The sequence below is a fragment of the Paeniglutamicibacter sp. ORCA_105 genome (genome assembly GCF_045798545.1).
In the GTDB taxonomy this organism is placed as follows: Bacteria; Actinomycetota; Actinomycetes; order Actinomycetales; family Micrococcaceae; genus Paeniglutamicibacter; species Paeniglutamicibacter sulfureus.
The window spans coordinates 1-42,038 of record NZ_JBIXLM010000038.1 but is presented as its reverse complement, the minus strand read 5'-3'; the positions used below and the strand labels follow the sequence as shown (position 1 = coordinate 42,038).

The 42,038-nt window shown below is 64.0% G+C and carries 36 protein-coding genes, 2 tRNA genes and 1 other RNA gene; 26 read left to right on the top strand and 13 right to left on the bottom strand.

The window, feature by feature from the left end:
• Positions 1–34: 34 nt before the first annotated feature.
• The 6 genes from ACIPUB_RS16315 to aceE all read right to left on the bottom strand — a co-directional run bounded on the left by ACIPUB_RS16315 (position 35) and on the right by aceE (position 8,162).
• Complete coding sequence (locus ACIPUB_RS16315; RefSeq protein ID WP_407608328.1) at positions 35–1,273, bottom strand: beta-ketoacyl-[acyl-carrier-protein] synthase family protein; 1,239 nt, start codon at positions 1,271–1,273, stop codon at positions 35–37.
• Positions 1,274–1,520: 247 nt separating this feature from the next.
• The gene (locus tag ACIPUB_RS16310; protein WP_217388104.1) at positions 1,521–1,766 is read right to left on the bottom strand and encodes an acyl carrier protein; all 246 of its coding nucleotides are present in this window, start codon (positions 1,764–1,766) and stop codon (positions 1,521–1,523) included.
• Between the two features lie 98 nt (positions 1,767–1,864).
• A complete protein-coding gene (locus ACIPUB_RS16305) occupies positions 1,865–2,920 on the bottom strand; it encodes a beta-ketoacyl-ACP synthase III (RefSeq protein ID WP_407608327.1) in 1,056 nt (351 codons plus the stop codon).
• Positions 2,921–2,934: 14 nt separating this feature from the next.
• Positions 2,935–3,858 (bottom strand): ACP S-malonyltransferase, encoded by a 924-nt coding sequence (locus ACIPUB_RS16300; RefSeq protein ID WP_407608326.1) that lies wholly within the window; start codon positions 3,856–3,858, stop codon positions 2,935–2,937.
• A 77-nt stretch (positions 3,859–3,935) separates the two neighbouring features.
• Positions 3,936–5,201: a PucR family transcriptional regulator gene (locus tag ACIPUB_RS16295; protein ID WP_407608325.1), complete on the bottom strand. Its 1,266-nt coding sequence runs from the start codon at positions 5,199–5,201 to the stop codon at positions 3,936–3,938.
• A 213-nt stretch (positions 5,202–5,414) separates the two neighbouring features.
• On the bottom strand, positions 5,415–8,162 hold the full coding sequence (aceE, locus tag ACIPUB_RS16290; protein ID WP_407608324.1) for a pyruvate dehydrogenase (acetyl-transferring), homodimeric type: 2,748 nt from the start codon (positions 8,160–8,162) through the stop codon (positions 5,415–5,417).
• A 333-nt stretch (positions 8,163–8,495) separates the two neighbouring features.
• Here aceE and ACIPUB_RS16285 point away from each other — a divergent pair, with 333 nt between their 5' ends.
• From ACIPUB_RS16285 to lepB, 9 genes are all read left to right on the top strand, one after another.
• Positions 8,496–8,912: a DUF3052 domain-containing protein gene (locus tag ACIPUB_RS16285; RefSeq protein WP_372342892.1), complete on the top strand. Its 417-nt coding sequence runs from the start codon at positions 8,496–8,498 to the stop codon at positions 8,910–8,912.
• Between the two features lie 3 nt (positions 8,913–8,915).
• Positions 8,916–9,407: a redoxin domain-containing protein gene (locus tag ACIPUB_RS16280; protein WP_407608323.1), complete on the top strand. Its 492-nt coding sequence runs from the start codon at positions 8,916–8,918 to the stop codon at positions 9,405–9,407.
• Positions 9,408–9,525: 118 nt separating this feature from the next.
• Positions 9,526–9,598 (top strand) — tRNA-Val (locus tag ACIPUB_RS16275).
• Positions 9,599–10,595: 997 nt separating this feature from the next.
• Positions 10,596–12,566, top strand: a complete 1,971-nt coding sequence (locus ACIPUB_RS16270) for a hypothetical protein (RefSeq protein WP_407608322.1) — start codon at positions 10,596–10,598, stop codon at positions 12,564–12,566.
• A 1,256-nt stretch (positions 12,567–13,822) separates the two neighbouring features.
• Positions 13,823–14,812: a BTAD domain-containing putative transcriptional regulator gene (locus tag ACIPUB_RS16265; protein ID WP_407608321.1), complete on the top strand. Its 990-nt coding sequence runs from the start codon at positions 13,823–13,825 to the stop codon at positions 14,810–14,812.
• A 141-nt stretch (positions 14,813–14,953) separates the two neighbouring features.
• Entirely contained in the window at positions 14,954–15,619 is a 666-nt protein-coding gene (locus ACIPUB_RS16260) for a response regulator (protein WP_407608320.1), read from the top strand.
• Position 15,620: 1 nt separating this feature from the next.
• A complete protein-coding gene (locus tag ACIPUB_RS16255) occupies positions 15,621–16,973 on the top strand; it encodes a sensor histidine kinase (protein ID WP_407608319.1) in 1,353 nt (450 codons plus the stop codon).
• Positions 16,974–17,466: 493 nt separating this feature from the next.
• Positions 17,467–18,894, top strand: a complete 1,428-nt coding sequence (locus tag ACIPUB_RS16250) for a multicopper oxidase family protein (protein WP_407608318.1) — start codon at positions 17,467–17,469, stop codon at positions 18,892–18,894.
• Positions 18,894–19,391, top strand: coding sequence for a signal peptidase I (gene lepB, locus ACIPUB_RS16245; protein ID WP_407608317.1), 498 nt, complete (start codon positions 18,894–18,896; stop codon positions 19,389–19,391). Before ACIPUB_RS16250 ends, lepB begins: the two co-directional genes overlap by 1 nt.
• A 6-nt stretch (positions 19,392–19,397) precedes the next feature.
• Here the strand turns inward: lepB and ACIPUB_RS16240 are convergent, their stop codons facing one another.
• Complete coding sequence (locus tag ACIPUB_RS16240) at positions 19,398–19,730, bottom strand: hypothetical protein (RefSeq protein WP_407608316.1); 333 nt, start codon at positions 19,728–19,730, stop codon at positions 19,398–19,400.
• A gap of 526 nt (positions 19,731–20,256) precedes the next feature.
• Here ACIPUB_RS16240 and argE point away from each other — a divergent pair.
• The 3 genes from argE to ACIPUB_RS16225 all read left to right on the top strand — a co-directional run bounded on the left by argE (position 20,257) and on the right by ACIPUB_RS16225 (position 23,015).
• The gene (argE, locus tag ACIPUB_RS16235; protein ID WP_407608315.1) at positions 20,257–21,429 is read left to right on the top strand and encodes an acetylornithine deacetylase; all 1,173 of its coding nucleotides are present in this window, start codon (positions 20,257–20,259) and stop codon (positions 21,427–21,429) included.
• Between the two features lie 50 nt (positions 21,430–21,479).
• The gene (locus tag ACIPUB_RS16230; RefSeq protein WP_407608314.1) at positions 21,480–22,754 is read left to right on the top strand and encodes an MFS transporter; all 1,275 of its coding nucleotides are present in this window, start codon (positions 21,480–21,482) and stop codon (positions 22,752–22,754) included.
• A gap of 188 nt (positions 22,755–22,942) precedes the next feature.
• Positions 22,943–23,015, top strand: a tRNA-Val gene (locus ACIPUB_RS16225).
• A gap of 171 nt (positions 23,016–23,186) precedes the next feature.
• On the opposite strand, the gene ACIPUB_RS16220 is transcribed toward ACIPUB_RS16225, so the two are convergent.
• A complete protein-coding gene (locus ACIPUB_RS16220; RefSeq protein WP_407608313.1) occupies positions 23,187–23,372 on the bottom strand; it encodes a CsbD family protein in 186 nt (61 codons plus the stop codon).
• Positions 23,373–23,666: 294 nt separating this feature from the next.
• Here ACIPUB_RS16220 and ACIPUB_RS16215 point away from each other — a divergent pair, with 294 nt between their 5' ends.
• From ACIPUB_RS16215 to ACIPUB_RS16200, 4 genes are all read left to right on the top strand, one after another.
• The gene (locus ACIPUB_RS16215; protein WP_407608312.1) at positions 23,667–24,182 is read left to right on the top strand and encodes a gluconokinase; all 516 of its coding nucleotides are present in this window, start codon (positions 23,667–23,669) and stop codon (positions 24,180–24,182) included.
• 64 nt (positions 24,183–24,246) lie between these two features.
• The gene (locus ACIPUB_RS16210) at positions 24,247–25,650 is read left to right on the top strand and encodes a GntP family permease (RefSeq protein WP_407608311.1); all 1,404 of its coding nucleotides are present in this window, start codon (positions 24,247–24,249) and stop codon (positions 25,648–25,650) included.
• A gap of 40 nt (positions 25,651–25,690) precedes the next feature.
• Positions 25,691–26,464, top strand: coding sequence for an SDR family oxidoreductase (locus ACIPUB_RS16205; protein WP_407608310.1), 774 nt, complete (start codon positions 25,691–25,693; stop codon positions 26,462–26,464).
• Complete coding sequence (locus tag ACIPUB_RS16200) at positions 26,454–27,497, top strand: L-idonate 5-dehydrogenase (RefSeq protein ID WP_407608309.1); 1,044 nt, start codon at positions 26,454–26,456, stop codon at positions 27,495–27,497. The genes ACIPUB_RS16205 and ACIPUB_RS16200 overlap by 11 nt, the downstream gene beginning before the upstream one ends.
• A gap of 101 nt (positions 27,498–27,598) precedes the next feature.
• Here the strand turns inward: ACIPUB_RS16200 and ACIPUB_RS16195 are convergent, their stop codons facing one another.
• Positions 27,599–28,324, bottom strand: coding sequence for a FadR/GntR family transcriptional regulator (locus ACIPUB_RS16195; RefSeq protein WP_407608308.1), 726 nt, complete (start codon positions 28,322–28,324; stop codon positions 27,599–27,601).
• A gap of 212 nt (positions 28,325–28,536) precedes the next feature.
• Between ACIPUB_RS16195 and gndA the strand changes: the two genes are divergently transcribed.
• Positions 28,537–29,976: an NADP-dependent phosphogluconate dehydrogenase gene (gndA, locus tag ACIPUB_RS16190; protein WP_407608307.1), complete on the top strand. Its 1,440-nt coding sequence runs from the start codon at positions 28,537–28,539 to the stop codon at positions 29,974–29,976.
• Positions 29,977–30,105: 129 nt separating this feature from the next.
• Here gndA and epsC read toward each other — a convergent pair whose 3' ends face one another.
• From epsC to msrA, 3 genes are all read right to left on the bottom strand, one after another.
• Entirely contained in the window at positions 30,106–30,690 is a 585-nt protein-coding gene (gene epsC / locus ACIPUB_RS16185) for a serine O-acetyltransferase EpsC (RefSeq protein ID WP_407608306.1), read from the bottom strand.
• 127 nt (positions 30,691–30,817) lie between these two features.
• Positions 30,818–31,753, bottom strand: a complete 936-nt coding sequence (gene cysK / locus ACIPUB_RS16180) for a cysteine synthase A (protein WP_407608305.1) — start codon at positions 31,751–31,753, stop codon at positions 30,818–30,820.
• A 96-nt stretch (positions 31,754–31,849) separates the two neighbouring features.
• A complete protein-coding gene (msrA, locus tag ACIPUB_RS16175; RefSeq protein WP_407608330.1) occupies positions 31,850–32,392 on the bottom strand; it encodes a peptide-methionine (S)-S-oxide reductase MsrA in 543 nt (180 codons plus the stop codon).
• Between the two features lie 429 nt (positions 32,393–32,821).
• Here msrA and ACIPUB_RS16170 point away from each other — a divergent pair, with 429 nt between their 5' ends.
• The 4 genes from ACIPUB_RS16170 to ACIPUB_RS16155 all read left to right on the top strand — a co-directional run bounded on the left by ACIPUB_RS16170 (position 32,822) and on the right by ACIPUB_RS16155 (position 37,168).
• A complete protein-coding gene (locus tag ACIPUB_RS16170; protein ID WP_407608329.1) occupies positions 32,822–33,745 on the top strand; it encodes a Nif3-like dinuclear metal center hexameric protein in 924 nt (307 codons plus the stop codon).
• Positions 33,746–33,934: 189 nt separating this feature from the next.
• Positions 33,935–35,713 carry a DUF222 domain-containing protein gene (locus ACIPUB_RS16165; RefSeq protein WP_407608304.1) on the top strand — a complete coding sequence of 593 codons (1,779 nt, stop codon included), beginning with the start codon at positions 33,935–33,937 and terminating at the stop codon, positions 35,711–35,713.
• A gap of 226 nt (positions 35,714–35,939) precedes the next feature.
• Positions 35,940–36,680, top strand: a complete 741-nt coding sequence (locus tag ACIPUB_RS16160; protein ID WP_407608303.1) for a zinc ribbon domain-containing protein — start codon at positions 35,940–35,942, stop codon at positions 36,678–36,680.
• A 77-nt stretch (positions 36,681–36,757) separates the two neighbouring features.
• Positions 36,758–37,168 carry a glyoxalase gene (locus ACIPUB_RS16155; RefSeq protein WP_407608302.1) on the top strand — a complete coding sequence of 137 codons (411 nt, stop codon included), beginning with the start codon at positions 36,758–36,760 and terminating at the stop codon, positions 37,166–37,168.
• On the opposite strand, the gene ACIPUB_RS16150 is transcribed toward ACIPUB_RS16155, so the two are convergent.
• Entirely contained in the window at positions 37,165–37,953 is a 789-nt protein-coding gene (locus ACIPUB_RS16150; protein WP_407608301.1) for a YaaA family protein, read from the bottom strand. The two genes, ACIPUB_RS16155 and ACIPUB_RS16150, sit on opposite strands and share 4 nt — an antisense overlap.
• 124 nt (positions 37,954–38,077) lie before the next feature.
• Between ACIPUB_RS16150 and rnpB the strand changes: the two genes are divergently transcribed.
• From rnpB to ACIPUB_RS16125, 5 genes are all read left to right on the top strand, one after another.
• Positions 38,078–38,443, top strand: an RNA gene (gene rnpB, locus ACIPUB_RS16145) — RNase P RNA component class A.
• 271 nt (positions 38,444–38,714) lie between these two features.
• Entirely contained in the window at positions 38,715–38,927 is a 213-nt protein-coding gene (locus ACIPUB_RS16140; protein ID WP_264269657.1) for a hypothetical protein, read from the top strand.
• 66 nt (positions 38,928–38,993) lie between these two features.
• A complete protein-coding gene (locus ACIPUB_RS16135) occupies positions 38,994–39,311 on the top strand; it encodes a hypothetical protein (RefSeq protein ID WP_264269656.1) in 318 nt (105 codons plus the stop codon).
• Positions 39,296–40,306, top strand: a complete 1,011-nt coding sequence (locus tag ACIPUB_RS16130) for an alpha/beta fold hydrolase (RefSeq protein ID WP_407608300.1) — start codon at positions 39,296–39,298, stop codon at positions 40,304–40,306. Before ACIPUB_RS16135 ends, ACIPUB_RS16130 begins: the two co-directional genes overlap by 16 nt.
• A gap of 177 nt (positions 40,307–40,483) precedes the next feature.
• Entirely contained in the window at positions 40,484–41,944 is a 1,461-nt protein-coding gene (locus tag ACIPUB_RS16125) for a glyceraldehyde-3-phosphate dehydrogenase (RefSeq protein ID WP_407608299.1), read from the top strand.
• The last annotated feature ends 94 nt before the right edge of the window (positions 41,945–42,038 follow it).

Genomic DNA, 42,038 nt, shown 5'->3' with positions numbered 1-42,038 from the left:
CTCTTTGGTGCCTCAGGCTGCGCCTGCGTGCGTACTAGACGCTTCGGATGGCAACCACGGCATTGTGTCCGCCGAAGCCGAACGAGTTATTCAGGGCGACGATGGAGCCCTCGGGCAGCTCACGCGGCGTGCCGACGACGACGTCCAACGGGATTTCCGGATCCTGGTTTTCCAGGTTGATGGTGACCGGAGCCTTGCGGTGGTAAACGGCCAGCACGGCCAGGACCGATTCGACTGCGCCGGAGGCGCCCAGCAGGTGGCCCATCTGCGACTTCGTGGCCGAGACGCATACCTTGTCTAGGTGCGAACCCAGGGCGGCGCGCAGGGCGGTGTACTCGGGCTTGTCGCCCACCGGGGTGGAGGTGGCGTGCGCATTGACGTGGACCACGTCTTCTGGCTGGATGAGGCCGTCAAACATGGCCGCCTTCAGCGCTCGGGTGGCACCCAGGCCCTGCGGGTCAGGTGCGGTGATGTGGTAGGCATCGGCCGTCACGGAGGTGCCTGCCAGTTCGGCGTAGATCGTCGCACCGCGGGCGATGGCGTGCTCCTCGGCCTCAAGCACCAAGGCACCGGCGCCTTCGCCCATGACGAAGCCGTCACGGTCGATGTCGTACGGACGCGAAGCATGCTCCGGGTCGTCGTTGCGCTTGGACAAGGCCTGCATGGCGGCAAAGGAGGCCATGGGCATGGGGTGTATGGCTGCTTCGGCTCCGCCGCACATCACCACGTCGGCCTTGCCCGAGCGGATCAGCTCAAGACCGATGTGCATGGCCTCGGTGCCCGAGGCGCAGGCGGAAACCGGGGTGTGCGCGCCGGCGCGGGCACCCAGGTCCAACGACACGGCAGCTGCCGGTCCATTGGGCATCAACATGGGTACTGTCATCGGCAGCACGCGACGCGGGCCCTTTTCCTTCAGGGTGTCCCACGCGTCGAGCAGGGTCCAGACCCCACCGATGCCGGTGGCGAAGGCCACGGCCAGGCGGTCGTGGTCCATCTCCTCGATGCCCGCGTCCTTCCAGGCCTCGCGCGCGGCTACAACGGCGAACTGGGTGGACGGGTCCATGCGCTTCATTTCAACGCGTGAGAGGACCTCCGAGGCCGGGGTCGAGGCCTTGGCGGCAAACTTCACCGGAAGGTTGTAGGTTTCAACCCACTCGTCGGGCAGCAGATGGGCGCCGGACACACCCTTGAGGGCATTGGCCCACAGGGTCGGGACGTCCCCGCCGATGGGGGTGGTGGCACCAAGGCCGGTGATAACAACTTTGCGAGCCATGTTGAAACTCTCTACTGGTTGGGGGCGAAACGGCTAGCGAGGCTAGCGCGCGATCCAAGCGTCGGAACGCGGCCGAATGGACGGTGTCCGGATTGAATCGACAATCTGGGGATCGGTGAAGAAACCGGCAAAGCTTGTTGGCGCCTCAGGGCCTGCCAACCGGGAAACATGAAATGAAAACGATGCTTCCCCTTGAAACGTGCTTCCGCGAGGGAACACGCTTCAAGGGGACGCATCACTACCTGGCTTAGACCTGTGCGCCGGCGATGAAGTTCACTGCATCTGCAACGGTCTTGAGGTTCTTGACCTCTTCGTCCGGGATCTTCACGTCGAACTTCTCTTCGGCGTTGACGACAATGGTCATCATCGAGATGGAGTCGATGTCCAGGTCCTCGGTGAAGGACTTGTCCATTTCGACTGCCTCGGTCTCCAGGCCGGTCTCTTCGTTGACGATCTCGGCCAAGCCGGCCAGAATCTCTTCGTTGCTAGCCATGATGGCTCCTTTTCTGTGTTTGCCGGTAACAAGCCCGACGACTATGCAGACCACAGGTGTGCGGTCCGAATGATGGGTTGTGTCCCTGGGGGTTAAGCCTAGGGCAGGACAACGACCTGTGCTCCAAAGACAAGCCCGGCGCCAAATCCGATTTGCAGGGCCAGACCGCCGGAGAGCTCTGGGTTCTCCTTGAGCATATTGTCCATGGCCATGGGGATGGAGGCCGCCGAGGTGTTTCCGGAAGTGGCGATGTCGCGGGCGACAACCACGGTTTCCGGGAGCTTCAGCTGCTTGACCATCTCATCGATGATCCGCATGTTGGCCTGGTGCGGGATGAAGGCAGCGAGGTCCTCGGCGGTGAGTCCGGCGTCCGCCAGGGCCTTCTTGGCCATCTTGGCCATTTCCCAAACTGCCCAGCGGAAGACCGTCTGGCCGTCCTGGCGCAGGGTCGGCCACAGCTGGGCCTCGGTGCCGCCAACCAGGGAGGTGCCTTCCGGGGAGGACTCGGCCTGCAGGACGGCGTCGCGCAGGTCCAGCTGGGAATGGGTCATGCCGATGGCGGACCACTTCGAGCCGTCCGAACCCCAAACCGACGGGGAGATGCCTGGGATGTCCGAGGGACCGATGACGACAGCGCCTGCGCCATCGCCGAGCAGGAAGGAAATGGTGCGCTCGTGGTTGTCGATGACGTCCGAGAGCTTCTCGGCACCGACGACCAGCACGTATTCGGCCATACCCGAACGCACCAGTGCGTCTGCCTGGGCCACGCCGTAGCAGTAGCCGGCGCAGGCGGCCGAGATGTCGAATGCCGGTGCCGGGGTGGCGCCGATGCGGTCGGCCAGTGCTGCGGCAGCGGACGGGGTGGCATACGGGAAGGTCACGGTGGAAACGATGACTGCACCGATCTGGCTGGCCTCGATGCCGGCCGAAGCCAGGGCATCTCGGGCCGCGCCTTCGGCCATGTCCAGCAGCGAGGTGTTCTCATCGGCGCGGGCACGGGTCACGATGCCGGTGCGCTGCTGGATCCACTCGTCGGAGGAGTCGATCCACTGGCACACGTCGTCGTTGGTGACGATGACGTCGGGACGGAAGGAGCCCACGCCGTGGATGCGGCTGAATTCGCGCGCGGTGGTTTGGTTCATCACTGCAGTCATGATTCGGGAACTTCCTATGCTTGGGTGTGTTCGAGTACGAAGGCGCGTGCCGCCTCGAGGTCTTCGGGGGACTTCAACGCGAGGGTCGGGATGCCCTTCAGGCCGCGGCGGGCAAGACCCACCAGGGTTCCTGCGGGCGGAATCTCGATGATCCCGGTGACTCCCTGTGCGGCGAGCTCCTCCATGCACTTGTCCCAGCGCACCGGGCGCGAGACCTGGGCGACCAGCGAGGCAAGGTTTGCTTCGCCACCGGCCACGGCCTGCCCGTCGTAGTTGGACAGCAGCGTGATGGCCGGGTCCTTGGCCTCCAGTGTTGCGGAAAGCTCCTGGAGCACCTGGACGGCCGGGGCCATGTGGTGGGTGTGGAAAGCGCCTGCGACCTTGAGCGGAATCACGCGAGCCTTGGCCGGGGGATTGGCTGCAAGGTCCTCGATTTGTTCCAGCGTGCCGGCGGCAACGATCTGGCCGCCTCCATTGGCGTTGGCCGGTGTCAGCCCGGCCGCCAGGATAGCCGCGTTGACCTCTTCGGCGTCTCCGCCCAGGACCGCTGCCATGCCGGTCGGGGTGGCAGCCGCAGCCAAGGCCATGGCGTTTGCGCGTTCACGCACGAACACCATCGCGTCCTGCTCGCTGAGGGCACCGGCCAGCGCGGTGGCGGTGATCTCGCCGACGGAGTGTCCGGCCAACACGACGTTCGTCGGAAGCTCGTCACCAAAGAGTGCCCGCGCGGCAATGAGGCCCGCGGCAACGATCAGTGGCTGGGCCACCGCGGTGTCCTTGATGGTTTCTTCGTCCGACACCGTCCCGTGGGCGGTCAGGTCGCGCTCCGTGATGGCGGAGAGTCCGGCGAGATGTTCGGAAACACCCGGAACCTCGAGCCACGGAGAAAGGAATCCGGGGGTCTGGGAGCCCTGTCCAGGGCACACGATTGCTAGCACTACTCCAGCTTTCCAAAGATGTCGGTCTCGACGGCTGTTTTCGCACACCGACTTGTCGGCATGCTTTTGTATGAATCCTACAAGGTGGTCGGGCTCTTGCGCGGCACCGATTGCCGCGTTTCGGCCAAGTTTTCGGTTGTTTCGGCGTCCAGCCGACCCACCACCAACGCGGTTTGCAGCACGAACGCCTCGCGCGGAACCAAGGGATCCCACCCGGTTACGTCGCACACCCTTTTAAGTCTATAGCGCACCGTGTTGGCATGGACGAACAACTCCCGGGCCGTTCCCTCCAGCGAGTGGCCCAGTGACAGATAGCTCGACAGCGTTTCAATCAGGCCGTTTCCGGCCTTGATGAGCGGATTGTAGATCCCCGAGACCAGCGCCTCGCGCGCCTCGGAGTCGTTGTTCATGACGCGCTCAGGCCAGAGGTCATCGGCATCCACCGGTCGCGGAGCCAGCGGCCAGGCTTTGGCGGCGGCGATGGCAGCGAAGGCTGCCTTGGCGCTGGCGGAGGCTTCCTTGAGCGTCGGGGCCAAGGGACTGTAGACCACCGGTCCTTCGCCGAAAAACGTGGCGAGCCGGTCCAGCCCGGCACGGTCGGCTTCCACGCCGCCGAGCATCAGGATGGCGCGTTCACCGTGGACGCCGACCAGCGAGTCGCGGGCATAGCGGGCTGCCGCGCGGCGGAGTTCACTGACGAATCCAACCTGGGAGGAGACCGGGGTTGCACCGATCATCACCAAGATGTTTTCGTGCGACTTCCAGCCCACGGCGGCAATCCTGGAGCGAAGGGAATCCTGGGATTCTCCGCGCATGACGGCATCCACCACCAGGGCCTCGAGCCGTGAGTCCCAGGCACCGCGCGTCTCTGCCGCCCGGGCGTACACGTCGGCCGCGGCGAAGGCGACCTCCCGCGAGTAGCGCAGGACCGCCTCGCGCAATTGCGTGTGCTCGGCCTCCGGGGCGATGTCAGGAACCTGGGATTCAACGACCTCGACAATGGTGCGGATCAGTTGGAGGGCCTTTTGCAGGCTGATGGATCGCGTCAGTTCGGTGGGTGCGGCGCCGAAGACGTCGTTGAGCACCCACTGCGGGGACGTGGTGGGTCGTTCGTACCAGGAGACGAAGGAAGCAATTCCCTTCTGCGCCACCAAGCCCAGCGCCGCGCGTTCCTCGGGCCGCAGTCCCCGGTACCAGGGCAGCGACTGGTCCAGGTGCTTCAGCGCCACCGTGGAGAGCACGCCCAAGTGCTGCTTGAGCCGTTTGAGGGTTTCCGGGCTGGCCTTGGCTTGCCGGAAGGGCCGGATCCGCTGTGCCGGATTCGACGTTTGCTCATCACTCATAGAACGAGCATACGCATCATCGAGCCACCTAACTATTTTGTATGGTTCACACAACGAAGACCGATGTCTTCCCCGTGCCGGTGCTTCGTGCTGGAGGGTATTGTCACGAGGTTCTGTCGGGAGCGATTCGAGTCGGGCACAAAAACAGCGGTGGCGCGGACCCCCTGTGGAAGGGAATCCGCGCCACCGCTGTCGACCCGTGCTCAGGACCGGTTAGGCGTCGCCGCCCGCGTTGCCGCTGGTGCCTGCGGTGACGTCGTCGAGCTTGTACTTGGCAAAGGCGGCGGCCGGAGCCGAGGCATCGACCTCTCCGCGCTTGGCCAGCATCTGCAGGGTGCGAACAACCACCGAGTGCGCGTCGATCTTGTAGAAGCGACGTGCGGCGGCGCGGGTGTCGGAGAAACCGAACCCGTCGGCGCCCAGGGTGGCGAACTCATTGGGCACGAACTGGCGGATCTGGTCCGGCACGGCCTTCATGTAGTCGGTCACCGCAACGATCGGGCCGGTGGCACCTGCCAGCTGCTGGGCCACGAACGGCACGCGCGGTTCGGCAGCCGGGTCAAGGAACGACTGCTCCTCGCACTCCAGGCCGTCGCGGCGCAGCTCGTTCCAGGAGGTCACGGACCAGACATCGGCCGACACCCCCCAGTCCTCGGCCAGGATGCGCTGTGCATCAATGGTCCACGGCACTGCCACACCGGAGGCGAGCAGCTGGGCCCGCGGTCCGTCGACGGTGGCCGGGGAGACCTGGTAGATGCCGCCGAGCACGCCGGCAACGTCGAGGTTCTCCGGTTCCTTGGGCTGCTGGTAGGGCTCGTTGTAGATCGTGATGTAGTACATCACGTTCGGGTCCTCGTGCTTGCCGCCGTACATGCGCTCCAGGCCGGCCTTCATGATGTGACCGATCTCGTACCCATAGGCAGGGTCGTAGGTGATCACGGCAGGGTTGGTGGAGGCAAGGATCGGGGAGTGCCCGTCGGCGTGCTGCAGGCCCTCTCCGGTCAGCGTGGTGCGACCTGCGGTGGCGCCCATGATGAACCCGCGGGTCATCTGGTCGCCGGCTGCCCAGAAGGCATCGCCGGTGCGCTGGAAGCCGAACATCGAGTAGAACACGTAGATCGGGATCAACGGTTCGTCGTGCGTGGCGTAGGCGGTGCCCGCGGCGGTGAAGGCGGCAACCGCGCCGGCTTCGTTGATGCCCGGGTGGATCAGCTGTCCTACCGGAGACTCCTTGTAGGCAAGGACCAGTTCGCGGTCCACCGACAGGTAGTTCTGTCCGTCAGGGTTGTAGATCTTCGCGGTCGGGAAGAACGAGTCCATGCCGAAGGTGCGGGACTCGTCGGGAACGATCGGCACGACGCGCTTGCCGAATTCCTTGTCGCGCATCAGGTCCTTGAGCAGACGCACGAAGGCCATGGTGGTGGCGGCCTGTTGCTTGCCCGATCCGCGGGCGGCGACCTCGTAGGCCTTCTCCTCCGGGAGGTGGATTTCCTTGGACTTGGTCCGGCGCGAAGGCACGGCACCGCCCAGGGCCTCGCGGCGTTCCATCATGTACTTGTACTCGGCCGAGTCCTGCTCCGGACGGTAGTACGGCGGCATGTACGGGTCGGCTTCAAGCTGCTCGTCGGTGATCGGGATGCGCAGGTGGTCGCGGAAGGCCTTCAGGTCCCCGAGCGTCATCTTCTTCATCTGGTGCGTGGCGTTGCGGGCCTCGAAGTGGGGGCCCAGGCCGTAGCCCTTGACGGTCTTGGTCAGGATGACCGTCGGCTTGCCCTTGAACTCCGTCGCTGCCTTGTACGCGGCGAAGACCTTGTGGTAATCGTGGCCGCCTCGTTTGAGGTTCCAGATTTCCTCGTCCGTCAGGTTGGCGACGAGTTCCTTGGTCTGCGGGGACTTTCCGAAGAAGTGCTCGCGGACGAAGGCGCCGTTTTCGGCCTTGTAGGTCTGGTAGTCGCCGTCCGGGGTCTGGTTCATGATGTCGACCAGGGAGTTGTCGGTGTCGGCATCGAGCAGGGCATCCCACTCGCGGCCCCAGACAACCTTGATGACATTCCAGCCGGCGCCGCGGAAGAATGCCTCAAGCTCCTGCATGATCTTGCCGTTGCCGCGAACCGGCCCGTCAAGACGCTGCAGGTTGCAGTTGACCACGAAGGTCAGGTTGTCGAGCTTCTCGTTGGCGGCAAGCTGCAACAGGCCGCGCGATTCCGGCTCGTCCATCTCGCCGTCGCCCAGGAAGGCCCAGACGTGCTGGTCGGAGGTGTCCTTGATGCCGCGGTTCTGCAGGTAGCGGTTGGACTGCGCCTGGTAGATCGCGTTCATCGGGCCAATGCCCATGGAGACGGTGGGGAATTCCCAGAAGTCCGGCAGCGAGCGCGGGTGCGGGTAGGACGGCAGTGCATGTCCCTCGCGGGACTTTTCCTGCCGGAACCCGTCCATGTCCTCTTCGCTCAAGCGTCCTTCGAGGAAGGCGCGAGCGTACATACCGGGGGAGGCGTGGCCCTGGAAGAAGACCTGGTCACCGCCGCCCGAGTGGCTTTTGCCCCGGAAGAAGTGGTTGAAGCCCACTTCGTACAGGGTCGCCGCTCCGGCGTAAGTGGAGATGTGTCCGCCGACGCCTACCCCGGGGCGCTGCCCGCGGTGCACCATGACGGCGGCATTCCAACGCATGAAGGCGCGGTAGCGGCGTTCAATCTGTTCATCGCCGGGGAACTCCGGTTCCTGGTCCACCGGGATCGTGTTGACGTAGTCGGTGGTGGTGACCATGGGGACGCCCACGCTCTTGGCGCCAGCGCGCTGGAGCAATGAACGAACAATGTACTGGGCACGCTCGGTGCCTTGGGTTTCGACCAGATCATCGAAGGACTCAATCCATTCGGCGGTCTCCTCCGGATCCCGGTCCGGCAACTGGCTAGTCAAGCCGCTACGGATGTGAGAAATGTGTTCCTCTACAGCCACGTCCATCTTCTCCTCGTTATGGGGTACAGCGGGGACTGCGGGCCGAGCGCTAGATTGCATGCCTCGAACCGCAGTGGCGGTGCAAGCGCCAAAGTTGTGGCCCGTTCCCCAAGGGTGGTTGGTCGCGGACCGCCGGTTACACTCTAATGCGCATGACCACCCAAAACGTATCTGGGCTCAACACATGCGACGTTTTGGAGTTACACAGGCAATGCGCCGAGAGACGAAATCAGGTCGAAGTCGTCACTATTTCGGCGTGTTGAAGCCTCTGCGCTTGATGAGAGCGCAAAAAGGGTGTTTGGTTGTAACCAGACGCTTTACAGCAGCAGGAGGAGTGACGTGAGCGACGCCGCACCGGCAAAGCACGAAGCCGCACACAAAATGGGCTTCAAAGACGGGGACCTGATCCAGGAACTCGGGTACGACGACGATGTGGACTTTGATCTGCGCGATTCCCTTGAGGAAGCAGTGGGTTCCGAACTACTGACAGAGGAAGACCACGAGGTTGTGGACGGAATCGTCTATTGGTGGCGCGCCGACGACGGGGATCTTATCGATGCCCTCGTTGATTCGCTGGTCAACCTGGATGAAAAGGGGGTCGTATGGCTCTTGACCCCGAAACCGGGACGAGATGGCCATGTGTCACCCGCCTCGATCCAGGCAGATGCTCCCACCGCAGGCCTCCATGTCACAAACACCGAGGGTGTTTCGGAGGATTGGTCGGCCACTCGACTTGTTGCGCGCCGCAAGAACTAGCGCGTGGAATCATCACATCCGGCAGCGGGGAACATTTCCCCGACGCCTCGGGCCGGTCAAACGGCCCCGGTCTTCGCCCTTCCCAACCAGCACGGTGAACTCATCGAGTCCCGGGCACTGGGGGAGCAGGCCTACTTCATGGTCTTTTACCCGTTCGCGTTTTCCGCGGTTTGCGGGTCGGAACTTGAAGAGCTGGAACAGGTTCGCGAGGAATTTGCCATACGTAACACCCGCATCATGGGCGTTTCGGTGGATCACAAATACGCATTGCGCACCTACGCGGACCAGGCCCATTTCGGGTTTGATCTGTTGGCCGATTTCTGGCCGCACGGTGCCGTAGCGAAGTGCTATGGCGCATTCAACAACGAGTCCGGCGCGGCAACGCGGCACACGTTCCTCATCCAGAAGGGTCGTGTGGTGGATTCGTTTAGTTCATCCATCCATGAGGCGCGCGCCATCGCGCGCTACCGAGAGGCACTGGACCTACTCACCTAACAGGTGTCGAAGAATTCTTGCGTCTATTCGACAGCTCGGGCGGGTACATTGCCACAGTCATATTCTTGTCACGAACACTTCCGGCGGATCCAAAACCAAACGAATTCAGTAGTGCCAAGGGCCTTTAGCTCAGCTGGTAGAGCGTCACGTTTACACCGTGAATGTCATCGGTTCGATCCCGGTAGGGCCCACCCTGGTGAGTCATTGCAACATATCCATTCGCTTACTTCGGCGGAGAGAACGGTTCCCGGTATTTCCGATCCCGTTGTTACTTCGTTTGCTTTGGCGGAGCCATGGAAGCGACGCGCTTGAGCTGCTGTCCGTGCATGGCGGGGAGGATTTCCGCGTGCGGCCGCAGCCACTCGATAGCCGCGCGCTTCGAGCGACATTGCAGTAGTCCCCGGCGGCTGCGCGCGTGGTTCTCGCGCGGATTTCCATTTGAGTGGTTCCGGCGCAAGACCGCCGTCGGAGCTGGAGCCGGTTCGACAATAGCCGGATTTGGACTTGCCACAGGACAAACGGTGTGACGTCGCCGTTGCCGTGAGAATTCACGCAGCACCACTGGCTACAGCGCGCCGAGAGTCACGTTCAACCACCACCGCTTCGAGGGATTTTCGCGTTGTAGGCAACGGTAGGAACCGGGAGAATTCGCCTGGCGGGATTTGACCCTTTTCGAGGCCCGCGCGATCTGCCGACAGCGCCGCACGTTCGTTGGGCGCCCAGACAAAATCCGTCCACGTGGAAAATCCTCCGCGCTTTCGCGTCGTGGCCAGCCTTCGACAAAAGCGCCTCCTATCTCATAAGCCCAAGCTACCTAGGCTTTTCATAGGGTGACATGGACAGAATCGATTCACGGTCGCACTCGGTAAGCGCAACAGGTGCCACATGCGAAGGCGCAATGAGGCGCGCGATTGCACCGTTAGGGCCGACCAGCGGATACCCCCCCTATCCCCAGGTCGGGCCCGGCGCCGTCCTCAAAGGGTTGGGCGCAGGCGAGGGTCCCGCATCCCCAGGCGGGGCCCTCGTTTTTTTGACGGCGATTTCCCACGTCGAGGGGCATCTCCAGTCGGAAACAGGGCATCCATTTCATTCGAAAAGCACGATCGTTCGGTGATTGTCGGCATCAAGGTTTCCCAAGGGTGGGCCATGCACAGTGTGTGTATCTTTTAGCTCGTCCAAGGAGTCGACATGAAATTCACCCATCCCGCATCGTCTGCGCCACGTGCACGCAGCAGGGGATCGCAGAAACCAAAGATCGCGCTGATGGCCATTGGCCTACTGGCACTGGCGACCATTACGCCCGCACAAGCCGCGACCGAAGTCGTGCAGAAGAACCCCGGTGGCATCGTGGCAGTGGGGCCGGTGAACACGGACCACGGCTACCCCAGCTGGTATCAGGACAGCATCGGCACGCGCGTGGAGTTGTGCCTTGATTTTGAAAACCCATACTGCGGATTCGCCGCCGGGGACATCCCGAACGACGAAGCACCGATCTCGTTCCCAGACAATTTCCCGGAGGAAGCGTTTTACATGCTTGCTTCCACGACATTGGACCTACCGGGCGGCGGACGGGCAGTTCTGGTCCTCGGGCTTGAGGCCGCGTTCGCCAACCAGGTGCAGGCCGGTGACCAGGTAGTCTTCGGACGCCAACGTGTCACAGTGCGAGGGGCAGCTGCCAACACGACCCTGACCTTCAGGCATCCCTATGGTTCAATGACGATCGACACCGACGATGCCGGTGACGGCAAACTCGTCGAGGACATATCACCGGCGCAGGGAAACTTCACCACTGCACTGAAGAGCAACGTCGGCCCCTTCCTGATGTGGGATCCGGCTACGGCTCCTGCCGCTCCGGAGGGTTACCTCGGCGACCCGGGACAGGAACACACCGTGACGGGAAGCCCCTTTGGCTACAATCAGTTCTCCGTCACCGGCGGCGGGCTGAATTTGTCCACGGACCAATTCTCACTTCAGGGCAAGATTTCCACCAACACGGGTGTCGAGGGGAAAAAGGCCCTTCTTGAAGGAAACATGATCGATGTATTCGCGTCTAGTGAAGGCACCCAGCTCCAGATAGAAGGCCAAGCGGGCAAGTTCGCAACCACACCCATGGAAACGGATCCGGCAAGCAAGCGCTTTTACGCACGCATCAAGTTTGAGGGAGATGCCCCTACCCAGATCAAGATCAGCAACATTGGTGACAAGCCCGTCAGCAATTCCGTCGTCGACGTCACCAAGCCGCATGGGATCTCGGGCCTGGAGGCCACCTATGACGGCACGCTCCTCAACGTTGCCGCGGCCAGCAGGTTCGGTAATGCATTGACCGCCGAAGGCTTGGGGGCCCTGGACCCGGGCGCCACCGCCCAAGCGACTCAAAGCGCTGCCTTTGCCGTGTCGGCGCCTCCGGAACGTGTCATTGTCAAGGACTCGACTGGTGCCAAGGCGTCGGTGGATGTCAGCATTGTGGGCGGTGAAGCGACGCCGGAGGGCCAAGCTCCGATTGCGCCGGCACCGGATCCGGGTCCTGTGCAAGACCCCGCACCGGACACCGGACAGGACCCTGCAGAACCCGCGGTCGCACGGGCCACCCCGGAGTCGGCGAACATCAACTACGGAGGCAGTCTCGTGTTGGACGGTTCGACGTCGAGCGGGGCGGACACCTACAAATGGACTCAGGTCTCGGGTATGCCGGTTACGCTCTCGAGCGACACCAGTGCCTCGCCGACCGTCACCGTTCCATACTTCGCCACGACCTCGGACACGGCCCCTTCGCCGGTGACAACAACAGAGGTCATCAAGATGCAACTTGTCGTGGGCAAGGACGACGGCTCGGAGAGCGATCCGGCAACAGTCGAACTCAACCTCGTCTCCGATAACGTGACGGTAGCCAGCGACGCAAGGCACCGGGTCAACAAGGAATTCAAGTTGACCGGAACCGCCACGCTGCCGGGAGTTTCAGGAGCATTGACGCCAGGGACCAGGGTCATCATCTACAACACAACGCCGGGCACACCGGTTGAAAAGATTGGCACGGCTGTGGTGGACACCACCAACAACTGGCAGTTGAGACTCAAGCCCGGACCAAGTCGACAAGTCACTTCTGTCATGGTCCAATCCACTCGGGGTGGGGTGACCAGCGCCTCGGTTTCCGCCAGATAGCGGCAAACAGCGGGCAACAGTGCTTCGCGGCGCACGGAACGTATTACGGACCTTGCGCAGCGAAGCAGCTGTGTGTCCAGCCCAGGGCAGCTGGCTTCCCAAGGCGGCGGTACCATAAGTTCACGGCTTGATCCCGGATTACTGGTTGTGGCATCCCGCCACTGAGTCTCCGCAAGCAAGGATGCGTTGCTGGCCTGCCGGCCCCGGTGTATTCGTTCCGCAGGTCGATTCCAATGATTCCGGGTCGCCGATGGTACGGGACCGGCACCAGGGGGCATCGACAACTGGTCCCGGACATGGAACTGCGAACTCCGATCATTGCCAGGGACGACGTGGGTGTCAATTTCGTGGATCGGAGCAACGGCCACCCCCCGTTTCTTCGATCCAGCCGAGGCCTTCCGGACAACGGTGCCGTTGTGGAATGACCACCAAGACTTCGATGTGTTCAGCAACGTCGATGCAGGGAATGCCCCACCGCCCCTCGGTGTCCCTCAACCGGGACGCCGGGATGGCCTGGTGCGGGGACCTGCCACAGGCCGAAGGGCAACCCAAGGTCATAATTGGGTCGCTGTCCATCCGGCGACGCATGCGCTTTTAAGTGGGCCAGTCGGCCACGAACAGAGCGCTCCTGAAAACCGCTTCCCAGACACGGTGAATCCAGCCCGGGCGGGAATCCGAAGAGTCACAGATTTGCCCCCGGACAAGCCCAAGGCCCACGCCTTGGCCGCGGTCATCTCTGCACGTGAGGTCCGGGCAGCTTTGCGCTTCCCGGGCAACGTGGAGAGTGCCGAATTCTTTGACGTCGAACTGACGATCCTCTACGGATTAAGGGACGAGTCGACCCGGGACGGCTCCACGGCCTTCAATCGAATCCGTGGCCCGCACACTCACACCAGCGCCGCCGAAGAGCTGTCACCGGTAAGTCCCTGGACCGCTGGGGAGGTTGGATCTGCTGGTCAAATACCTGACCCTCCCGGCGGCCCGGTGGAGGGCCGAGTGGACGGGGGGTGGAAGTCCGGTGGCGCTAGTCCTTTCTATGGCAAACATCGCCTGGCCAAAAATACCTTCCGGGACAATCCTGACGTGCCCACAGAGCAGAGTGCCTTGGAGCATGCTTGGAAAGACGTGGCTGGCCAGATAGGGCACCCCCCAAATTAGGGTGTCGAGAACCCCTCAAGGGGGCTTGCAGTTCAAACTGGACAGAGGAAAATCATAGTTGTTGGACTTGGGGATTTTTCATCTTGGGGAGATAAAAAATGGATACGCTTTTGGGGTTTAGAGGGGACAACCATACCGTTTGGGAGACCGACGGAAAAATCCATGTACAGATCTTGGGGACTCTCAAGATCCGCACGGGAGATGTCGTGTTGGAAGCTGGCGAGCTAGGTGGGCCAAAAGCTCGCCAAATATTGGAAATTCTGTTGTTGCAGCTAGGAACTCCGGTCTCCAAGTCACGACTGATCGACATGTTGTGGGAGGGGTCGGCACCACTCGCGGCAGTTTCGACCCTGGAATCATACGTCTCGGTCTTGCGACGGTGCCTACAGCCGGGACGAGGCAAGAACGGGGTGCTCAGAACCACCACCGGGGGTTACATGCTGGATCCGGAAATGGTCGACCTCGACCTGTCACGCTTTGACAGCCTCATACTTCGAGCCGAAGGTTCCGAACCTAAAATCGCCCTCCCGTTGTTGCGCCAGGCCCTGGCCCTGGCCACCGAACCACTGCTGGGGAGCGAGCTTTTGCCTGGGTGGGCCGATGCAGAGCGTTGCGTGCATGCAGCCCGGGTAGCCTCCGCCGGCATACTGGCAGCGAAATTGGCCTTGGAGTTGGGCATGAACCTTGAGGCAATTCGCCTGTCGCAGGAAGTGTTGAATAGGGACACCCTCAACGAGGCGGCATGGACATGCCTGGTCCTCGGATTGGAAATGGGCGGCAACCCGCTGCAGGGCCTCCAGGCGCTCGATGACTGCCGGCGGGTTATGGATCGGGAGCTGGGCTGCTCCCCGGGGCCAGTCCTGCAACAAGCGCAGGAGCGGCTGTTGCGCCTGACCTCGGCAGCTGACGATGACTTCGGACATGTCATTGGTGCATTGCTTTCGATCCAGGAAGTTGTCGCCGGCCAAGGCAACAGTGCGTGGCAACATGCGGGAACTGCTGGCAAGGTTCTCGGGTTCAGTCCCCAGGAAGCGGGCAGTGTCATTTTCGGCTACTTGCAACGAGCGCTGGGCGCGGCCTCCGTCTAATCCGGCGGCTGGCTTTTGCCCTCTATGTCGTCTGGCCCCTTGCCACGAACGAACTCATGCGTGGATACTGTCCCTAGGGCCTTTGGCCCAGTATCAAGCGGCCTTGGGGGGATCGCGCTCATGGGGAGAGCTGTATTGCCAGTGGCAACCGAACATAGCACCACAACCGGGCAAGCTGCCCGGATCGTGGTGATAGATGACCATCGCACTTTCGCCGAGCTCTTGGCCGCGGCCCTGAATCGGGAGGGTGATCTCGATTGCGTGGGTATGGCCCATGGGGTGCAGGCAGGTGTCGAGCTTTGCTTCGAACTATCTCCGGACCTGGTGATCCTGGATTACCGCTTGCCGGACGGTGATGGCCTTCAGGCGGCCGAGCAGATCCTCGGCCGTGCCCCGGACACGCGCATCGTCATGCTCACCGGTGATCCAAACGTACACGCCATCCAGCGCGCTGCTTCAGTCGGAATTTGCGGATTTCTTCCCAAGGATGGCGCCTTGGACATCCTGTTGGATGTAGTTCGCGGTGTGCGGACCGGGGAATTCGTGGTGGCTCCGGCGCTGCTTTCACGCCTTGATTTGTTGGGACGAAAGACCGTCGGTTCAGGTCCGAGTCTGACTGGGCGCGAGCTTGAGGTGTTACGGCTCATGGCAGCAGGCCAAGATGTGTCGACGAATGCCCGGGCACTGGGCATCAGCACACACACTTGCCGCGGCTACGTGAAATCGATCCTCGCGAAACTTGATGCGCATACCCAGTTGGAAGCCGTTGTAGCAGCCACAAAACTGGGTCTGTTGGGGAGCCCCTGAGATGAGGGGCTCCGTTGACAGGACGAAGGCCAAAGCCGATACCTCGACCGGGACCCTGGTCGAGGAGGGATCCGCCGTCCGTAGCGCAATCGTCAAATTCTTGGCAACCGGGTTGGTGGTGTTGGCGGTTGTTGCCATCCCGTTCTCCTTCTGGGTCCGGGCAGTGTCCCGGGACCTGGCTCTTGAGGATGCGGTGGAGCTCACCCAAAGGCTGGCCGACTACGTCATCAGCCCTGTGGTGGGCGTCGTTCCGGAAGAGCCGGATCCGGAGGTCCTGTCCAGGATTGACACGCGGTTGGCCCCGTGGCTAGCCGACGAATCAATCGTTCGCATCAAGGTGTGGAGCGCAGAGGGGACCATCCTGTATTCAGACAGGAGCGAACTTGCCGGTTCCAGGTTCGAACTTGAACCCTGGGCGCGGGAGCTGTTGGCGGGTGGCCCCGGGGTGGCCACCGTGGAAGTGCAGGAGGAAGAAGAAAACCAGTTCGAATCCGGCGACGGCGAACTGGTGGAGGTTTACGTGGCTTCCCGCAGTGCGGGCGGCGTTCCGTTGCTATTCGAGGTGTATTTCGACGACGCGGTCGTGCGCGGTCCCGAGAATCAGTTCCTGCTGGGCATGATCCCTGTTCTGTTGGTCGCGGGCGCGGTTCTGCAAGGCGGGCAATTGATCCCCGGCATCCGGTTGGCCCGACAGGTCCAAAAGCACCAGCGGGAACGGCGTGCCATCCTGCAGCAGGCCATCGACGCTGGAGAACGTGAACGAATGCGGCTGGCCGCCGCGTTGCACGATGACATCATCCAGGATTTGGCCGGCCTGGCCTACGTCCTGGAACCATTGCCCGAGTTGGGACCTAACATTGCGCCAGGGGCGGTGCTGCAAGACACGATTGGGAAGCTTCGAGGGATCACGGCGGAGCTCTATTCCTCTTCGGTCACGGCGGACGAGTTGCCACGCGCCCTTGGCATTCTCGCCGAGCGCGCCCGCAGCCAGGGAATCCGGACGATCGTCCAAATTGATCAACCACTGCCTTTCGACGACCGGCAATCGACCATGTTCCATCGAATCGCACGGGAGTCAGTGCTGAACGCCATCAAACATTCAGAGGCGAAGAACATGGAACTTCACCTGATGCGCCTGGGCCGGAGCTGGGATCTGAATGTCAGCGACGACGGGGTGGGGTTTGGTTCCTCGGACCGGTCCGAGTCGGACCATTTCGGGCTACGTCTCATGGCCGATTTCGCCGAGACGGCGGGCGCACGACTTGAAATTAGCAGCACGTTGGACAAGGGCACCAGCATTCGGGTCCGCGTCCCGACAAACGGGTCCTTCGCCAACCGCAGCGTTGACGCCTAACGTGACCCGGTCATTCCGAAGATCGTCGGGCAGACCGGTGCCCCCCCCTTTTTCCGCGGGTTGGCGTCCGACTCGGCTCTGGACAGCGCACAGGAGCATGGCGAAACAACGCCGTAACCGGAGCAGCGACCCTGCCATCACGTCGACGCGCAGCGATGGATCCCGCAGCAACCGTGGCGTGGAAAAGCGGCGAAGCCTCTCGATCGGGCATTCCCGGTCGGCGTCCGGACCCTCGTGCATTCATTGGTTTTTCACAAGCTTGTTGGGTCATGCTCGGTGAGAACCAATGCAAGCGCTCGAGTAAGGAACGATCATGCAGCCCTCCAGACGACAAGTCCTGCTGCTAGGTGGAATCGGCGTCCTGGGTGTCGGTGCGGTGGCTACCCCGTGGGGAACGGTGGCCGCGAAGTCCGCCAGCCGGCTCAGGGATTCCGACATGCCCAGACCGTATCGGGCTGCTTTTACCCAGCCCCCGGTCTTGCGTCCGTACTCGGTGGGCATCGACCCGGCCGACGGAGCCAAGGTAGAGAACTATGTGGTGACCCAAATGGCGGGAACGGCCAAAATCCTGCCGCGGCTTTCAACGCCGATCCTGGGCTACAACGGAATTTTCCCTGGCCCCACCATCGAGGTGGAACGCGGTACCAAGACGACGTTGACGGTTAAGAACAAGCTTCCGGCGACCCACCCCACCCACGGGCACGTGCTTGCCACCTCAACACACCTGCATGGTTCGGCTTCGCTTCCGCAATATGACGGCTACGCCAGCGACGTCACCATGCCTGGTTTCCAAAAAAAGTACTATTTTCCCAATTTCCAGCCGGCACGAACGTTGTGGTATCACGACCACGGCGTGCACTACACGGCCCAGAATGCCTATTCAGGGCTGGCCGCACAGTACCGAATCCACGATCCGCAGGAACGCGGACTGCTTCCGCAGGGAGAATTCGACGTGGGCCTGACAATTACGGATGCCATGTTCGCTGCAAACGGTGCCATGGGATACGACGACAACACACATTCGGGCCTGTGGGGCGATGTCATTCTCGTCAACGGCGTTCCGTGGCCGGTGATGAAAGTGAAACGCCGCATCTACAGGTTTCGGGTGCTCAACGCCAGCATTTCCCGGTCGCTGCGGCTGGCACTCAGTACGAACGACGCCATGACCATGGTGGCCACCGACGGGGGACTAATGCCCGCACCCGTCACCGTTACATCGTGGCGCCACGGCGGCGCAGAGCGGTACGAGGTGCTGATCGACTTCTCCAAGTACAAGGTGGGCCAGCGAGTCGAACTGCGCAACCTGTCCAACAAGAACAATGTCGACTACGACAACACCAACAAGGTCATGGCCTTTGATGTAGTGGGCGACCCGGTGGATGACAGTGACACGACGTGGAACACAGTACCCACCGTACTTGCCCCGAACACTGACGTGATGGGCCTGACCAAGGGGATGGTTGAGCAGAAGCGATACATGCGGGTTGCGCGGGATGACAAGACAAACATGTGGACCATCGGGGGATCAAGCTGGGCCGAGGTGATCGCGAGCGGTTACCAGAAAGTTTTCGCCCAGGTAGCGATGGATAGCGTGGAGGAATGGGAAATTGAGAACAAGTCGGGCGGTTGGTTCCACCCAGTACACATCCATCTGGTCGACTTCAAGATCATTAGCCGAAACGGCAAGGCTCCGATGCCGTACGAAGCGGGGCCCAAGGACGTTGTCTACGTGGGGGAGGGCGAGAAGGTGAAGGTGCTCATGCGTTTCGGACCACACAAGGGCCGATACATGGTGCACTGCCACAACCTTCCCCACGAGGACCACGACATGATGACGCAATTTCGGGTCGCGCTGAACGCCAATGAGGTCGATGAGCATGATCCGATGACCGCTGCACGCCCGGAATGGGACAACGACTGATGTCCAGACCCGGACTACCAAAGCGCCGCCGTCTCGTGATCCACGCGGCGGCGGCACTTTTTGTAGTGCTGGTCTTGGGTAGGATATTCCTGCTCGAGCCGATCACGATCGCCTCGGACAGTATGAGCCCGCAGGTCAGGGAGGGTGCCCACGCCCTGTTGCTCAAGACGCACGCGACAACGACCGGACCGAACACGGATGACCTAGTGGTATTCAGTGCTCCCGACGATGGAACGATTAGCTTGAAGCGGGTAATTGCCGTGGCGGGGCAGGAAATCGCGATCATGGACGGTGTTGTATATGTTGACGGCGTGCGCCGACTGGAACCCGATATAGACCCCAAAGCCATCGATGCAACGTATTTCGGGCCGATTCTTGTTGAGCCGAACACGGTATTTGTGATGGGCGATAATCGAGGCCCCTCGATTGATTCGCGCGACTACGGTGCCGTACCCCTGGGAAATATGCGCGGTAGCATCCTGCACGTATGGAACTAACCAGGCCTAGGGATTTGAGTGATGGGCGGTTCCGAGCGCAAGACGAAGCTGCCCCGGTCCCTCGAGAACCAGTTGTATTGCCTTGTTGGGAATCTCAAAGATGAACGACACCTGCAAATTTTCGCCCAGCGAGATGATTGCCGACTGCTGGCTGACCCATAGTGGTTCCGCCCTGAAACCGACGATTTCCTCAACGGCGAAGTCTGTTGATTCGAACCGCACGCCTGATGCCTTGCTGGCAGTCAGCTCCAGAAGAACCCGTACGCGATGACCGCCGGAGGCAATCGGCGACTTTAGCGTCGCAACGGGCTCCGGAGGATTCCAGGAATCCGTTTCCAAGGGGATGATCCCGTGGATCCGCGCCAGACCCCCGTCCAGTGATCCGAGAGCGCCCAACGGCGTGGCGGGCACGTCCGGGGGTCTGAGCAGTCTCGCAGCTCCGACTCCCACCCCGGTCGTTGCCAGGGCCGCCAACGGAACAAGGGCAAAGACTGTGCGTCGCGACGGGCGCTTGTCCTGGGCCGGGGGTTCATCCTGATTTATGGCCTGATCGATGCTCATGCCTCGATGGTTGCCGATGAACCATGGGGAAACCCTGCTGGACACCTGGCTCGTCCGTCCCCGAGTCATCTGGGCGGGCCCGAAAGTGTTCTTCAGCGTGTCCGTGAATGACCTTGGCGCAAAGCAGGGCAGTTTCTTGGCGCCAAGGCGTGATTCCCACAACAAGCCGCCATCTGCGAGGCCGAATTGGCCCTCCGGTGTTACGGCTCGGCAACACCCTGCCCGGGGAATGAGACACTCTTCGCGGCCCTTTCAGATTTACCATGGGCAATAAAGGTCGGCCCCACGAACACCAGGAGTAGCAATGTCACACGCACCCAGCGAAGCGACCATGGCGGAAATCGCGAAGCTGATCGGCTTCGACACCACAAGCCGGGACAGCAACTTGCCCCTGATTGACTACGTTGTCGGGCGCCTTGACGCTCTCGGGATCGATTCATTGCTGGTCCACAACGCCGAGGGCAACAAAGCCAACCTTTTGGCAACCATCCCGGCCGCCGACGGCACCCGCAGCGGCGGCATCGTGCTTTCGGGACACACCGATGTCGTTCCGGTCGACGGCCAAACCTGGAGCAGCGACCCGTTTGCCCCGGAAATCCGGGACGGCAAGCTCTACGCCCGCGGCACCTGTGACATGAAGACCTTTGTCGCCGTGATCATGGCCAAGCTCGAGACGATCGCCCGGGCAAAGCTGGACGAACCCATTCACCTGGCCTTTTCCTACGACGAGGAGGTGGGTTGCATCGGGGCGGTTGACCTGGTCGCCGCCATCACCGAGGCCGGTTTGAAGCCGCGCGGCTGCATCGTGGGGGAGCCCACCAGCATGCGCGTGGTCCGTGGCCACAAGTCGGTGAATGTCATTCGCGTCGATTTCCATGGCGTCGCAGCCCACTCGTCCCTGACCACCCAAGGCGTCAATGCAATCTCCGCCGCCGCCGAATTCACCGCCTTCGTCGATTCGACAGCACGGGACTTCGACCAGGATGGCCCCTTCGACGATGCCTTCATCGTGCCGCACACGACAACGACGGTAAACCAGATCGAGGGCGGCATCGCGGTCAACACGATCCCGGCTTCTTGCACCCTCCACTTCGAGTTCCGCTCGATCGCGGACGACGATCCGATGGAGCTCATCGAGCGTTTCCGCCTCGAGGCCAAGCGCATCGAAACGGCCATGCAGGAGCGGAACCCTGAAGCCCATGTCGAATTCGAGGTCCTGGCCAAGACACCGGGCCTGGATACCCCTGAGGAAGCGGGAATCGTCGCCCTGGCAGCCCAGCTGGGTGGCACCGCTAGCCCGGACAAGGCCACCTACGGTACCGAGGCCGGACTGTTCTTCAACGCCGGCATTCCCACGGTGGTGTGCGGTCCCGGCGACATTGCCCAGGCCCATGCCCCGGACGAGTTCATCGCACTTGAGCAGATCGTCCAGTGCGAGGCATTCATCGACAACCTGATCGTGGCGCTCAGCGCCTGACCGCGCCGCAGCCAGAGCCCGGTCCTTCGCCAACCCCCAAGGAGAAAAACATGGCCAACACCCAAGTGGCCACCCCGGCGCAGCTTTCGGCTGCCAGAAAGGCAGTGGTCAGTTCGTCGATTGGCGCCGCCTTGGAGTGGTTCGACATCATCGTCTACGCGACTTTCGCCGTGGTCATCGCGGAGAACTTCTACCCGGAGTCCGACGGGACCTTCGCCCTTGTGCTCACCTTCGCAACTTTTGCGCTGTCCTACGTCATCAGGCCGCTGGGCGGAATGATCCTGGGCAGCTATGCCGACCGCAAGGGGCGGAAGAATGCACTGACGCTGACACTCATGCTGATGATGGTCGGTACGCTCATCATGGCGGTGGCCCCGACCTACGCCCAGGTAGGCGTGTGGGGTGCGGTGATCATCCTGGTCTCGCGGTTGATCCAGGGCTTCTCCGCCGGCGGCGAGTTCGGCACGGCAACGGCCTTCCTGATTGAAACCGCTCCAAACAAGAAGGCCTTCTACTCGTCGTGGCAGGTCGCCAGCCAGGGCGCATCCATGCTGCTGGCCTCGGCCTTCGGCTATGGCTTGACGCAGTGGCTCTCCGAGGAGGACCTGTACAGCTGGGGCTGGCGGGTACCGTTCTTCGTCGGGCTGCTGATCGGCCCGGTTGGCCTTTACATCCGTGCCAAGCTGGATGAAACCGAGGAGTTCATGCAAAGCGAGAAGGAGCACGCGCCGTTGAAGGCCCTGGTGGTCAACCACTACGGCCGGCTGCTGGCCGGTTCGGCCGTCATCGGCGTCGCCACCATTTCGGTCTACATGATCCTGTACATGCCGACCTTTGCCGTGACTAACCTGGGGATCCCCGCCACCGCTGCTTTCCTTGGCGGCGTCGTTGCGGGCCTGATCGTGCTGATCGGGGTCCCGTTTGTCGGGCATCTTGCAGACAGGATCGGCCCGGCCAAGGTCATGACCTATGCGGCCGTCGGCGCGCTCTTGCTGGCCTGGCCACTGTTCCAGCTGATGGTCAGCAACCCGACCGTGCCTGTCATGGTGATTGTCATTGCGCTGCTCGGAGTGATCATGGCCTTCTACTTCGGCCCGATGCCCGCGCTGCTGTCGGCCTTGTTCCCGGCAGCCATCCGCGGAACAGGGCTCGCCGTCACCTACAACGTCGGAGTCACCCTGCTCGGAGGCATCGCGCCCCTCGTGCTCACGTGGCTGTTGAGCATCACGGGTTCCCTGAACGCCCCGAGTCTCTACTACATGGCGATTGCCGTCATTTCCCTAGTGGGTCTCTACTTCGTGCGAAAGCGCTACGCGCAGGCGTAGCCAAGGGGTGTCGGGCCGCCGGCGGGTTCCCTTGGGTAGCGTCCGGCGGCCCTGGGCCCGTGCTGGAACGGCTTGTCCGGTTCACGCGATTCGGACGTGCGATTTGCCAAGTCAGGGATGTCTGTATTAGATTATCTTCTTGTTGCAAAGCACTCGATCGGAAATATTCCGGGAAAGTGGTTGTGCCAGGGCCTTTAGCTCAGCTGGTAGAGCGTCACGTTTACACCGTGAATGTCATCGGTTCGATCCCGGTAGGGCCCACACGCAAGATCCCTCGGGGGAATGGACGTAAGTCGATTCCCCCGAGGGATCTTTTCGTTAAGCCAAACATATGCGGCGCCGGATGCGTGCGAACGCCCGAATGCAAAAGTGCTTCGTGGCCCCAGAATCGTCTCGGGGCCACGAAGCACTTGTATTGGGTCGAGGGAACGACTATTTGTCTGTAATGTCCTTGGCGGCATCCTTGACGTGTTCCCCGGCCTGCTTGGCCCTTGCCGCTGCCTGATCCTTGATGCCCTCGGCCTGCAACCGTTCGTTATCCGTTGCGTCGCCAAGCTTTTCCTTGGCTTGGCCGGCGACTTCCTGTGCCTTGTTGCTGATCTTGTCTCCGAGTCCCATGGTGGAATTCCCTTCGTTGATCTTGCCTGGACTCGTCCCACGCTATTAAGTCAACCTTGGCATTGGCTGGGAACCATGGGGTGGGGAACGGAAAGCCTGCTCCAAGCCCTTGAGCCGAGGCCCGTGCATCGGCATATCGGCGCTGATTTCCGCCGACGGAGTATTGCCTGAAAGGCCGCGGGAAACACCCGGTTGACACTCGGATGGGTGAGGCCTAGTCTGTATAAATCAGATTTATGGTCGACATCACTAAGATATGTCGGACATTACGTTTGGATCCACGATGGAGTGACAATGAACAGCCTTGCCAACCCGCCCATGATCGTTATGGGAGTTTCCGGATGCGGTAAATCCACGGTGGGCAAGATGCTTGCGGAGGCACTCGGTTCGACATTTACCGACGGCGACGATCTTCACCCCGCGTCCAACAAGGAAAAGATGGCTGCGGGTCATCCGCTGGATGACGCCGATCGCCAGCCGTGGCTCGCGACCATTGGCCACGCACTGTCCAGAAGTTCCGAATGCGGCACCCCTGCGATCATCGCGTGTTCCGCACTCAAGCGCAGCTATCGAGACCTGCTGCGTGCCCATGAGCCAGCCACGCTCTTCATCCACCTGCGCGGCCCTGCCGACCTCATCCAGAACCGGCTTGACGAACGCAGCCATGAATACATGCCCTCGACCCTGCTCACCTCGCAATTGAACACGCTCGAGGCCATCGAAGCTGACGAAGCCGCCATCGAAGTGGACGTCAGCCAGAGCCCGGAAGACATTGTGGCCCTCGTGGCCAATAACTTGAACTACAGGTAACATCCGGAACCGACCGGTTCCACCACCCCGTCACCCGACATCCATAAACCTCCGAAGGACAATGATGACCGACGAGTTAGTCATGAACTGGACGCTGGGCACACCCGCGCTCCTCTCCATTGCCGTGGGCGCAATCCTGCTGCTGCTTTTGTTCATTATCAAATGGCGCATCCATGCATTCGTTGCACTCGTGGTCATCTCGCTGCTGACCGCAGTTGCCACCGGCATCCCGGTGGCAGCGGTGATTCCGACTTTGACGGGCGGATTTGGCGGGACGCTGGCCTCCGTCGCACTGCTGGTCGGCCTGGGTGCCATGCTCGGGCGCATGCTCGAGACAAGTGGCGGAGCCGAGGTGCTGACCAATGCGTTGATCAACAAGTTCGGCGAGAAGCGCGCACCTCTGGCGCTGTCCATCGCCTCGCTGCTCTTCGGTTTCCCGATCTTCTTCGACGCCGGCCTGGTCGTGATGCTGCCGATCATCTTCACCGTGGCACGCCGCCTGGGTGGCTCCTTCCTGGGCTACGCCTTCCCGGCAGCCACCGCATTCTCCGTCATGCACATCTTCGTGCCGCCGCACCCGGGCCCGGTCGCCGCCTCCGGCCTGCTCGAGGCCAATGTCGGCCTGGTCCTGCTGCTGGGCCTTGTCGTCGCCTTGCCAACGTGGTTCTTCGCAGGCCACCTGTTCGGCAAGTATGTGGGACGCAAGTTCAACATCGCCATCCCGGACATCCTGGCCGGCACCGCCCAGGAGGAGCACGACTTCGCTTCCACGCCGAAGCTGGGCACCGTCGTGACCCTGTTGCTGCTGCCGCTGGTCCTGATCTTCATGAACACCGGCCTGAACACTCTTGCCTCCGCCGGAATCGTGGACAGCCAGGCACAGTGGGTCCAGATCCTGCGCCTGGTCGGCGAGACGCCGGTCGCCCTGCTGCTCACCGTGTTGCTGGGCATGTACCTGCTGGGCTACAAGCAGAACAAGGACAAGACACTCATCGAGACCGTCGTCGACTCGGCCCTGGGCCCGGTATGCTCGATCATCTTGATCACCGGCGCCGGCGGCATGTTCGGCGCGGTGCTGCGCGCCAGCGGCATCGGCGACGCGGTTGCCGATTCACTCGACGCCCTCGGCCTGCCGATCATCGTCGCCGGCTTCATCATCGCCGCGGTGGTGCGCGTCGCCCAGGGCTCGGCCACCGTCGCCCTGACCACCGCCGCCGCCATCGTCCAGCCCGTGGTGCTGGGCAACGCGGACCTGAACCAGATCGAGGTCGTGGCCATCGTGCTGGCACTGGCGGCCGGTTCCGTCTTCGCCGGCCACGTCAACGACTCCGGTTTCTGGCTGGTCAGCCGGTTCTTCGGGATGGACGTCAAGACGACGCTGAAGGTCTGGACCGTGGGCCAGGCGCTGGTCGGCGTGATCGGCTTTGCCATTGCGTACCTGATCTTCGCCGTCGCCGCCGCGTTCTAGTCCCGCAGCTCTTCGAACAACACCCAGGGAAGGAATCCACATGGGCAGCAACCTCTTTGATCTGACCGGGCGCATCGCGCTGGTCACCGGATCCTCGCGCGGCATCGGGCGGGAACTTGCCGCCGGCCTGGCCGACGCCGGGGCCACGATCGTGCTCCACGGCCGCAATACCGAGACCCTGGCGGCCACGGCCGCCGAGTTCGAGGCCCGCTACGGAGCGGACCGAATCTTCTCCTACGCGTTCGACGTGACCGACGCTGACGCCGTGGCCCGGAACATCGCGGCCATCGAGGCCGAGGTCGGACCGCTGCGGATCCTGGTGAACAACGCGGGCATCCAGCACCGCGTGCCCATGCTGGAGCTGAATGTCGCCGACTGGCAGCGCGTGCTCGACACCAACCTGACCAGCGCCTTCCTGGTGGGCCGCGAGGCAGCACGGGGCATGCTTCAGCGCGGCGAGGGCAAGATCATCAACATCTGCTCCGTGCAGACGGACCTGGCCCGGCCCACCATCTCCGCCTACACCGCGGCCAAGGGCGGGCTGCGCAACCTGACCCGGGCCATGACCGCCGAGTGGGCGTCCGGCGGACTGCAGGTCAACGGCATCGCGCCGGGCTACATCCACACCGCGATGACCCAGAACCTGGTGGACGACGAGCAGTTCAACTCCTGGATCCTGGGCCGCACCCCGGCCGGGCGCTGGGGCACCGTGGCAGACCTGGCCGGTCCCGCCGTGTGGCTGGCCTCGGACGGATCCAACTACGTCAACGGCCAGACCATTTTCATCGACGGGGGAATGACCGTTGTCGTCTAACGCCACCACCACCGCCACCGCGGTCGTCGCCCACGCGGCAAACGACCTGCGCGTCCAGGCCATCGAGGTCCCCGCGCCGGCTTCGCACGAGGCGCAGATCGCCATCGCCTACGGCGGCATCTGCGGATCGGACCTGCACTACTGGATGCACGGGGCGGCGGGGGAGTCCATCCTCAAGGCGCCCATGGTCCTGGGTCACGAAATCGTCGGCACGGTCCTCGCCGCGGCCGCCGATGGAACCGGCCCCGCGGCCGGCACCCGCATCGCGGTGCACCCCGCCACCCCCGGCGGCTCCGGCGCACGCTATCCCGGGGACCGGCCCAACCTCTCCCCGGGCTGCACCTACCTGGGCTCCGCGGCACGGTACCCGCACACCGAGGGTGGCTTTGCCACCGCGGTGAACCTGCCCGCGCGGATGCTGCGGGAACTGCCGGCGGGGCTTTCGCTGCGCGATGCCGCCCTGGCCGAACCCGCCGCCGTGGCCTGGCACGCCGTCTCCCGCGCCGGCGGGGTTGCCGGCAAGCGGGTCATGGTCATTGGCGCCGGTCCCATCGGCGTGCTGGCCGTTGCGGTGCTCAAGCGGGCAGGTGCCGCTCAAATCATCGCGGTGGACATGTTCGATCGCCCGCTGGAAATCGCCACGGCAGCCGGCGCGACTACCACCTTGAAGGCCGACGACGTCGACGCCATCGCCGAGATCGAGGCCGACGTGGTCATCGAGGCCAGCGGAAACCACCGCGGCTTGGCCTCGGCGGTCCGCGGCACGGTCAGGGGAGGGCGCATCGTGATGGTCGGCCTGCTGCCCTCGGGCGAGCAGCCGGCACTGATCTCGCTGGCTATCACCCGTGAGCTCGAACTGGTCGGTTCATTCCGCTTCAACGACGAGATCGATGAGGTGCTGGCCGCACTTGCGGACGGAACACTGGACGTCTCGGCCGTCGTCACCCACGAATTCGGTGTCGACGACGCCCTTGCTGCCTTCGCCGTGGCGAAGGACTCCGCCGCATCCGGAAAGGTCCTGCTGAAGTTCTAACCGCGGTTTTCACCCGGTCAGGTTTCCCAACACCGCGAAAAACATAGGCGCTCCGCCGGACTCCCGTAGGGGATCCGGCGGAGCGCCTTCGCTTGCGGGCCTTAGGCTTGGGGCTGCGGGAAGAGCCGCGGCCTATCCGCCCACACGCCGCAGATCTCCTGGTTGGTGCGGCGCATGATCAGCTCCATGGATTCCCGCGCCCGGTGTGGTTCGCGGGCGGAAATCGCGTCGGCGACCGCCTGGTGCCAGGCCAGCGCTTCCTCGTGGGGATGCTCGGGCATCAAGCCAAGTTCGGTGCGTCCCCGCAGCGTCTCGCCGATCGGATTGGCCAGGTTCGCAAACATCTCATTGCCCGAGGCCGCCAACACCAGCGCGTGGAAGCGGATGTCCAACTCCAGGAACGTCGCCAGGTCCCCGGAACGGCCGGCATGGCGCATCCGGGCCGCCAGGTTCAGCAGCTCGCCGCAAAATTCCGGTGGCGCGTGCTCGGCCGCGAGTTCGGCTGCCATGGGTTCAACCGCCACGCGCAGCTCGGTCAGGGAGCGCAATTGCGCGCCCTGACCGTCTCCGGCCAGGCGCCAGCGGATGACCAGCGGGTCAAAGGGGTTCCAGTGCTCGGCGGCCAACACCCGGATGCCGACCCGCTTGGTGGAAACCACCAGGCCGGCCGAGGCCAAAACGCGCACGGCCTCGCGAACGACCGAGCGGGAGACCCCCAGTTCGCTCTCCAACTCCGATGCCAGGATCACGTCGCCGGCGGGAATGGATCCGTCGACAATGCGGCTTCCGAGATGGTCGACGGCTCGTTGGTGCAGGCTATTGGGCATAAGCCAATCCTATCGGGAATCAACTGCACAAATTTCCCAGTGAACACGCAAAAAGCCACGTGTTTCCGGGGCAACAAATGGCAACGAGGCGTGTTCTTCTGGCCATGGAGACGCCAGACAAACTAAAGTGGACAGAAGTCACGGAGCCGTGCCCGGCGCTCCTTCGTGCCGGTATTCGCCCGGCCCAGCAAAATCGCAACGATGGAGACTTCATGCCTGCACAGATTGGCGTCACCGGCCTAGCCGTCATGGGCGCAAACCTCGCCCGCAACTTCGCCCGCAACGGATACACCGTGGCGCTGCACAACCGCTCGGTCGCCAAGACCGATGCGCTGCTGGCTGCCCATGGCGACGAGGGCGACTTCATCCGCACCGAGACCCTGGCCGAACTCGTCCAGAACCTTGAGACCCCGCGCCGCGTGCTGATCATGGTCAAGGCCGGCGGCCCCGTCGACTCGGTCATTGACTCCCTGGTGCCGCTGCTCGAAGAGGGCGACATCATCATCGACGGCGGCAACTCCAACTTCGTGGACACCCGCCGCCGCGAGGCCGCACTGGCCGAAAAGGGCCTGCACTTCGTGGGCGTCGGCGTTTCCGGCGGCGAGGAGGGTGCCCTGCTGGGCCCCTCGATCATGCCGGGCGGTTCGAAGCAGTCCTACGACGCCCTGGGCCCGATGCTGGAAAAGATCTCCGCCAAGGCGATCGACGGCGCCCCGTGCTGCGCCTGGATCTCCACCGACGGTGCCGGCCACTTCGTGAAGATGGTCCACAACGGCATCGAATACGCCGACATGCAGGTCATCGGCGAGGCCTACGACCTGCTGCGCACCGGCGCCGGCATCGAGCCGGCGGCCCAGGCGGCGATCTTCGAGGAATGGAACAAGGGCGAGCTCGCCTCCTTCCTCATCGAAATCACCGCCGAGGTGCTGGCCCATACGGACGCGAAGACCGGCAAGCCGCTGGTTGACGTGATCGTCGACTCCGCAGGCCAGAAGGGCACCGGTCGCTGGACCGTGCAGTCAGCCCTGGACCTGGGCTCCCCGACCTCGGCCATCGCCGAATCCGTGTTTGCCCGGGGCCTGTCCTCGCAGCGCGAGATGCGCGCCATCGGCCAGGAGGTCCTGGCGGGCCACGAGGTCGCCGTGGAACTGGGCGAGAACTTCGTCGAAGACGTGCGCCAGGCGCTCTTCGCCTCCAAGCTGGTGTCCTACGCCCAGGGCCTGGACATGCTCACCAGCGCCGGGGTGGAATACAACTGGGAGCTGAAGCTCGACGAGATCGCCTCGCTGTGGCGCGAGGGCTGCATCATCCGTGCGGCCCTGCTTGCAGACATCACCAAGGCCTACGCCGCGGATGAGAAGCCTGCAAACCTGCTCTTCGCCCCCGCCTTCTCCGAGGCCATCGCCGCTGCCCTTCCGGCCTGGCGCCGCGTGGTGTCCACCGCCGTCCAGCTGGGCGTGCCGGTGCCGGTGTTCTCCGCCTCGCTGGCCTACTACGACGGCCTGCGCCGCAAGCGCCTGCCGGCAGCGTTGACCCAGGGCCTGCGCGACCTCTTCGGTGCGCACACCTACAACCGCGTCGACACCGCCGGCTCGTTCCACACCCAGTGGAGCGGCGACAAGACCGAAATCGAAGCCGAAGACACCCACTAGTCTCCACCCGCTTCACCACCTCGTGGTTTTTTTGCGGGCGTGTCCGCCGCCCGGAGACGCAAAAACGGTGTCGGTGCCGCCCCCAAGGGGACCGGCTCCGACACCGCAACTTGTTCGATCAGGCCAACCCTAGATCCACATGGCCGGATCGATGTATTCGGCCGGATCAACTGCCGGCTTGTGTTCCTCGGCGGTGCGCGGGCGGTTCTTCGCCGGCATGCCGGTGATGATGGAATCCGCCGGAGCGTCCTTGACCACCACGGCGTTGGCGCCGATGGCGGAATCCGCGCCGATCGTAATCGGGCCCAGCACCTTGGCGCCGGCCCCGATGACCACACGGTCACCGATGGTCGGGTGGCGCTTGACCTTGGCCAGCGATCGCCCGCCGAGGGTCACCCCGTGGTAGATCATCACGTCGTCGCCGATCTCGGCGGTCTCCCCAATGACCACGCCCATCCCGTGGTCGATGAAGAACCGCCGGCCGATGGTGGCTCCCGGGTGGATCTCGATCCCGGTGAGGAAGCGGCCGGCCTGGGAGAGCAGGCGTGCAGGAAAGCGCGTCCTGGGGTTCTGCCACAGCCGGTGGGTCAGCCGGTGGATCCAGATCGCATGCAGGCCCGAGTACGCCAGGAAGTTCTCGGCCTGCCCGCGGGCGGCGGGATCATGCGCACTTGCCCCGCGCAGGTCTTCGGCTAGTCGGGAAAAGAATCTCAAACCTTGGCCTTTGTTTGTGCGGCGATCCGGCTGTTGGCCGGAAAGCTGCGGGTGAAGCCCGAAGCGGTGCCGGTCGGGGCGTGCGGTTTCCCGCGCGCCCCGGCCGACAACGACCGGATCGGCTGTCTTAGCCACGGATGTCGTCAAAGAGCAGCGTGGAGATGTAACGCTCGCCGAAGTCGGGGATCACGGCGACGATGAGCTTGCCGGCGTTTTCCTCGCGCTTGGCGATTTCCAGGGCCCCCCACACGGCGGCGCCGCCGGAGATGCCGCCCAGGATTCCTTCCTGCGTACCCAGCGCGCGGGCAATGGCGACCGAATCGTCGATCGAGGCGTCAAGCACCTCGTCGTAGAGCTCGGTGTCCAGCACCTCGGGGATGAAGTTCGCTCCCAGGCCCTGGATCTTGTGCGGGCCCGGCTTGCCGCCGTTGAGTATCGCCGAATCCTTCGGCTCCACGGCGATGACCTGCAGGCCAGGCTTCTGCTCCTTGAGGAAGCGGCCGGCACCGGTGATGGTGCCGCCGGTGCCGATGCCGGCGACGAAGATGTCGATTTCGCCCTCGGTGTCGTTCCAGATCTCAGGACCGGTGGTCGCTGCATGCACCTCCGGGTTGGCGATGTTGGCGAACTGCTGCGCCCAGATGGCGTTGTCGGTGGTGGCGACGATTTCCTTGGCCTTCTCCACGGCGCCGCGCATGCCCTCGGAGCCCGGGGTCAACACGATCTCGGCGCCGAAGGCGCGCAGCATCACGCGGCGCTCGGTGCTCATGGTCTCGGGCATGGTCAGCACCACCTTGTAGCCGCGGGCGGCTCCCACCATGGCCAGGGCGATGCCGGTGTTGCCGGAAGTGCCCTCGACGATGGTGCCGCCCGGGCGGAGGTCCCCGGAGGCCTCGGCGGCGTCAACGATGGCCACGCCGATGCGGTCCTTGACCGAGTTGGCCGGGTTGTAGAACTCCAGCTTCACGGCGATGTTGCCCGGCAGCCCGGCACCCAGTCGGTTCAGGCGCACCAGCGGGGTGCGGCCAACAATTTGCGTGACGTCGTTGTAGATCTTCGACATGGTGTCCTTTGTCCTTGGGTGTGGGAGCGGAATGGGCCGTTCAGGCACGGTCCCGTCGGGCAGTGACGCGCCGGGAACCTTCAGGTACAAGCCTAGTCAGGACCGCTCGGCGGCGGGTTCCTCGAGCCATGTTGCGTAATATTTCCTGGCCTTGGCCAGTTTCGGGTCGATGATGACCCGGCAGTACCCCTCGTCGGGGAAGCGGTTGTAGTAGTCCTGGTGGATTCCCTCGGCCACGAAAAAGTCACCCGGGACCTCGAAAGCCGTCACCAGCGGATCGGGATAGAGCTCCCCGAACTTCAGCGCGCTTTCGCGGAAAATCGACTCCTGCGCGGGGTCAAGCGGGTACATCGCCGAGCGGTACTGGGTGCCGACGTCGTAGCCCTGGCGGTTCAGCGTCGTGGGGTCGTGGGTGGTGAAAAACATGTCAAGTATGACCTCGTCCGGAACGACGGCGGAGTCGAATGTTACGGCAACGGCTTCGGCGTGTCCCGTATTTCCGCCGCAGACCGTGCGGTAGTTCGGGGCGGGGTCGGAACCGCCGGTGTAGCCGGACACCACGGCGTGGACTCCGCGCGTGCGCTGGTAGACGGCATCAAGGCACCAAAAACAGCCGCCGGCCAGCACAAAGGTGGTCAGCTCCTGACCGGCGGGACCCCGGGTCGTGGCAGAAAAGCGGATCGGTGTGCTGGAAATTGAGAAATCATTCACACTTACACTCAAGCACAGGCACCGCCAATTCATTCCCGCGGGTCCGATGCCGCCGCCCCCTGCTCACGGCACGGGCGCAAAATGCGGCCAGCACATGACGGCATTCGGGGCCGATCCGGATACGGTAGATGCATGCAGAGCAATAAGCAGCAGCCCCACGGCATGCGTATCGTCTCCGGGCCGGGATCGGCCGACCAGGAAAGTGCCGGCACCGCCCATACGGAGGCAAATCCCGCCGCCCCCGGCGCCGTGGCAGCCGCATCGCCGCCGTCGAGCATGCCCACGAACGCACCCGGCCACGATTCCCCCCTCGAGTCCGCCGCGACGGGCGCGGGCACGGGCACCGCGGGGCAGGCCGTGGCTTCCGGGAACACCTCGACCGCCGCGCCTGCCCGGTTCGACACCGAGACCGGAGAACCGGAATCCGGCCAGATCGAAGCCGTGCTGTCCACTCCCACGCTCGGACAGGTGCTGATTGCCGTCGAGGAACTCTGGCCCGCCTCGCTGGCCGAGGAGTGGGACACCGTCGGACCCGTGGTCGGGCGCCCCGAACGCGAAGTCAAGCGGATCATGTTCGCCGTCGATCCCACTCTTGAGGTGGTGGCCGACGCGGTTTCCCGCGGCACCGACCTGCTGATCACCCACCACCCGCTGCTGCTGCGCCCGGTTAACTCCGTGGCCGCCACCGGGTTCAAGGGCGAGGCGGTGCACCTGCTCATCGAATCCGGCTGCGCGCTGGTCACCGCCCACACCAACGCGGACTCGGCCATCGGCGGGGTCTCCGACGTGCTGGCTGACATCTTTGGCCTGACCCAGACGCAGCCGCTGGCGCCCTCCAAGGACGGGCTGCCCGAGGAAGGCATCGGCCGGGTCGGCATGCTGCCCGAACCGCTGCAGCTGCACGAGTTTGCCTCCCGCGTCTTCTCCGCGATGCCCTCGGTGGCCGGGGGAGTGCGCGTCGCCGGGGACCGCGCAGGGATCGTGCGCAAGGTCGCCGTGTGTGGAGGGGCGGGGGATTCGCTCTTCGATGCCGTCCGTGCCGCCGAGGCCGATGTCTACGTGACCGCCGATTTGCGCCACCACCCCGCATCCGAGGCCCGCGAAGCCGCATTGAACGGCAAGCCCTACCTCATCGACGTTTCCCACTTCGCTTCCGAGTGGCTGTGGCTGCCCACCGCCGCCGACGCGCTGAAGAACGTCCTGCACGATTTGGGACACGATGTGGAGGTCGGCGTCTCGGCCATCAACACCGATCCCTGGGACTTCATTCTCACGCCGTAACCGCTCGACCCCACCCACCTGCCTCGATGCGGTGCGCGCTCACCGCTCCCGGATTTCCCGGGCAGGGAGCGCGCACCGCATCTCTTGCATCCGCGCCGTTCGTGCCCGCTTGGACGGCCCGCGGGGGTTATCCACAGAACCCATGCCGGCGCTGGCGAGCACCGATGTCCGGGGAGCACCATGGATCCCATGGACACACCGGCCGGCATCATCGACTCGGCCCTCGCCGCACTCGGCGGGGCTTTGGGGACGGGCACCGAAGCATCTTCCGGTCCCGGCACCCCCGTCGATCCGCTGCGTCTGTTGGCCGCCGTTGACCTGGTCGCCCGCCGCCTGTTGGAGCAGGGGGCCGCCTCCGCGGCCGGCTCCCCGGTCCGGGCCGCCGCGTTGGCGCAACTGGCCGAATGCCTCTTCCGCACCGGGTCCTACGGGCAGGTCCTGGCCGCCGGCACCTGCGAGGCCGCCGAGGTCCACACCCTCACCGAAGCGCCGCTGGCCGAAACCAACCAGGTGCTGAAAGACGCGGCAGGTTTTGTCGCCGGCACCAGCGGCCTGCCGGCGGATGCAGTGACCGGCCCCGACCGAAAGCCCCTGCACCGCGACACCGCCGAGTTCCTCAAGAACCAACTGCACCTGAGCTATTTCCAGGCTGCCCACCGCGTTAGCACCCACGCCCGGCTCATGGAGCACAACGGTCCGGACGGCACCACGCTGCCGCCGACCTTCCCGCACCTCGGCCGGGCGCTGGCCGGCGGCTCCTCCGACCCCAAGGTCCTGGCCAACGCAGCGGCGAAGCTCGCCGCTTTGGAACCGTCCCTGGAGGCGCAAACTGACCCTGAGAAGGCCCGCGCCGCGCTGGAGAAGCAAGTTGCCCGCACCCTTCACACCGCCGACGAGGCCGCGGTGGGCAGGCTCCTGAAGCAGGTGGCCATCGACCTTGAGCACACCAGCGTCGAGGGGCAGGAGGCCGCAAGGGCCCGGTTCGAGGGGCTACGCTTTCGCTGCCACAAACCTGCCGGCTACATCTGGGAGCTCACCACCGACGCCGAGGGCCACGAAATGCTCTGCACCCTGGCCGAGGACCTGAACAATCCCCGCACCGCTTCCGGCACTCCCGCCACCCCGGAAACCGTCTCCCCGCCGGCACTCCTGGACGTGGCCGGAATCCCGGGCACGGCAAACGGCGCCGAAGCCATTGAGCGCGCCGAGGACGCTGAAAACGCCCCCGAGATTCCCGCCTGGGCCGTCAACCCCGACGTCCCCGCCGCGCAGCGTCCCCGGGCCGGATTCAACGATGTCGGCAAGCCGCTGCCATGCGCCAACCCCTACGGCCTGCCCGAGAACGACCGATACCCCGGCGAGACCCGAGACGAAGCCAACGCCAGGCGCCGCGCCCAACGCCTTTCTGCTGCACTATTCGAGGCCCTGCGCTCCTGGATGGACCCTGCAGCCGCGGAGCCCGGAATGCCGCTGAACTCCCGCGTCGAATTGTTGGTCATGATCGACTACGCCGCGCTCACCGGGGCCCTGGAAACCGCCGGGTTCACCAGCCACGGGCAATACATCTCCGCCGCCGCCGCCCGCCGCCTGGCCTGCAACGCCGGGATCACCCCGGTGGTCATGGGTGGGGAGGGCCAGCCCCTGGATGTGGGCCGACGTAAACGCTTCTTCACCAAGGGCCAGAGGCGCGCCATCGCGGCCCGCGACCGAGGCTGCGCCAACCCCGGCTGTTCCATGCCCGTCCACCGCTGTGAGGCCCACCACCTCAAGTCATTCTCCGAAGGCGGAAAGACAGAAGTCAGTAACGGTTTGTTGCTCTGCATCCGGTGCCACACCGCCTTCCACGCGGGGCACTTCGGCATCCGGGTCGTAGCCGGCATTCCACACGTCGTCCTTCCCGCATCGCGCGACCCGCTCCAAAGACCCAGGCGGAACTGGGTCTTCCATCCCGAAGCCGCAGCCGCCTGAAACTCCACTCCCGCTATAAGGCGAGCCTCCCGCGATGCCGTGCCGCCTGCCGCCGCCTCTGGCTTCCCGGCCGTGCCCGGGCGGTGCCAGCCTCGCCATCGACAGATTCCGGCGGGTCACAATCACCACGAAGTTCCCCGACTGACTAGGGTTGTGCCTAGGGGATCACTGATCGCCCAGGCAGACCAGGAACGGCAGCGCCACGGCGCGCACAGCGGAGGACACCATGGCAAAGGCAGCACCGGCGGAACAGCTTCGACTCTTGGACGTGGCAGCGCTCGATTCGCAGGCCACCAAGCTCACCCGCCAGATCGCCGAGGCCACCGCGGATGCACAACTTGCCGCGGCCCAGGTTGCCCTCGAGGAGGCCCGAGCCGCACAGGACGAGGTGCAGATCGAGGTCGACGCCGCAGCGGCAGCACTCAAGGAATCCGAGTTGGCCGTGGAAAAGGTCGCGGCCCACATCGGCAAGGACCAGAAGCGCATCGATGCCGGCGCCGGTACGCACCAAGACCTGATGGCGCTGTCACACGAAATCGACTCGCTCACCGTCCGTCGAAACGACCTTGAAGACACCGAGCTTGAGCTCATGTCGGCTCTCGAGGAGGTGCAGGAGCGGGCCGCGGAGGCGCAGGCCCGTACTGCCACCCGAGCCGACGAGCACGCGAAGCACCTGGCGCGCCGCGATGCCGCCGTTGCCTTGCTGCAGGACCAGCTTGCCGAATCCCGGGACGCGCGCGCCAGGCTGGTGGCCACCTTCGATGAAACACTCATCACCATCTACGAGAGGCTGCGCACCCGCAACGGCATCGGCGCGGCCCGCCTCTTCCACGGCACCTCCGAGGCCAGCGGCATTGCTCTGTCCGCGGGCGACCTGGGGGAAATCAAGGCTGCGCCGGCCGATGAGCTGGTCTTCTGCCCCGACACCGGAGCCATCCTGGTGCGCAGTGAAGAATGGGGAGCATAGGCCACCCCGCGGCCTACGTCCGTGAGAGTGCGCCGGGTTCCGGGCGGCTGCAGCACACATAGATCCGGGTCCGCGACATGGTCGCGTCCCGGGGCACCCTCGGCAGGCTGTTCGAGGAACTTGGCTACACGGCTGGGGTTTGCTGGAAGGGCGGAACCAGCTACGTCGGGGCGCATGACTACATTGTGCTGGAATCGGGCCCCGATGTGCTCGACGAGCCCCATCGAAGGAAGGCACCAGGCGTCAACCACCCGGCCTGCTCAGCCGGATCGCGCCGAAGGGTCGACGCACCCACTTGGCAGGCCCAGTGCAGCGGCTTTGTCTTGCTCTTTGCCGAGGCACACCCGTATGCGGGTGGCCCGGCACGCTACGCGTCCTATCTGGAGGATCCGGCCGGGTTTGAAATCGAGCTGGTTTCCGATATAGCGGGGACCGATGGACCCGACATCGCCGAACCCGACGCGGCAAGTTTTAATCCCGCAAGCTAGTTTCCGACGGCCCTGAAGGCATGGTCCTCCGGCAGGATGATGTTCAGCTGGTGCGCCTTGCGTGAGGTGCCGGGCACCAGCTCGGCTTCCCAGCGTTCGCGTGCGGCCTCCAGCAATTCCGTTGGCGTCGCGACCTCGGCCCCTCGGGTGAGCAAATGCGATGCCAGTTCGCCACGGGTGTGCTTGGCGAAATGCGAAACGACCTTGCGCACGCCCCCGCGCAACTGGAACACCGAGACGCTTACGGAGTTTGGGGCCGGCGGCACCCACGCCGCGGCATAAGTGCTGGAACGGCAGTCAACCACCAAGCCGTCGCCGGCCCGCGCATTGAGGACCGGCGTCAGCTTCGGCTTCCACCAACCGGCCAGCTTGCCGATCTCGGGCAGCTTCACCGACATGGACAACCTGTACGCCGGGATCCGGTCGGCAAAACCCACGGCTCCCCAGAGCGCGGAGATCACCAGGATGCTCGCATCAGCTCGCTCACGCGCCGCGGCTTCCAGTCGTTCATAGCCCAGCGCCTCAAAAAGCACGCCGGTGTATACGGTGTGTGCGGCAGCCGCGGGTTCCGTGTGCAATTCGATGTTCCGCATGACTTCGGCGACCAGCGACTTGCCCACGCCGAGCACCTCGAGCGCGTCGTCGGCACGCGAAACCTCGGCCAGGGCAGCCAACAGCTGGTGGCGATGCGGCTTCAGCTCCGGGAACTGAAGGGCATCGGCATCAAAGGGGTCGCCATCGCCGGCGGGTTCTTTGCCCTCGGAGGGCGGAAGCAAAATCAACACCGGTCAAGCCTAGTCTTCCGGCACCCCAATTCCTGATTCGACTACGCAGCCAACCACCAGATGGCAGTTTGCCGCCTGTCAGGTGCAGAGCACAGTGCAAAAGCGACTAGACTTGAACGCTGGACGGGATGGCCAGACGATCGCGTGCCACGCAAGTGGCCCGAGGAACGTCCGGGCTCCACAGAACAGGGTGGTGGGTAACGCCCACTCGGGGAAACCCGCAGGCCAGTGCCACAGAGAATAGACCGCCCGCATTCGTGCGGGTAAGGGTGAAACGGTGGTGTAAGAGACCACCAGCGCTCCGGGTGACCGGAGCGGCTAGGTAAACCCCACCCGGAGCAAGGTCAGACAGACTACTGGGTTGTTCGCTCAATGTAGTCGGGTGGACCGCTCGAGGGTGTCGGCAACGGCACTCCTAGATAGATGATCGTCACCGCGATTCGGGTAACCGACCGCGACACAAAACCCGGCGTATCGGCCATCCCGTCCACCACAATCCCGTGCCTCCCGGGCGACCCGTGGGAAGCCAGGCTCAACAACTGCACCGAGCTTGGCATCAAGGATCGGCCGCGCGCACGCATTTGACCAACCCGAGGGCGACCGCCACGCTGCCGGCCCTCGTGCAGCCTGCTACCGGACCACTTCCACGCACAGGCGCCGAACCCAGGGCATCCACAACCTGCAAGTTTCGGGTTGAGCAGCGGACGACGCCTGACTAGACTGTCTCCTGCAAAACTCGACGCGTACGAAAGGACAACACCGTGCATCAACTGGACTTGATTCGTGCCGCCGCAGAAGACGTGGCCTCCGCCCGCATTCTCCTGAACGAACGAATCGAAGCGCTCGACGCCATCGTGGCGGCCGCCCTGGAACACGACATCCCGATGGCCAAGGTGGCCGAAGCCGCCCAGGTGGAAGGTCTGGACGAGATCCGGAAATCGCCGGTGTCGGCAGATACCGTACTTGTCGCCTGAACACCCGAGGGGTGCCGGAGCATACGCCTCGCTCCGGCACCCCTGCCACAGCATTAGACTCAAGGCATGGAGTGGCTATTCTGGCTGATCGGGATACCGGTGCTGTGCATCGGTTTGCTGTGGGCCGCCTCCAAGTTCACCTTTCCCACCGAAGGCGGGGGTGACGGAGCCTCGGGCTTTTTCGATGCCCTGAACGCCTTCTACCAACCCTCCGGCACGGCCGCCCAACAGGCACGGGAGGAACAAAAACGCCAGGTCCTTGAGTCGGCCCAAGGCCAGGACAAGGACCCCCTTGCAGGTTTCCCGCACCAACCACCCGGCCACCCGCATGAGGCGGCCGACGGTTCCGATGATTCGCCACAGGAACCATGGACCCCGCGATAGTACAAAGCGATAAACGAATCGCGCCGCCGGCCACCCCCATCGAAGTCTCGTGCAGCGACGGGCAGATCCTGTACGGACACGTATTTGAACCGAACGGACGGGCCCCCGACACCTCGGACACGGCCGTTCCGGTCAAGGGCATCGTGGTCATTGCCTGCGCTACCGGCGTGACGGCGCGATACTACCGCCGCTACGCCGCCTTTCTGGCGGAGCACGGCTTCAGCGCCATCACCTTCGACTACCGCGGGATCGGCGCCTCCGCACCCGGGTCGCTGCGCGGATTCCGGGCGCGATGGCATGACTGGGGCCTTTATGACATCGATGCGGTCCTCGGCTGGGCCCGGAACCAGCACGTGCATCTGCCCCTGCACTTCGTGGGCCACAGCTTTGGCGGGTTCGGCGTCGGGCTTGCGCCCGAATCCCGCCACCTCACCCGCATCCTGACCGTCGGTGCGCAGCATGCACACTGGCGTGACTACGCGACGGGCCACCGCGCACGATTCATCGCCCGATGGCACCTGGTCATGCCGATGTTGACATTGGCCAGCGGATTCTTCCCGGGCAAGCGCAGCGGATGGCTCGAGGACCTGCCCCGGGGAGTCGCACTGGACTGGGCACGCGGCCGCAAGGACTTCACGTTGAATGCACCGCCCGCCTTGCGCAATAGACTCCGCGCCTCCCAACGTGGATTACAGGCACCCATCCTCGCGGTCGCCACCACCGACGACCCGTACGCCTCCGCGCCGGCGATCGCCCGCACCCTGGCCTACACACCGCACGCGCCGTCCACCACACGTTTCCTGGAACCGGGAGCCTACGGCCAGAAGGGCATCGGGCACTTCGGGCTTTTTCACGACATGCACAAGTCCACGTTCTGGCAGCAGACCTTGGGTTGGCTCGAGCACGGCGTTGATCCATGGGCCACGAAGGCGACTCCGTACCGGAGCCCAGGACGCCCCCCGGCGTCCGAGACCCCGAAGAGCCAGCAGGTGTGAGAGACCTCACCGACCCGCACCGTGGATCTCCGCGCAGGCATACTAGAATGGTTTCGGGCCCTAGTGCTCCACGGGGGAATGATCCTGCTACCCCCTGAACAACCGTTTCTGCAAAGGTGCTTTTACGGTAACAACCGGCTTGAGGATCGCCAGCCGGCTGATTTGGAAGGATTTTCAGTGACCCAGCAGTCTGTCGAAGCCCTACAGGAATGGAGCGGGCGCGAAGAGCTCGCCGAGGCCATGATCCCGTTGATCGGGCGCCTGTACCGCAACAACAACGTGGTGACCTCCATTTATGGCCGCAAGCTGATCAACCAGTCGGCCATCAACATCCTCAAGGCACACCGCGTGGTCCGCCGCATCGAAGGCGAGGAGCTGCCCCTTGAGCAGACCATGCCGCTGCTGCAGGCCATCGAAACGCTGGACCTCGGGGCCGTCGCCATCGATCTGGGACGCCTGAACAAGAAGTTCACCGAATCCGGCTCCACCGATCTCACCGCTTTCCTCACCGAGGAACTGGGCGAGAAGGTCGGCAAGTCCGGCGCCACCGACGCCGAGCCCACCGATGTGGTCCTCTACGGTTTTGGCCGCATCGGCCGTCTGCTGGCCCGCATCCTCATCGAACGCGGCGGCTACGGGTTGCGCCTGCGCGCCATCGTTGTCCGCAAGGGCTCGGACGACGACATCGTCAAGCGCGCCTCGCTGCTGCGCCGCGACTCCGTCCACGGTCCGTTCGACGGCTCGATCACCGTGGATGAGGAGAACAACACCATCCTCGCCAACGGAACCCTGATCCAGGTCATCTACTCGAATGACCCGACCACCGTCGACTACACCGAATTCGGCATCGACAACGCCATCGTGGTGGACAACACCGGTCGCTGGCGCGACGAGGCAGGCCTCTCCCAGCACCTGCAGGCCAAGGGCGTTTCCCGCGTACTGCTGACCGCACCGGGCAAGGGCAACCTGAAGAACATCGTCCACGGCATCAACCACAAGGACATCACCGCCGAGGACAAGATCGTCACCGCCGCATCGTGCACCACCAATGCGATCACCCCGGTGCTCAAGGCCCTGAACGACCGCTTCGGCGTCATCCACGGCCACGTCGAGACGGTCCACTCGTTCACCAACGACCAGAACCTCATTGACAACTTCCACAAGGGCGAGCGTCGCGGCCGTTCGGCGGCGCTGAACATGGTCATCACCGAGACCGGTGCAGCCAAGGCCGTGGCCAAGGCCCTTCCGGAGCTCGAGGGCAAGCTGACTGGCAACGCCATCCGCGTTCCCACCCCCGATGTCTCGATGGCGATCCTGAACCTCAACCTTGAGACGGAGACGACCAAGGAAGAGCTCAACACCTACCTGCGCGAGGCATCCCTGGGAGCCGAGCTGCACAAGCAGATCGACTTCATCGATTCACCCGAGGTCGTCTCCTCCGACTTCGTCGGCTCGCGCCGCGCCGGCATCGTCGACGGCCTGGCAACCATCGCCACCGGCAAGAACGCCGTTGTCTACGTCTGGTACGACAACGAGTTCGGTTACTCCTGCCAAGTGGTCCGCGTCCTTGAAACCATGGCCGGCACGCACCCGTTGGCGGTTCCGGCCATCGCCGTGACCGAGCCTGCAGCGGTCTAGCTGGTCCTTCCCCAATCGGGGAATAGAAGCGGGGGGGGGGGGGGGGGGGGGGGGGGGGGGGGGGGGGGGCCGGGGGGGGGGGGGGGGGGGGGGG

Bases quoted from the DNA above. Each gene is read 5' to 3' on its own strand.
- ACIPUB_RS16165 (WP_407608304.1), top strand. From the start codon at position 33,935: ATGGACACACCGGCCGGCATCATCGACTCGGCCCTCGCCGCACTCGGC.
- ACIPUB_RS16210 (WP_407608311.1), top strand. From the start codon at position 24,247: ATGACCGACGAGTTAGTCATGAACTGGACGCTGGGCACACCCGCGCTC.
- ACIPUB_RS16310 (WP_217388104.1), bottom strand. From the start codon at position 1,766: ATGGCTAGCAACGAAGAGATTCTGGCCGGCTTGGCCGAGATCGTCAAC.
- ACIPUB_RS16265 (WP_407608321.1), top strand. From the start codon at position 13,823: ATGGATACGCTTTTGGGGTTTAGAGGGGACAACCATACCGTTTGGGAG.
- ACIPUB_RS16205 (WP_407608310.1), top strand. From the start codon at position 25,691: ATGGGCAGCAACCTCTTTGATCTGACCGGGCGCATCGCGCTGGTCACC.
- ACIPUB_RS16135 (WP_264269656.1), top strand. From the start codon at position 38,994: ATGGAGTGGCTATTCTGGCTGATCGGGATACCGGTGCTGTGCATCGGT.
- ACIPUB_RS16230 (WP_407608314.1), top strand. From the start codon at position 21,480: ATGGCCAACACCCAAGTGGCCACCCCGGCGCAGCTTTCGGCTGCCAGA.
- ACIPUB_RS16130 (WP_407608300.1), top strand. From the start codon at position 39,296: ATGGACCCCGCGATAGTACAAAGCGATAAACGAATCGCGCCGCCGGCC.
- ACIPUB_RS16305 (WP_407608327.1), bottom strand. From the start codon at position 2,920: ATGACTGCAGTGATGAACCAAACCACCGCGCGCGAATTCAGCCGCATC.
- cysK (WP_407608305.1), bottom strand. From the start codon at position 31,753: ATGTCGAAGATCTACAACGACGTCACGCAAATTGTTGGCCGCACCCCG.
- ACIPUB_RS16160 (WP_407608303.1), top strand. From the start codon at position 35,940: ATGGCAAAGGCAGCACCGGCGGAACAGCTTCGACTCTTGGACGTGGCA.
- gndA (WP_407608307.1), top strand. From the start codon at position 28,537: ATGCCTGCACAGATTGGCGTCACCGGCCTAGCCGTCATGGGCGCAAAC.
- ACIPUB_RS16295 (WP_407608325.1), bottom strand. From the start codon at position 5,201: ATGAGTGATGAGCAAACGTCGAATCCGGCACAGCGGATCCGGCCCTTC.
- ACIPUB_RS16255 (WP_407608319.1), top strand. From the start codon at position 15,621: ATGAGGGGCTCCGTTGACAGGACGAAGGCCAAAGCCGATACCTCGACC.
- ACIPUB_RS16195 (WP_407608308.1), bottom strand. From the start codon at position 28,324: ATGCCCAATAGCCTGCACCAACGAGCCGTCGACCATCTCGGAAGCCGC.
- lepB (WP_407608317.1), top strand. From the start codon at position 18,894: ATGTCCAGACCCGGACTACCAAAGCGCCGCCGTCTCGTGATCCACGCG.
- argE (WP_407608315.1), top strand. From the start codon at position 20,257: ATGTCACACGCACCCAGCGAAGCGACCATGGCGGAAATCGCGAAGCTG.
- aceE (WP_407608324.1), bottom strand. From the start codon at position 8,162: ATGGACGTGGCTGTAGAGGAACACATTTCTCACATCCGTAGCGGCTTG.
- ACIPUB_RS16220 (WP_407608313.1), bottom strand. From the start codon at position 23,372: ATGGGACTCGGAGACAAGATCAGCAACAAGGCACAGGAAGTCGCCGGC.
- ACIPUB_RS16215 (WP_407608312.1), top strand. From the start codon at position 23,667: ATGAACAGCCTTGCCAACCCGCCCATGATCGTTATGGGAGTTTCCGGA.
- ACIPUB_RS16155 (WP_407608302.1), top strand. From the start codon at position 36,758: ATGGTCGCGTCCCGGGGCACCCTCGGCAGGCTGTTCGAGGAACTTGGC.
- ACIPUB_RS16270 (WP_407608322.1), top strand. From the start codon at position 10,596: ATGAAATTCACCCATCCCGCATCGTCTGCGCCACGTGCACGCAGCAGG.
- ACIPUB_RS16315 (WP_407608328.1), bottom strand. From the start codon at position 1,273: ATGGCTCGCAAAGTTGTTATCACCGGCCTTGGTGCCACCACCCCCATC.